The sequence below is a fragment of the Colwellia sp. KS18-150 genome (genome assembly GCF_057551365.1).
Genome location: NZ_BAAJMC010000016.1, coordinates 1 through 57,671 on the forward strand (window position 1 = coordinate 1; position 57,671 = coordinate 57,671).

Below are 57,671 nucleotides of genomic sequence, written 5' to 3' on the forward strand. Positions count from 1 at the left end.
TCTTTTAACGCTTTACCAGCTTTGAAAGATGGGATTTTAGCAGCAGCGATTTGGATAGTAGCACCAGTTTGTGGATTACGGCCAGTGCGTGCAGCACGGTCACGTACAGAGAAAGTACCAAAACCAACTAGAGCAACTTGCTCACCATTTTGTAATTCTTCAGTTACAGCGCCAATAAATGAATCTAATGCACGACCCGCAGCAGCTTTAGAAATGTCAGCGCCTTCAGAAATTTTCTCGATAAGTTGAGATTTATTCACAGTGTATACCCCTTCAATTGTTATTATTACAACGCTATCTTTATTTCTCTTTAATGAGAGTTTAATAAAAGTTCGTCCTGCAGAAAACTAAAGTTACACTATGTAATTTTATTTCTTTTGAACATCAAGCGCCGAGTTTAAAAAATACTATTACGACTAGACCTCTTTAACAAAATCTATGGAGTTATAAAACCTCATAGACATACTAAACAAGGGGTCTAGCGACATAAGCGTAGTTAACTTACCATAGTTTCAGCGTTTGAAAAGCCTTTATTTCATTTTTTTCTAATTTTTTGCCTTTTTTTTACAATTTTTATTGAATTACATCAAAAAAACGCCTTTTCTCGCGTAAAAATTATTCTGCCTGCCATTGCTCTACTGGATGTTCAAGCGCAATGGAAAGTACTTCATCAATCCATTTTACTGGGTGAATTGCTAGATCAGCTTTCACATTTTCAGGAATTTCTTTAAGATCTCGTGCATTTTCATGTGGAATAATGACCGTTTTAATACCGCCTCTATGTGCTGCTAATAACTTTTCTTTTAAGCCACCAATTGCTAAAACTTCACCGCGTAATGTAATTTCACCAGTCATCGCAACTTCAGCTTTAACCGGATTACCTGTCAAACTAGAAACTAATGCTGTACACATACCGATGCCAGCACTTGGACCATCTTTTGGCGTTGCTCCTTCAGGTACATGGACGTGAATATCACGCTTTTCATAAAAGTCATCATTGATACGTAGTTTTTCTGTTCTGCTACGCACAACTGTCATGGCTGCTTGAATAGACTCTTGCATCACATCACCTAACGAGCCGGTATAAGTTAGTTTACCTTTACCTGGTACGGAGGCTGTTTCAATAGTAAGTAATTCACCACCCACCTGTGTCCAAGCTAAACCAGTCACAAGCCCAACACGATTTTCATCATCGGCTTTACCGTAATCAAAACGTTGAACACCTAAAAATTCATCTAGATTATCTTGAGTTATAGTTACTTTTTTCAATGCTTTATCAAGTAATATCGCTTTTACGGCTTTTCGGCAAAGTTTTGAAATTTCACGTTCTAAGCTTCGAACTCCAGCTTCACGGGTGTAATAGCGAATAATACCGATAATGGCACTATCATCAATGGCAATCTCTTTGGCTTTTAATCCATTACGCTTGATTTGTTTATCTAGTAAATGACTACGAGCTATATTGAGCTTTTCATCTTCAGTGTAACCAGATAAACGAATTACTTCCATACGATCAAGTAGTGGACCAGGAATATCCATGCTATTAGAAGTAGCCACAAACATAACGTCTGATAAGTCGTAATCAACCTCTAGATAATGATCATTAAAATTAGTATTTTGCTCAGGGTCTAATACTTCCAATAAGGCTGAGGCAGGGTCGCCGCGCATATCTGAAGCCATTTTATCAATTTCATCGAGTAAGAATAACGGGTTCTTAACACCAACTTTTGACATTTTTTGAATAAGTTTACCTGGCAAAGAGCCAATGTAAGTACGACGGTGACCACGAATTTCCGCTTCATCACGTACCCCGCCCAATGCCATACGTACATACTTTCGACCCGTAGACTGTGCAATAGATTGCCCTAAAGAAGTTTTACCAACACCTGGAGGACCAACTAAGCATAAAATAGGACCTTTAAGCTGTGTAACTCTCTGTTGAACGGCTAAATACTCAAGAATTCGCTCTTTAACTTTATCTAACCCGTAATGATCTTTATCTAATACATCTTGAGCTAGAGCAAGGTTGCGTTTTAATTTACTACGCTTCTTCCATGGTACATTAAGCATGCAGTCTATATAGCTTCTAACGACTGTTGCTTCGGCAGACATAGGAGACATCATCTTCAGCTTCTGTAACTCGGCTAGGGTTTTATCCTTAGCTTCAGTTGGCATTTGCGCTTCATCAATTCGCTTCGCCATTTGCTCAAGCTCATCAGGAGTTTCATCACCTTCGTTAAGCTCTTTTTGAATAGCTTTCATTTGCTCATTCAAATAATACTCACGCTGACTTTTTTCCATCTGTTTTTTAACGCGGGTGCGAATTTTCTTCTCAACCTGAAGTAGATCTATTTCGCCTTCCATCAGCGCCATTAAATGTTCTAATCGCTTAGTAACATCGATAATTTCTAATACTTTTTGCTTGTCAGCTAACTTCAGTGGCATATGTGCCGCCATAGTATCAGCAAGTTGTTGGGCATCGTCGATACCTGAAACAGAAGTTAACACTTCTGGTGGAATTTTTTTATTGAGTTTTACATAGCCTTCGAACTGTGAGATTGCCGAGCGTATTAGCACTTCATGATCTTCACCTTGCTCAGTTGCCGCATCTAAATATTCGATTTCTGCGCTAAAATATTCTTGGGTTTCAACAAATTGACATACACACGCTCGTTGAACACCTTCAACAAGAACTTTTACCGTGCCATCAGGTAGTTTCAACATTTGTAAAATAGTAGCAACGGTACCAATTTGGTAGACATCATCTGCTTGAGGATCATCAATAGCGGCATCTTTTTGGGCAACCAAAAAAACTTGCTTGTCATTTTCCATTGCCAGATCTAAACAGCGAATAGACTTTTCACGGCCAACAAATAAAGGGATAACCATTTGTGGATAAACAACAACATCGCGCAAGGCAAGAACGGGGATTTCAACTACAGCAGATAATTCTTCAGTCATGACTGTCTCTTTGGGAAAAGTTATAATTTACTTACTAGAAAAGTATATGGGGAGAAGTGTTGATACTTTCAATGCCATAAATAAAAAAAGAGCCTTACGGCTCTTTTTACTTGTTACTTTTATATGAAATAGAAATAAATTTCTATTCAGATGCAGCCTGATCTGGCTGGCTGTCATAAATAACTAAAGGTTTAGATTCACCTTTAATTGTTGTTTCATCAACAACAACTTTACTGACATTAACCATAGAAGGTAGTTCGTACATAGTATCAAGTAAAACGGCTTCAACAATTGAACGTAAACCACGTGCGCCTGTTTTTCTGTCCATTGCTTTGCGAGCAATAGCATTTAAAGCATCTTCTCTAAATTCTAATTCAACTTTTTCCATATCAAATAAAGCGGTAAATTGCTTAGTTAAAGCATTTTTAGGCTCTTGAAGAATTTGAATTAAAGCGGCTTCATCAAGCTCACGTAAAGTTGCTACAACAGGAAGACGACCAATAAACTCAGGTATTAAACCATATTTAACTAAATCTTCTGGTTCAACTTCTTCTAAGCGCTCCGTTAATGTAGCTTCTTGATCTTTACCACGAACTTCTGCGCCAAAACCAATACCTGTACCAGTATGACAACGTTGCTCAATTACTTTATCAAGCCCAGCAAAAGCGCCACCACAAATGAAGAGTATTTTAGAAGTATCTACTTGTAAAAATTCTTGTTGAGGGTGCTTACGGCCACCTTGTGGTGGTACTGAAGCAATAGTACCTTCAATTAACTTCAATAAAGCCTGTTGAACACCTTCACCAGAGACATCTCGTGTAATTGATGGGTTATCCGACTTGCGTGAAATTTTGTCTATTTCATCGATATAAACAATACCACGTTGCGCTTTTTCAACATCATAATCACACTTTTGCAATAGCTTTTGAATGATGTTTTCTACATCTTCACCAACATAGCCAGCTTCTGTTAATGTTGTTGCATCAGCCATAGTAAATGGCACATCAAGTAAACGAGCTAATGTTTGAGCTAATAATGTTTTACCGCTACCCGTTGGGCCAATAAGTAAAATATTACTTTTGCCTAATTCGACACCGTTATGAGAGTCACCATTTCGTAATCGCTTATAATGGTTATAAACCGCAACTGCCAATACTTTTTTAGCGTGGTCTTGACCAATAACGTAATCATCTAAACTTTCACGTATTTCAATAGGTGAAGGCAATGATTCTTTTTCTTCTTTCGGTGATATTTCTTTTATTTCTTCGCGAATAATGTCGTTACATAATTCAACACACTCATCACATACAAATACTGATGGACCTGCGATCAACTTACGTACTTCATGTTGGCTTTTACCACAAAATGAGCAGTAAAGTAACTTACCGTTATCACCATCTCCATTTTTAATATCGGTCATGCCTACCTCTAAATCTAATAAATCCGTTAATGACTACTATTTTTTTGAAAGTAAATTTATCTAAATAAATTATAGTATAGTAGCCATTAAATCATTATTTAAGCGGTTGCTTAAATAAAATTAACTATTTCTTTGTTCTAATATGGCGTCAACTAACCCATATTCAACCGCACTTTCTGCACTTAAGAAATTATCTCGATCGGTATCTTGTGCAACCGTTTCTAAAGGCTGTCCTGTATGGTCTGCCATCAAACGATTTAATTTATCTTTAATATATAAAATCTCTTTCGCATGAATTTCAAAATCAGATGCTTGACCTTGGAAACCACCAAGTGGTTGATGAATCATAACTCTCGCATTAGGTAAACAGTAACGCTTACCTTTCTCGCCACCAGACAGTAAAAAAGCGCCCATGCTTGCAGCTTGACCAATACAAACCGTACTAATATTAGGCTTTATAAACTTCATAGTATCGTAAATAGCCATACCTGCAGTCACAGAGCCACCAGGAGAATTGATATAAAGAAAAATATCTTTGTCTGGGCTTTCAGATTCTAAAAACAACAATTGGGCAATAATTAAATTTGCCATGTGATCTTCAACTTGACCACATAAGAAGATGACACGCTCTTTTAACAGACGTGAATAAATATCATAAGAGCGCTCACCTTTAGCTGTTTGTTCAACAACCATAGGGACTAATGCACTTTCAATAGCACCTGTTGTGCCTTGATTTGGTACTGATGAATGAGTTTGAGACATGTTTTGAGGATTGAACTGAGAATTAAACAATGTATTCCTTCCCTTTATAAAAAATAAAATGGCTTATATGTTTCCATATAAGCCATTTAAGCGATTGCTTAGCTTAATGTCAATCGAAAAGTACGACTGAACGAAGTATTACTTCCCTTCTGGGTTCATAATCTCTGAAAAGCTAGCTTTTTTATCTTTTACTTTCGCTTTTTCAACTAAAAGCTCAACTGCTTGCTCTTCTAAAGCAACATTTTGCATTTGTTGCATTAGCTCTTTGTTGTTAGCGTAGTATTCAATAACTTCTTTAGGGTCTTCATATGCTGAAGCAGCAGTTGCGATCAACTCGTCAACTTTAGCATCGTTAACTTTAATTTCGTTAACTTTAATCACTTCACCTAAAAGTAAGCCAATTTTTACGCGACGTTCAGCTTGATCTTTGAACATTTCGCTTGGTAGTTCAGGTAAGTTGTTAGGGTCCATTTGACCTTGGAAACGTTGCATAGCTTGCTGACGTAAAACATCAACTTCTTGTGCAACTAAAGCCGCAGGAACGCCTACTTCATGACTTGATAAAAGGCCTTCAATTACTTGCTCTTTAACTTTAGCTTTAACCGCTTGAGATAATTCGCGTGCCATATTTTTGCCAACTTCTTCGCGTAAGGCTTCAACACCACCTTCTTCTACGCCGAAAAGTTTAGCAAAATCTTCATCGACTTTAGGTAAAACAGAACCTTCAGTTTTATGAACAACGATATCGAATTCAGCTTCTTTGCCTTTTAGGTTTTCTGCATGGTAATCATCAGGGAAAGTTACAGAGATAGTTTTCTCTTCACCAACTTTCATACCAGTGATTTCTTTTTCAAAACCTGGGATCATACGACCAGCGCCAAGCTCTAATTCAAAACCTTCAGCTTTACCACCTTCAAACGCTTCACCGTCAACACGGCCATCAAAGTCGATAGTTAACTTATCGCCTTTTTTAGTTTTACGCTTATTTTCTTTCCACGTTTGATGTTGCTTTTGCAACGTAACAAACATTTCATCTAAATCTTTGTCTGTTACTTCAACTGCAGGGCGTTCAACCGCAATCTTTTCTAAATCTTTTAATTCTACTTCAGGGTAGATTTCAAACGTCGCTTCAAACTCTAACGCTTTGCCATCTTCATTACTTTTAGCAGTAAAAGATGGACGACCAGCAGGGTTAATTTTTTCAGCTACAATAGCATCAACAAAACTACGTTGCATGATTTCGCCAGCAACTTCTTGTCTTACAGAGGCTCCGTAACGTTTTTGAATCACTGATGGTGGAACTTTTCCTGGACGAAAACCATTGATACGCTGGGTTTTAGCAACTTGACGAAGACGGTTTTTAACTTCAACATCTACTGTTTCGGCAGGAACTGAAATAGTCAAACGACGTTCCAAACCTTGTGTAGTCTCAACTGAAACTTGCATTTATATACCTCAAAACTTAGCGTGCTACGCTATTTAATTCGCACCCGATTTAATCTATTTATTATTAAGTCAATAAAAGAACTAAAGATGCCTTGCTCATACGAACGGTTAAAATTTGTGACGCAGAATTATAGCGGGGCTTCAAACAAGATACAAGTGATAAGTTCATGGGAGTTATTGAAGTATTTATAAGTGTTTAAATCATTGGAATTTTAGTAATTCAGTTTTAACTTATCATCCCTTCCTTAAAAATAAAAAGTCCAAGATAGTGGGAAGTTACCATTGTATTATCTCGATTTTTAACCAGACTAATAGCGTCATTCTAATAGTAAAGGAACTAAAAAGGAGCACATCGATTACTGCGTACATCCTGTACTACGCCCTTCGGGTCGCACTACGTGCGTTCAAAATTGTTCCAGACAATTTTGTCGACTTGCTTCGTAAGTTCTTATGGTCAATTAAATTTTTATGAATATAGTTTCTAGGGAGAGATAATAAAAGTGGTCGGTGATGCAAGATTCGAACTTGCGACCCCTTGGACCCAAACCAAGTGCGCTACCAAGCTGCGCTAATCACCGATTTTTACTAATACTTTAATACTTGAGTATTATTAAAGTTAAAGATGGGGTGGCTAATGGGACTTGAACCCACGACAACCGGAATCACAATCCGGGGCTCTACCAACTGAGCTATAGCCACCATAACTTTATGACACGCCTGTTAATGGCACGCCCTAAAGGATTCGAACCTTTGACCCACGCCTTAGAAGGGCGTTGCTCTATCCAGCTGAGCTAAGGGCGCACGAGGCCTAACAGGTGTTACTTTTTCATGTTAATAAATATTAAAAGCAACGCTTTTCATAAATAACTAAAAAGAAAAAATGGTCGGTGATGCAAGATTCGAACTTGCGACCCCTTGGACCCAAACCAAGTGCGCTACCAAGCTGCGCTAATCACCGACATATCGTTTTCAACAACTAAAATTTCATCTTAAAACTGAAGAAATGATTCGCTGCTTTCAACGGGTGCGGATATTACCGAGTTGCGCTATTCCAGTCAAACCTTTTTTATAAAAAAATACATGTTCGCTCACTTTTAGCGCAACTTGCACAATTAGTGTCGAATCTAAGCTAGTTTATCGGTAAAACTCGGTAATTTTTCAATATCGCTAGCAAATTCCTGATTTATGTTTTTCGTGAGAATTTAATATAACTCTTAACTATGACTAATCTAGAGTTTGTGGCAAAATAGCGCCGATTAAATTCGCCCATTTACCCATTAATTTATTCAAGGTTACAGTTAAGTATTATGACGGCATCATTGATTGACGGCAAAGCTATTGCCAAACAACTTAGAGACTCAGTTAAGGAAAAAGTTAGCCAACGGGTTAATAATGGCCTAAGAGCTCCTGGATTAGCTGTTATATTAGTAGGTTGCGATGCAGCTTCACAGGTTTATGTTGGCAGTAAGAGAAAAGCTTGTGAAGAAGTGGGGTTTGTTTCTCGCTCTTACGATTTGCCCACGACTACTTCGCAAGATGAACTTTATCAATTAATTGATGAGTTAAATAATGATAGTGCAATTGACGGCATCCTTGTACAACTACCTTTACCTGAAGGGCTAGATGCCAATTTAATAATAGAACATATTAACCCTGAAAAAGACGTCGATGGTTTCCATCCAGCCAATGTCGGTAAGCTTGCTCTGCGTCAACCAGGCTTACGCCCTTGTACGCCAAAAGGTATCATGAAATTAATTGAGTCCACTAAGGTTAAACCTCATGGTTTAGAAGCTTTAGTTGTTGGAGCCTCTAATATTGTTGGTCGCCCAATGACATTAGAGCTATTACTTGCTGGTTGCACTGTAACTACTACTCATAGATTTACCAAAGATCTTGAAACTAAAGTGCGAAACGCTGACTTGATAGTTGTTGCTGTAGGTAAGCCAGAGTTTATTCCAGGGGAATGGATTAAAGAAGGCGCTATGGTTATTGATGTTGGAATAAATCGTTTAGAGACCGGAAAACTTGTTGGTGATGTCGGTTTTGATATTGCTAAAGAGAAAGCTGCTTTTATTACACCTGTTCCCGGTGGTGTTGGCCCGATGACAGTGGCAAGTTTGATTGAAAATACCCTAATCGCTTGTGAGCAGTTTGGGAAATAATTCAATAGACCCTCATTATAAAAAAACCAGCATCAGCTGGTTTTTTTTATGATAATTGAAACTACAAAAACAAAGCTACGCTTTACGCCAAGTCGTTTTTCCAGCGCTATCTTCTAATATTATCTTCATTTCATTTAGTTTATCTCTTGCTTCATCAGCAAGCGCCCAATTTTTATCTGCACGAGCTTGATTACGTTGCGCTATTAACGCTTCAATAACCGCCACTTCATCATCATCATTTTGACCTTGTAAAAAGCTCTCTGGCTCAAGCTGCAATAAACCTATAACGCTACCAAGCGCTTTTAACGTTGCCGCTAACTCACTTGCTTGGGCTGAGTTTTCATCTTTGGCAACATTAAGATCTTTGGCAACTTCAAACAAAACAGCAATCGCTTGTGGGGTGTTAAAGTCGTCATCCATTGCTTGACAAAATTGCTGAACATAAGGCGACTCTTTATCTAATGTAAAGTTAGTCTGAAGTTCAACATCTCTTAAAGCTGTATATATACGCTCTAATGAAGCTCTGGCTTGTGTTAAATTATCCGTAGAGTAATTTAATTGACTGCGGTAGTGGCCTGTTGTTAAGAAGAAACGCACCGTTTCAGCGTCATACTGTGCTAATACATCACGAATAGTAAAAAAATTCCCTAAAGATTTAGACATTTTTTCCTGATCAACCTGCACCATTCCTGTATGCATCCAATAGTTTACATAAGGGGTATCAAGTGCACAGCAACTTTGTGCCACTTCATTTTCATGATGTGGGAATTGTAAGTCTGAGCCGCCACCATGAATATCAAAATGATTACCTAACTCTTTAGCGTTCATTGCTGAACACTCAATATGCCAACCAGGGCGTCCTTCTCCCCATGGAGAAGACCAACTTGGCTCACCCGGCTTAGCTGACTTCCATAAGACAAAATCTAACGGGTTATTTTTTGATTGATCCACATCCACTCTTGAGCCAGCTTGAAGCTGCTCTAAGTTTTGACCACTCAACTTGCCATAATCAGCATAGCTTGATACATCAAAAAGCACATCCCCCTGGCCTGTAGTATTAGCATCACCACCGGCAATATAAGCATGTTTTTTTGCAACTAACGTTTCAATCATGGCGATTATTTCAGCCATATGTGTTGTTACACGAGGCTCAAGATCAGGACGCTTCATATTTAAAGCATCAAAATCTTCATGCATATAACCAATAGTACGTTCAGTTAATTCATCGGGCGTTTCATTATTTTCAATAGCTCTGTTAATAATTTTATCTTCAACATCAGTGATGTTACGCACATAATTAACGTCTAAACCAGAAAATCTCATATAGCGTGCAATGTTATCAAAACTTATATAGGTACGAGCATGACCAATATGGCATAAGTCATAAACTGTGCAACCACAAACATACAATCCTACTTTTCCGGGGACAATGGGGGTAAAAACTTCCTTTTTACGGGTTAAAGTATTGTATATCTGTAACATGAGAACTAACGACTCCAGCGAATTAAAATGTTGCTTTGTAAAATTAAGATTGAATTGTACCCCAAGCATGCTTTTGAATCACCATAGCAGATGCACTTTATACAAACTTAGCGTACAATTCTGATAATTATTTACGTACACGAGAACCTTATGATTATATTCAAAACAACCCTTGGCGACATTAAAATAGAATTAGATTTTGATAATGCCCCTGTTACTGCTAAAAACTTCCAACAATATGTTGAAGAAGGTCACTATAACGGCACTATATTTCACCGCGTTATTAAAGGCTTCATGGCACAGGGTGGTGGCTTTGCTCCGGGTCTAGAAGAAAAAGAAACCCGCGCTAGCATTCAAAATGAAGCGAATAACGGTTTGGAAAACTCACGTGGTACATTAGCCATGGCACGTACTCAAGAGCCTCATTCAGCTTCGGCACAATTTTTTATCAATTTAACTGATAATGGCTTTTTAGATTTTAAAAATGAATCTGTGCAAGGTTGGGGTTATTGTGTGTTTGGTAAAGTGGTTGAAGGAATGGACGTTGTTGACAAAATGACCTTAATCGAAACTGGCAACCTACATGGCCATGGAGATGTTCCAAAAGAAGATATTATCATTGAGTCAGCTATAGTTGAGTAACTATCAGCCTAATAATCAGCAAATCACTTATTTTATTGCTGATTTACATTTAGCGCAAAACAGGCCTGATATTACCGCCTGTTTTTTGCGCTTTTTAAAATATGATGCTGTACATGCTCAAACACTCTATATTTTAGGTGATTTATTTGAAAGCTGGATTGGCGATGATGATGATAGTCCTTATTTAAAAACTATCGCTAAAGCTTTAACAACATTGTCCAGTTTCGGCACTGAGATCTACTACATTCATGGTAATCGAGATTTTTTATTAGGTGATAAATTCGCTAAAAAATCTTCAATGACTTTATTACCCGAAGTAGACTTCATTGATTTATATGGTCAAGAAGTTGTAATAATGCACGGTGACACTTTATGCACCCGTGATGTTGCTTATCAAGCCTTTAGAAAAAAATCTCGCTCGTGGTGGTGGCAAGCGATGATCAAAAGCCTACCTTTATTCATTCGTAAGAAAATTGCAGCCGATTACCGTAAAAAAAGCGCAGCCGCAACAGCTACTAAATCACAAGAGATCATGGATGTTACGCCTGAAGAGGTCGTCAATTGCCTTGAGAGCTATCAAAGTCAGCTATTAATCCATGGACATACCCATAGGCCAGCCGTACATGATATTACTGCTAATGGTAAAAAAGCTAAACGTATTGTATTAGGAGATTGGTACGAGCAAGGGGCTTGGCTAAAAGTGACCCCTGAAAGTATTGAGCTTTTAAATAAACCCTTAGTTTGATACTGGCACACCAGAATGAAACTTAAAATCTTCATCTGGTGTTGAAATTAACTCTGCTTCTGTTTCACCAAATAATTTAATTCGATCTGTGATGTCTTTACCTGCTATCTCTTTAGCAAGAGATAAATAGTCTTGATAATGGCGTGCTTCTGAGCGTAATAAAGAGATATAGAAATCCCCTAACTTTTTATCAACATGTGGGGCTAGTTTAGCAAACCGTTCACATGAACGCGCTTCAATATATGCGCCGCAAATTAACTTATCAACCAAAGTATCAGGCTCATGTGTTTTAACGTTCGATAGCATGCCTTTTGCATAACGCCCAGGGGTTATATGTTTATACTCTATGCCATAATCATCCATAATCTCTAGTACTTGATAAAAGTGATGCAGCTCTTCTTTAATCAATAAAACCATCTTATCAATCAAATCTTGACCATAAGGTGAATTAGATTTTGGAATCACTGATTTAGTGAGTTTATTTTTACTTGAAAAATCTTTCCAGTCACCCGTCTTTTTATAAACAAATTGCTCAAATGGACGCAACCATTCTAACAGTGCCTGACCACTTTCCGCATCTACGGCATATTTTCTTATTAAAAACATAGCAGATTGGGCAGCCTTCAATTCACATACTAGATGATCTATAAGGACAACAGGTAAATTCTCTTTTTTAATTGCTTCATCAACCCAAGCTTGAGGTGTATCGCATTTTAAAAAGGACTTAATTGGGGCTAATAAATTTTCGACTGACATGAATTAAACTTACAAGTAATAAACGATAAAGATGAAGAAATTTTATCATATTCATATCAAGAATTATGCTGCTTTTTATTGAGGTTAAATAACAAATAATACGAATACTATCGATTAGGGCTTAAAACTCCCCAAACTTAGCGCCTATTTAAATACAATAGCATTAACGGCCCCCTTTTTGTTTATAGGCCTAAATAGCTAAAACATATTTATTACCTCCTGCATTGATACGCCATTTACTGTGTACATATCATCATTTTGCTATTTAAAAATTTGTTTTCTTGAGATACTAGCTTAATCACACTTCACTGGCCTGTTTATACTATGACAAATTCTGCTAAAAATTCTCTCGCCAAACAATTAATTGAGCGTCATAAAGATTTAACCCATACAGAAAATATTAAAGTAATTTCTCATGTGCAAAGAGAAAGTGAGGATTGGTACCTTAATACTTTGATGTTAGAAAATATTGATGTGCCATTTAAGTATAAACGTAAAAAACTCTACAAAAGTTTACAGGGTCAAAGGGTAAATATTACTTATTACCCTAGTGCTGAAAATGTCGCTGGCTTTGAAATAGAAATCATGAATATTGTGCGTATAAAAGTCACTTAATCACTTCTTATATATTAAATTATCGTTCAGTTTTTCTCATACTTTTTATATCACTTAACGATAAGTAGATTTTTTTTATTTATTTTGAATATAAAAACCAGTTATTTTCAATTAATTCAGCTTGAATTTCAAACAACTCTTGACGAATGCTTAGCCATATTCCATAAATAGGTTATCGACAATAAAAATTATCAACGTCGAACGTTCATCTAGCAAACAAAATAACAATTAAACAGATAATTTTGCTAGTTGATTAATTGGGGATTGAAAGAGGAAGTTATTATGATATTAAATCATATTTGGGGATTATACGCTCATCCGAAAGATGAATGGCAAACGATTGAGAAACGTCATGAGAGCTTAATGTATAGTTTGATCCATATTTTAGTGGTTGCACTTATACCAGCAATTTGTGGTTATTATGCTGCAGCTCATATAGGTTGGACAATAGGCGTTGGCGATCCAATAAAAATTAGTCAAGGTCGTGCACAAATAATGGCAATCGCCATGTATTTTTCATTGATTTCAGGAGTATTCGCTCTCGCCTACTTAATTCAATGGATGGCAAAAACTTTTGACTCCAAACCAAACTTCATACAATGTCTTGAATTAGCCGCTTATACCGCAACACCTATGTTGATGGTTGGTGTAACCGCACTTTACCCTGTGCTTTGGTTTGTTGCTTTAGCAGGTCTGGCAGCAGTAAGTTACTCCGTTTATCTTTTATATTCTGGTGTGCCTATCATGATGAGTATCCCTGAAGAAAAAGGCTTTATTTATTCAAGCTCGGTAGTCACATGCGGTCTTGTTTTACTCGTTGGTCTTATGGCATTCAGTGTAATTATGTGGAGCTTGGGTTTTGGCCCAGAGTACGTCTCATAAAATAGCACCTGATAAATGAAAAATGACGCTAATTCGTAAGAACTAGCGTCATTTTTTATATCTGCTTACTCGGCATTTTAAAAGCGTTATTCAGCGCCTTCGTTATGCATATCAATAATTGAGTCGGCATTCTTGTCCGAGTTCTCTTTAGTCGTGTTATTACGCATAGCATCAAGCTTTTCTAGGTAATCATGGCTAATATCATTAGTCACATAATTACCATCAAATACTGATGTATCAAATGTTTTAATCTCAGGGTTATGAGTACTAACCGCTGCAACTAAGTCTTCAATAGATTGGAAGATAAGCTTATCAGCACCAATCAAACTACAAATATCTTCAACTTCACGGCCATGAGCGATGAGTTCATTAGCACTTGGCATATCAATACCGTAAACATTAGGAAAACGTACTTCAGGAGCAGCTGAGGCGAAATAAACTTTTTTCGCTCCAGAAGAACGTGCCATCTCGATAATTTGTTCTGAAGTGGTACCACGTACAACAGAGTCATCAACAAGCAAAACATTTTTGCCTTTAAACTCAGCACCTATTGCATTCAGCTTTTGACGAACAGATTTTTTACGCTGCTCTTGTCCTGGCATGATAAACGTACGACCAATATAACGGTTTTTAACAAAGCCTTGACGATAAGGTAGTTCCAATTTATTCGCTATTTGTAGTGCTATATCACACGACGTTTCAGGGATTGGAATAACAACATCAATATCGACATCTTCCCATTCCTTAACAATTTTCTCACCAAGTTTTGTGCCCATTTCAACTCGTGAAGCATAGACAGACATTTTATCCATCGTTGAATCAGGGCGAGCGAAATAAACAAATTCAAAAATACATGGATTATAAGTAGGTTTTTTAGCACATTGTTGACTATGGATTTGACCATCTTGTGAAAAGAAAATTGCTTCACCTGGAGCAACATCACGCACAAACTCAAATGAGCAGGCATCAAGAGCAACTGATTCTGATGCAACCATATATTCGATGCCATTTTCAGTTTCACGTTTACCGAATACTAATGGGCGAATACCGTTTGGATCACGAAAAGCCAACATACCGTACCCGACGATTAAAGCAACGGTAGCATAAGCACCACGTACTCGTTCATGAACATTTGATATCGAAGTAAAAACGTCGTCTGGAGTTAAGGTTACATTGGCACTTTGTTGTAATTCATGACCGAGAATGTTCAATAACAATTCAGAGTCAGACGTTGTATTTACATGACGACGAGCTTCAGTGTTTAACCAAACTTTCAGCTCTTCAGCATTAGTCAAATTACCATTATGAGCTAACGAAATACCATAAGGTGAATTAGCATAAAAAGGTTGGGCTTCTGATGAGCTAGAAGTACCTGCCGTAGGATAACGAACGTGACCTATGCCAATATTACCTTGCAAGCGCAACATATGGCGAGTATGGAATACATCCTTTACAAGTCCGTTGCCTTTTCTTAGGCGAAACGTATTGTCATGAATAGTAACAATACCGGCAGCATCTTGTCCGCGATGCTGTAACACAGTTAATCCGTCATACAAATATTGATTAACCGGGGTTTTACCGACAATACCAACAATACCACACATGAACTTTTTCTCCGCTTGAAACCTAGGTTGTTATTTAATAATAAAACTAAGTTAGAAAACTTGATGATTGTTTAAGATACTCAAAAAACCATTCCACAACTAACCTAAATTCAGGAATTAATTGTGACTCTTTCCACCAATTACTTGCCGCCGCACCTGTAAAGGCATCCATAAAGAATAGCACAGCACTTATAATTAACACGCCACGTAGCGCACCAAAAACGAGTCCCAGAACACGATCCGTCCCCGATAACCCCGTTTTACTCACTAACTGACCAATCAGGTAGTTAACAATTGCGCCGAGTATTAACGTGGCTATAAAGAGAATCGCGGTAGCTGCTGCATTTCGCAAGAATTGATCAGAAATATTGGTAAGAAGGTTAGCTAGATTTGCGTAAAATGTACTGGCAATAAAAAAGGCACTGATCCAAATAATTAGTGATACCGCTTCTTTAACAAAGCCGCGTACCAAACTAATTAACGTTGATACACCTATTACTGCCAAAATGGCATAATCTATCCAAACCATAACTTGAGTTTCTCATTGATTAGAGGCGCGCATTCTACCAGAATAGAATTGAAAATGCCTAAACTTTTTTATAGGCAGCTATTATTTTGTTGGATTAAAACGTGCAACTTTTCCTTGCACATTTGTAAGTTTTTTCAGTGCAGGAATTTGCTTCTCTAACGAAGATTTTATCAATTGTGGCCCAACAAATACTTTGGTTAAACTGCCCTGCTTCGTTTTTATCGGTTTAGTAAAAGCGCTATAACCATTCTTTTTAAGCTTTGCTAATAACTCGTCAACATTTTTCTTATGTCTAAAACTGCCTAATTGAATCACCCATGCCTCTTTATTTACTGCTTTTTCCGGCTGTAGCCCTAATTCAGGCTTATCAATAGGTGATGCATTGGCAGCGGTTTTGCTTTTTACCTTATCAGTGTTATTTTCTACAATAGCTTTTGGTTTAGTCGCAGGTGTGATCTTAGCTTCTTTATCTTGCTCAGCTATAGAGCTAGTGATTGTTTCTTTAGGCGTATCATCTAGTGCTTGTTCATTCACTATCTCAACTTGCTCTTTGATGATTAACTTATCTTCTGGAAATGGCTTTTTAGTCATTTTTCCAGTAAAAGCGGGCGCTTTAGGGATCGCTTCAAAGTCTGTTTGATTTGATTTTTTCTTACCATCGAGGACATCAGGTAAAAAGATAATTACAGCCGCTGCGACGATAACAGTACCAACAAGGCGATTTTGAAACGGTGTAGACAAACGAGACTCCAACTAAGTTAAATATAGAACCAAGCTAAATTAATAGCGTCCTAATTTCAGCAACTGTATAAAAAGAGCCAAAGACTAGAATTAAATCTGAGTGTTTAGCATTTTGAATAGCTATTTTAAATGCCTGAGTGACATTGTCAAAACAATTGATTGAATTACTAAATTCTAATAAAACGGCATTCATAGTATCAGTACTTGCAGCTCTGGGCGCATCAACAGGTGCTATATACCAATCGTCTACTTGCTCACTTAAACAAAGTAATGTGCTTGTGATGTCTTTATCAGCCAGCATCGCAGTAACAGCAATCACTCGACCATATTGTTTTTGCACTTTAAGTTTAGCTAGCTGCTCAGCTAAATATCTGCCGGCGTGAGGGTTATGAGCAACATCAAGCATGATATCACAATCAAGAGTAAACATTTCTGTTCTACCAGCAACCTTAGTTTGCTCAATGAGTTTATTCACTTTCTCGCTAGTAAGCGTAATACCTAACTGTGTTAATACCATTAGCGCTGTTGCGACATTATCGCGAGGAATATGAGTAGCAACTAAGTCAGTTAAGCAAATGGATTCGTCTTGATTAGTTGTAATGTGAGCATTGTTTTCAGAATTTTCGATATCTTCATTGTATTGCCATTGCCATTGCCATTGCCATAAGGCCGTTTGATGGTTTTTTATAGGTTGGTCAACAACACTAAAATCTACGCCTCTAACATTTACTTTTTCAAGGGCCTGTTTTTTTTCTCTTTTAGTTAATGATTGATTAACTTGTTGTGCATAATTTATTACCGACTTAGGAGAGTTAACATCACCAATAATAATATCTTGATTTGCACGCATAATTCCGGCTTTTTCAACGCCGATAGTTTCTCGGTCATTACCTAAAAAAGCTTGATGATCGATATCAACAGCAGTGATCACCGCAACATCAGCATCGATAATATTTGTAGCGTCTAAACGTCCGCCCAAGCCAACTTCTAAAATAATCACATCAGGCTTTTTTATCATAAGTACGAGAAACGCAGCTAACGTTGTAAACTCATAATAACTCAATGATATTTCAGCTCTTGCCTGTTCTATTTTTGTAAAAGCTTCAATAAGAGGCAGATCATCTATATCAACTTTGTTAATTCTTAACCTTTCGTTAAATTTTTCAATGTGAGGTGATGAATAGACCGCAACCGTCAAACCAGATCTTGAGGTATTATCGTGACAATGACTTTCATTAAGCAACGCATTTTCTAAAAAAGCACAGGTTGTGCCTTTACCATTAGTTCCTGCGACAGTAATAACAGTTGAAAAACTAAAATCTATGGCTAGACGTTCAGCGACTTGACCCACTCTTGATAAGCCAAGATCGATTTCAGTGTTGTGTATAGTTTCTAAATAACAAAGCCACTCGTTAAGGTTTTTACAACCTTTTGAGTGGCTTTTTGTTTGTTGTGACATGTACTGCTCTAATTGATATCTATAAAACTTAATCAGCTTGAGAAAGTGGACTAGGCTGCCCTGTAAACTTAGCTAACATGCGAGCTAATGTTTCACGCATATTGCGGCGATCTACAATCATATCTATAGCACCTTTTTCCAATAAAAACTCACTTCGTTGGAAACCTTCTGGTAGCTTTTCACGTACAGTTTGCTCGATAACGCGTGGGCCTGCAAAACCTATCAGTGCTTTTGGCTCAGCAACATTAATATCACCTAACATAGCAAGACTAGCCGAAACGCCACCCATAGTTGGGTCAGTTAAAACTGACACATAAGGTAAACCTTTTTCACTCATTTTAGCTAATGCCGCACTGGTTTTAGCCATTTGCATTAATGAGAACAATGCTTCTTGCATACGCGCCCCGCCACTAGCTGAAAAACAGATAAATGGTAGATCATGTTTAAGACAATACTCAACACCTGCAACAAAGCGAGCACCAACAACAGAGGCCATTGAGCCACCTAAAAAGGAAAATTCAAACGCGGCAGCGACTACGGGCATACCATGAAGTTCCCCCTTCATCACAACTAAAGCGTCTTTTTCACCGGTATTTTTTTGTGCTGCGCTTAATCTGTCTTTATAACGCTTTGAATCTTTAAACTTTAAAATATCTTGAGCTTCAAACTCTTCACCTAGCTCTAAACGGTTATCTTGATCAAGAAAGCTATCAATACGCTTGCGCGCGCTGATACGCATATGGTGATCACACTTTGGACACACAGAAATTTGTCTGTCGAGCTCTACTTTATAAAGTACAGCATTACATGAAGAACATTTACTCCAAACGCCTTCTGGAATATTGCGTTTTTGGGTAGATTTTGCTTTCGGGAGAATTTTTTCAATCCAGCTCATAATTTTATTTTTGCCTATTGCAACGAATATAAATCAACTTTTTGTAGGAAAAACAGTTACAAAAAATCAAATAGAATGTGAGAACAAATATAACCGTGAATTAGAACACACTTTAGGTCATGTTTTATATAAAAAACTGGTCTGTCTTGTTAAGTTATACCCTTTCTACAGGACTAATTCAAAAAAAGTGGTCCAAAAGGACGCTTAGGTAAATCAAATTGCTCAGGATAATCAACTTCAACAAAATATAACCCCTCTGGTGGAGCTGTTATTCCTGCCATGCAGCGATTTTTTAACTCAAGCACCGTTTTTATCCAATCCGTTGTTTCTTGAGATTGTCCTACACGCATTAAACTGCCAACAATATTACGTACCATATGATGTAAAAAGGCATTTGCTTTGATATCAACAATAATATATTCACCTTGTCGTGTAATTTCACAGTGCTGAATAGTTCTAACAGGTGAATGAGATTGACAGTGAACAGTACGAAAGGAAGTGAAGTCGTGTTTACCAATAAGGTGTTGTGCACCTTGGTGCATAAGCTTTTCATCTAAAGGATAGTGACAATGACTAATACCATGACTTAAAATGGCAGAGCGTAAGCGGTTATTATAAATAATATAACGGTAGCGTCTAGCAGTTGCGCTAAAGCGAGCATGAAACTCTTCACTCACTTCTTTCACCCAAGTTACAGCTATATCATCAGGTAAGTGAGTATTTACCCCTAAGGTCCAAGCAACGTCTTTGCGTATTTTATTTGTTTCAAAATGAACCACTTGATTAGTGGCATTTACACCAGTATCAGTACGACCAGCACAGACAACTTCGATTGACTCATCTGCAATCTTTGATAGAGCACGCTCTAATGTTTGCTGAACACTGACTACACTTTTTTGCCGCTGCCAGCCACAATAGTTTTTGCCATCATATTCGATGCCTAAAGCAAAACGCATGCAAACCTCTTATGTGCCAAATGAAAAATTAAAGTGGCGCATTATCTATTATTTTGCTTATCTATGCCAATAAAATTGGTCTATTACAAGCTATCCAATAAATCTTGAGCTTCGAGCTGTTGTTGGTTATTTCCTTGCTTTATCACTTCTTGTAAAATAACTTCGGCATTATCATTATCACCAATTTCAACATACACTTTAGCGAGATCAAGCTTAGCCGCCATCCCCGTTTCATCATCATCAACATCGATAGGATTTACATCTTTGGTGAACTCTTGGTACTCATTTAAACCAACATCAATGTTAGCTTCATTATAAGGTTCATCTGCTGTTAACTCTTCTTGGCTAGCTGATAATAATGAGTCAACAGAAACAAAGTTATCTTCTTCATTGCTATCTTCGCCATTCACAGCCCCTAAACCACTATTAGGATCATCAAAATCATCCAGTGAAATAGGTGAATCCAACTCATCACTCTGATTGAAATCAGCAGGTTGATTTACCACACTTGACTCTTCTTCAATGTTTGCTAGCAACTCATCAAATTCTAAGTTGTCTAGCTCTTGTATATCATTAATTTCAGTTGCTTCTGATATCGTATTTTCTTCGTCATCTTCACTTTCATTGAGAAGATCAGCTAAAACATTTTGATCTGAAAAGTCAGGAGTTAACTCTATTGTTTGCTCAGGCGCTTTATCATTTAGCAATTCAGCAAGGGTATCTTCATCAAAAGTACCTAACTGCTCAACAGCCAAGTCATCCCCTATATCAAGGGCCTCATCTTCTTCGGCTTCAGTGGCTATATTGTCATTTTCTACATCAGCGATAAGTGCGTCTATATCAAACTCTTCATCTTCCTCATTTAGCACTTCCTGGTTATTTTCAATAGAGTCGCTTTCAGTATTATTATTAAGAATATCACTAAAATCGACAGCTAAAAGTGGAGCAACATACTCTTCTGTTAAATTATCGATTTTGGCCTTATTTTCACTTTCTACCTTTGATGGTTTGCCTGCTTCTTCAGGCTCCGTTTCTTTAACATCCAAGTCTTCTAAGATATTTTCAATTTCTTCAGGATCTGTGATCTCTTTTGGCTCTGGTTCATCGGCTCCCATTGACTCAAGCAAGGCGTCAATATCATCTGGGTCAGTGATTTCTGCTTGTGTATCCTCTTCAACCTCGTCAGCCGTTGGCTCTTCATCTACATTCATAGAATCAAGTAGCGCATCAATATCATCAGGGTCTGTGATTTCTGCTTGTGTATCTTCTTCAACCTCATCAGCCGTTGGCTCTTCATCTATATTCATAGAATCAAGTAGGGCATCAATATCATCAGGGTCAGTGATTTCGGCTTGAGCATCCGCTTCAACCTCATCAGCTGAAGGCTCTTCATCTACATTCATAGAATCAAGTAGGGCATCAATATCATCAGGGTCGGTGACTTCAGTTTGAGCATCCGCTTCAATCTCTGCAGCTGGAGGCTCTTCACCTACGTCCATAGAATCGAGTAAGGCATCGATATCATCTGGGTCAGTGATTTCAGTTTTCGCTTCTTCTACATCCATAGAATCAAGTAAAGCATCGATATCATCAGGATCGGTGATTTCGGTTTGCGCTTCTTCTACATCCATAGAGTCAAGTAAAGCATCAATATCATCTGGGTCGGTAATTTCAGTTTGCGCATCCGCATCAACCTCTGCGGTTAGTGGCTCTTCATCTACGTCCATAGAATCAAGTAAGGCATCGATGTCATCAGGGTCGGTGATTTCAGTTTGCGCATCCGCTTCAACCTCTGAATCTGATGGCTCTTCATCTACGTCCATAGAATCTAATAAGGCGTCGATATCATCTGGGTCGGTGATCTCAGTTTGCGCATCCGCATCAACCTCTGCAGCTGGTGGCTCGTCATCTACGTCCATAGAATCTAATAAAGCGTCGATATCATCTGGGTCGGTGATTTCAGCTTGCGCATCAACTTCTTCTTCTGCTTCTGTGACAGGCTCCTCCTCAATAATGTCATCAACATCTGCATCAGCTAAAACATCATCAATATTTATTTCTTCATCGTCTTCAGTTGATGGCTCATCGTCAATGGATAATTCTTCATCAAGACTTCCGAGTAAATCATCAAGATCATTTTGATCAAGCTGATTATCTTCTAGAGCATCATCTTCTTGTGGCTCTTCTTCTGAAGGTTCAGCTAATAAAGAGTCAAGGTCACTTTGATCTAACTCGTCACTGCCCGTTTCTTCTAGATCTACCTCATCATCAAGTAAAATATCTTCAAGATCATCCAGATCATCTAATTCATCATCGTCGTCATCATCTAAATGAATAACATCGTCACTTGCACTGTCATCGGTTTCAAGCAAATCTACAGACAACTCATCATCTAACAGTAATTCATCGTCAAGAGAAAGTTCGTCGTCTAAAGATAGTTCATCATCAAGGGATAATTCATCGTCATCTAAGTCAATTTCTTCACTCTTAACTTCAGCTTCAGTTACCGGCTCTTCTTTCGTTTTTTTAGCTGGTTTCTCTTCAGCTGCTACAGGCTCAACTTTTCTGCGTTTAAGGATAATAGCAAATGCAATGATTAATAATATTGCCGGTAGCGTCATCATTAAACCAAGGAACCATTGGCTTGAAAGAATGCTGTCTTTTTCTAACTCTGCTTGCTGCTTTTCAAGTAATAATTCTTGCTCTCGTGCTTGCGCTTTAGCGAGTAAGGCTTGCTGCAGTTTGATCATATCATCCATTTGCAGCTTAATTTCTTTACCCTTGGCAACTTCTTTTTGCATAGTGCCTAATTGATTATTAAAGCTTGATAGGCGTTGTCGTAATGCTTCATTTTCTTTTAATATTGCCTGTAAACCATCGATAGAATCTAGAACATCACTTTGAATACTTTGCAGGCGCTGCTGTTGTTCGGTGTCAATTTTTTGCAGTTGATCATTAATTTCAACTTTAACGGTATCTAGATCTTTTTTATTTACTGTTGGCTCTTTAGGCTTAATGGCAGCTTTTGCGACCGTTTTAGGTTGCTTCTTTTGCCAGCTTTTTTCATCTTGATCTGACTTTTGTTGTGCTACAGCAGAGTTAACGGCCATCATTTGATTAAACGATGGAATTCTTAAGTATTGACCTTCAACTAGATGGTTAAAGTTACTATCTGCGAATGCTTGCGGGTTTGCTTGGAATAGAGCCTGCATTACCTGATATACAGTTAAACGATTATCAGGCCTAACTGTAAGGGCTATTTTCCATAATGTATCTCTTTTACTGATAGGTCCGTATCTATCATAGGGAAAAACATCACTACTTTTAGGGCCGCGCATGCGTATCCCTCGTTCTTCTTCTGCTATCATGGCTTGCGAGAAAGCAGGCGCACTTATAGCAAGCGTGCTCAGGGTTAGCACACTAAGAACAACCTGCCATAGGCACAGGTGTAATAATTTTTGCATTGAGGCTTTCCTAGTTATTATTTTTCTCAAAAATTAAGTAATGTCAACACATTGACATAATAAGATACCAAAAAACAAAGCAAAATTCATTCCATTAGGAATAGCTAAAATACAAGTATCTAACATAGATAATATCAAACTGAGTTATTAAAGGTTATTTTTTTACTTCAGAAAACGAAAAAACTCGCCATTAACATTATCACTAATGTTAACGACGAGTTTTCAATATTCTTGAGCGTTTTTAAACGTTAATTAAAACTTAGCTTAAATGCTCTTTTACTAGTAATTCAGCTATTTGAATACTATTTGTTGCCGCACCTTTACGTACATTATCCGCAACAATCCACATGTTTATGCCACAGTTATGACTGATATCTTCACGAATACGGCCAACATACGTTTCATCTTTACCGCTAGCATCGCCAATTTGTGTTGGGAAGTCTTCATCATTATGGCAAACCACTATACCTGGTGCTTGCGCTAATAACTCTTTCACTTCTTCTGCTGAAATTGGTGAGTTAGTTTCAATATGTAGCGCTTCGCCGTGACCAAAAAAGACCGGCACACGAACTGCGGTAGGGTTAACAAGTACATTATCATCTGACAATATTTTCTTCGTTTCCCAAACCATTTTCATTTCTTCTTTTGTGTAACCATTATCAAGAAAAACATCAATTTGTGGGATAACATTAAACGCTATTTGGCGAGAGAAATTCTTTGTTTCTACTGGCTTACCACTAAGTAAATCGGCTGTCTGTTTTGCCAATTCGTCCATGGCAGCTTTACCACCACCAGAAACAGACTGATAAGTGCTCACATTAACTCGGTTTATACCAACAGCATCATAGATAGGCTTTAAAGCCACCATCATTTGAATGGTAGAGCAGTTAGGGTTAGCGATAATATTACGGTTACGATATTCAGCCAACGCTTGTGGATTAACTTCTGGTACCACTAACGGGATATCTTCGTCGTAACGAAACTCAGAGGTATTGTCGATAACAATACAACCAGCATCACCAGCAATAGGAGCATATTTAGCAGATGTCGCGCCACCCGCTGAAAAGAAACCAATTTGTGCTTGGCTCCAGTCAAAATTATCAGCATCAAGTACTTCAATACTTTCACCGTTAAACTCAATAAACTCACCTGCTGAACGAGCACTCGCTAATGGGTAAAGCTTATTAATAGGAAAGTCTCTTTGTTCTAAAATTTCCATAATGGTTTTGCCAACCAAACCTGTTGCGCCAAGTACGCATACATCAAATTTCTGTGCCATGATCCTCTCTTCTCTATTAGTTGGACTTATACTCTTTTTATGAGTAGCTATTAAAACCTAAACGATGTGGCACATCGCAATAGGCCTCTGGTGATAGTGTTACAGTAACCGACGAAAACTCTCGACGAACTGGATAATTTTTTCTTAAGAAGTCAAAACCTTTACTGGCTAATTCTTCTCTAAAAATAGCGTCATCACGCCTGACATCATAAACAATTTTAACCAGTTTATTAACTAGGTTTTGGTCTGTATTGTCAGTTATTTTTATCTCGGAAATGCTGCTAATAGGTAACAAATGAGATAATGCAATTGTAGGCAACTTTCCTAGTTTTCGACATAGTGCCTGATATAACATTTCTGTGCCACGAGCTTTTCCTTCTAAGCTATAACCAGCAATGTGTGCCGTTGCTATTTCAGTGTAATCAATTAATGGGGTAAGTACTTCCGGCTCACCTTCCCAAACATCAAGAACCACTTTTAAACCATGCCCTTGCTGTTTTAGAGATAGTAACGCTTGGTTATCAATAACTTCGCCACGACAGGCACTGATTAAAATTTGATTTTCATTCAGTTGATTTAAACGCTCAGCATTAAGTAAATGGTAAGTCGCATGTTCTCCTGTAGTTGTCTTTGGTACGTGCAAGGAAATCACATCACAGGCAAGTACATCATCTAATGATGAAAACTCTCGATGATCATTATCATCAGCTTCTAGTATAGGATCACAAATCTTATATTCAATACCCAACGCCATTAGTTTCTCACTTAAGCGAGTACCAGTATTACCACCGCCAACAATACCGACACTAAGTTTAGGTAAATCTAATAAATAGCGCTCAGCAAGAACGACCAAAGCGCTGATCACATATTCTGCCACTGAAATGGCGTTACAGCCGGGTGCTGAATGAAATGAAATGTTGCGGCTGGCAAGATATTCTTGATCAATATGATCCATCCCGATGGTTGCCGTGCCGACAAAACTCAGTTTGTCATTTGCTGCTAATAGAGCTTTATTGACTTTCGTGATAGAACGCACTAGCAATACATCAGCATCATTAACTTGCGCAGGAGTTAGATCTCGACCAGAAAAAGATTGCAACTGAGTACTCATACCACAAATATCACTAAAAAATTCTTTAGCGTACGGCATATTTTCATCGAAAAGTATTTTCATAGTATGGGGAAATAAAGTTGATATTTAAAAGCTAATTATAAAGTACTTTATTACTTAAGAGCTAGAAGAAATAAGGCCATATCAAGTAAAACTTCATATGGCCTCAAATTTTGTGCTCTAGTAAAAATTCAGAATAATCTCTACCTTGCGGTTTAGCTTTTATATTTTTGCATCACTAAAGTGGCATTAGTTCCGCCAAAGCCAAAGCTATTTGACATTACTAAGTTCAACTCAGCATCACGTTTTTGAGTAACAATATCTAAACCTTGTGCTTGTTCATCTAAGTTATCAACGTTAATTGATGGAGCAACAAAGCTATTTTCCATCATTAAAATAGAATAAATAGCTTCATGTACACCTGCAGCACCCAAAGCGTGACCTGTCATCGCTTTCGTAGCACTGATAGCCGGTGATTTTTCACCGAAAAGCTCTTGAATTGCGCCAAGCTCTTTAACATCACCTACAGGTGTTGATGTACCATGAGTATTTAAATAATCAATTTCGCCTTCTACACCTTGCATAGCTTGTTGCATACAACGAACAGCACCTTCACCACTTGGCGCTACCATGTCATAACCATCAGAGGTTGCGCCATAGCCAACTATTTCAGCGTAAATATGCGCGCCACGAGCAAGTGCATGCTCTAGTTCTTCAACAACAACCATACCGCCGCCACCAGAAATAACAAAACCATCACGATCTGCATCATAAGTACGTGATGCTTGCTCAGGTGTGTCATTACGACCAGCAGATAAAGCGCCCATGCCATCAAACATCATTGCGAGAGACCAATCTACTTCTTCACCACCACCGGCAAAGACAACATCTTGTTTTCCTAGTTGAATCAACTCCATCGCATGACCAATACAGTGTGCACTGGTTGCACATGCAGAGCTTATTGAATAGTTAACGCCTTTAATTTTAAAAGGAGTCGCTAAACATGCTGACACAGTACTCGACATCGTTTTTGGTACCGCATAAGGACCAACACGACGAATACCACGATTACGTAAGGTATCGCTAGAGGAAACTATATTGGCAGATGATGCACCGCCAGAGCCTGCAACTATGCCCGTTCTAACATCCGATACTTGCTCTTCAGTTAATTTGGCATCGTTAATAGCTTGATCCATCGCTATGTATGCATAACCTGCAGCATCACCCATAAAACGGAGTGCTTTACGATCAATATGATCTTTTATATCAAGGTCTGGAACCCCCCAAACATTACTTTTTAATCCTTGTTCAGCAAAGCTTTCTGAGTGAGTTATTCCTGACTTACCTGACTTTAACGAAGCTAAAACTTCTTCTGCATTGTTACCAATGCTTGAGACTATACCGATACCGGTAATCACTACACGTTTCATTTAAATAACCGTTATTTTAGTAAAAATTGAATATAAGAATTTTAAAAATCGGGGCATTATACAGCTATTGTGCCCACTAACTGGTATTACAAGTTAACATAAGGTCAACAACCAGCGTACACATGTACACTATATTAAGTTATTGCAAAAATAATATCTACGCTCATTTAGTGAATAACACTGACCTTAATCAAAAACTATCGTAAAATAATACCATATTCGTAAACTAATTCATTAACTGGCTATATTCTTGACTCATACAACGCATACCCCACCTAGCCTTAGTTTTCAAAAAGATGGCTCTCCTTATTCAAAAGAATTTAATGACATTTATTTTGATAGTGAATCTGGCGCTAAACAAAGCGAAGAAATTTTCATACAAGGCAATAGGATACAGTCAAGAATATTAGCAAGCCAAGAGACCATTACCATCGCTGAAACCGGTTTTGGTACCGGCTTAAATTTTCTATTGACCTTACAGGTGTACCATAATTTACTGAGTGAAAATCCACAAAAAAAACTGCCTAAAATACATTTTATTAGTATTGAAAAATATCCCTTAACAAAGTCACAACTTACTACTTCACTTAACGCTTTGCCTGAATTTAATGAGTTTACTCAGTTATTATTAGCTCAATACCCTGAAGGAGACGAAATTCATCATGATGAAAGTGAAATATCCGCAACTTTCTTTGGTGAACAAATATCCCTAAGTTTGATTATCAGTGATGCCGCGCAAGGTTTAGCCAAAATAAAAACAGCTAGAAACGGTTTAGTTGATGCTTGGTATTTAGATGGCTTTGCTCCGGCTAAAAATCCAGAGATGTGGAGTGAAGAATTATTTACTCAAATAGGTCGTTTGAGTAAACAGCAGGCTAGCTTAGCAACTTTTACGGTGGCGGGCTTTGTTAAAAGGCATTTACAACGCGTAGGCTTTAGAACACATAAAAAAGTCTACTCAGGTAATAAACAGGAAATTATGATTGGTGTGTTTCAACAAGACCCTAACTCCACTAAAGGTTACCAACTTCGTAAAAGGATAACTAAACCTCAGCATGTCAGTATTATTGGTGGCGGTATTGCTTCTGCATGTGCTGCACTAGCACTGACCAAACAAGGCATTAAAGTCACCCTATATTCTAAAGATGCAAGCCTTGCTCAAGGGGCTTCAAGTAATGCCATTGGCGCACTTTATCCATTACTACATCAGCAAAAAGATGATATCAGTTTATTTTATCAACAAGCCTTTTGGCGTGCTAAGTCATTATACAATCAAGTGCTTGATGAGGGCTTTAGCTTTCCTCATCAATGGTGTGGTTTACTTGAAGTATCCTATAAAGAATCATTAGTTAACAGGCAGAATAAATTTACTCAACTCGGTACCTGGCCAGAAGAATTAGTGCATAGCGTCAATGCGAAACAAGCAAGTGAGCTAGCGAACATCCCGCTTAATCATGGCGGCTTATATATGCCAAATGCCGGTTGGCTGGCACCAAGACAAGCGGTGCAGCAAATTATCAACTGTGCTAAAACAACAGGACGATTAAATATTCAGCACTATGTGAATATTAAAAAAATTACCCCTAAAATAAAGAATGAAATAACCAGCTGGCAATTAACCACCAACGAAGGTGACATTGACGCCGGTGTGTTAATTATTTGTGGTGGCGCTGAAATTATTGAGTTGAATTGGATCAATCAATTGCCCTTTAGCGCTGTGCAAGGCCAAGTAACTAGCATGAAAACCAATGAAAATATTAAAGGACTCTCAACCGTTATTTGTCACAAAGGTTATTTAACGCCAGAGCTTAATAACATACATTGTATCGGCGCAACATTTAACAAGCATAGTACGAGTACTGAAACCACAGATAAAGATGATGCCTTTAACCTTGAAATGCTCAATAAATGTTTGCCTGAGCAAGCTAAAGCATTTGGTTGGAATAAAGAGAGCATTTATAACAGTAAAGCTAGATCTCGTTGTATGACACCTGATCATATACCTATGGTAGGGGCGATGCCTGATATACAAAAGCACTTGGCAATGTACCCACATTTAGCGAAAGATAAAAACTGGAAGTATAAAGAAGCTGCCCCCGTCATTGATAACTTGTATGTGATGATGGGTTTTGGCGCGCGTGGCTTATGTTCAGCACCATTAGCGGCAGATATTCTAGCCGCCGATCTTTGCGGAACCCCCTACCCTTTAGATAACGATATGTTATTTAACTTAAGTCCGAATCGATTTGTCATTAGAGACATGATTAAACGAAAGGTATAGTTTTTATAAAGTTATATTGAATGCGTTACAAAACAATTGTTCCCTCTAGGATTTCATGTTATTAATCAGACCTAATCCATTAACTCCTCACCTTATGCGTTATATTTATTTATTTTTACTTTTAATAATCATCAGCGGCTGTTCTAGCAAAATAACCTCATTAAAAGCAGATAAGGATCAAATGGTAGAAATTAATAAAGGATACTTGTTAATTGGTGTTGAAACTAATCGTAATCTAAAAGGGATTCAAATTTCTGGCAAAAAAAATATTGAATTAACATATAAAGATTTAAGGAAAGGAACAAATTATATTTTAATCGATTTACCAGCTGGGAAATATACTGTTAAAAAAGTTTTGTTGAACAATTACTGGCGTTTCGAAATGGGTGATGATGAATTATGGAGCTTTTCAATAGAATCCAAAAAGATCAATTATGTTGGGCATATAGAGTTAGCCTCATCTGGATACTGGAATGTGTCTACTTATGCTGAATTGATCAACAATTCTTCTCTGGCATTAGAGTTTATGGAGAGAGACTTTCCGAATATTTTAGCTAAACGCACTATGAAATATAGTGGCCCCGGAAATGATAACTTCTTTGACTTCATCAGCAATAAAAGTGATAAGAAATGAAAATCATATCTATAGATAAGTTACTAAAAACATTCCTAATTATTATTACTTTAAATCAAGTTTCATTTGCTCAAATCATACCAAGCAAAAAACTATTTACCGAACCAACATACGAAATGGCTAAGCTGTCACCTAATGGTAAGTATTTAACAATAAAAGAAAAATGCAAAAAAAGTCAGTGCCTTATTTTGGTTGACCTGATAACTCTTGAAAAAAATAATCTAGGTATTTTCTCTAAAAACACATATTTAGAAGAATATTATTGGCTTAATGATTCACAATTATATTTAATCGTTGGTAGTAAAATTGAGAACAAAAACAGTGAGTTTATTTACGATGTTGATTTCAGTTTTAATGACAATGAAAGCAATGCTTATAAAAGAATTAGAAAGATAGGAACGTTAGTTAGTACATTACCAAACGATAGTTCACATTTACTTTATCACGCACAAGGAACAAAAACATCAACTAAAAACTTACTATATAAAGTGTTAATTGACGATCTTAAAAATAATGATTTAACTAATGCTGAGTTAATTGATAAAACAAATAATAATATTTTAACTTACATCTACGACAATGTATTTGAACGATTAATAACCACAGAAGTTAATTTAACCACAAGTGAAATATTATTTAAATGGCGTGCGATGAAGTCTGATATATGGCAACCATTAATGACTCTAAAAGTAGAAGATTACCAATTTATACCTGCGGGTTTCATTTCATCAACTAAACTGGCTATTTTAACTAATAAATTTTCAGATAAAGTAGCTTTATATGAATTTGATATCCCAAGCCAAACAATGGGGAAATTATTGTTTGAACATGATAAATACGACTTAACTGATGCTGAGTTTGATAATAATGGTCAGTTAATATCCGTTCATTATTATCAACATGGTAGGTATATAAAGAAATACTTTAATGAAAGTAACAGTTTGTTTAAACAACAACTGTCAAAAAGTCTAGAAGGCAGAAGCGTTTTTATAATTGATTCTAGCAAAACACAAAAGCAACTATTGTTATTTTCGGTTTCTTCAGATTCACCAGGCGAGTATCTATTATATAGTGCCGATGAAAAAGTAATTAAAAAGCTTTATTCTACTTACCCTGATCTAGATGAATATAGCTTTGCTAAAACAGAATACTTAACAATTACTAGTTTTGATAATGTTGAGTTAGAAGCATTCTTAACTAAACCTGTTTTAAATGGCCATAATACCCTGCTAGTTATGCCTCATGGAGGGCCGATTGGTATTCAAGAAACTAGCTACTTCAATCCTACTATTCAATTTTTAGTCAACAGAGGTTTCTCAATATTACAAGTTAATTTCAGAGGTTCCTCAGGGTTTGGGCGAAAATTTTTAGAAAAGGGAGTGGGACAATTCGGAAAAATTATTGAGGAAGATATAAGTGCAGCCGTATCAGCAGTTACTAAAAAACATAGCTATAGCCATGTATGCTCTATAGGTAGCAGCTATGGTGGTTACTCTGCTGCAATGTTAGCCATTAAACACCCTAAAATTTATGAATGCGTTATTGCATCATACGGTGTATATGACCTACCTTTGTTATTTAATACTAGTAATTATCGGTCAGGTACTGCATATCAAGATGAAATAGCCAAAGTTGTCGGAGAGTTTGATGATAGTCATATTTTATCATCTCCCGTTTATTTAGCCGAAAATTTAACAGCACCAATATTATTAATAGCAGGAAAAAAAGATGAAATATCAGGGTTTGAACAAAGTAACAGATTCAAATACGTGCTCAAAAAGCATGAAAAAGATATTGAAACCATTTTTTACAACGATATAGGTCATGGTCATACCTCCTGGTGGGGTGAACGTCATGAATCAGCATCCATAGTAGACTTTATCTATCAAAAACTTTCGTTAGAACATACAGATGCAAGCAACCTTTCAGAAAAAGATAAACAAGCGATCGCGGATGATTATATGCTGATTGCTGATGCATTTAACTTTTCATATAAAATTAATGAAAACCAAATTAAAGCTTTCGACTATTACAAAGTTTCAGCAACATACCAAGATAAAAGAGCACTCTTTAATATAGGCAGTTATTATCACACCGGCGAAATTGTTAATTTTAATTTCAAAGAAGCACTCAACCATTACCAACGTAGTGCACTTTTAAACTATGAAGGTGCCCATAGAAGATTAGGTAGGCTTTATATGGAGGGAGGACTAGTAAAGCAAGACTTTGATAAAGCTTATAAACACTTATCTAAAGCTTTCGAGCTTGAAAACTCAGCATTAAATTACTTAAGATTAGGCAGGTTCTACTGTGTGGCTAGTAAAGAGTTAAGAAACATTGAAAAATGTTTAGAACACTTCTCACTGAAAAAACTTAATAATTACCCTAATCAGAATACAGATCAGCCCTATAAAGTACGCAAAAATGAATTAGCTAAAGCTCTATTAGATAATAACTTACCCAAAACTGATTTTATAAAGCTACAAAGTCTCATAGTCAATTCTTTTAAGCTAACTCATATTGATGTTGAATTAGAAGTTGAACGATCTGGTAGTTTTAAACATAAAGCTAAAGAAAATTATAATGGTTTAAGTAGTTATGAACAAATTAGTGATAGTGGATACGTCTATAATATACCAGATAAAAATATTTCTTTTGGATTGTATTTTAATACTGATTTAGAAGGCTTTGATAGTAAAAGAGATAAAACTGCAGTATTGGCTAGATGGACGAAAGTAGGAAACAATGGCGAGAAGCAAGTTACTGATAATCACTTTTTATGGGGAAATACCTATGCAGAATGGTCAACAATACAACATTTAAATAATCAAACATCTAGTTATACTTATATTTTGGATGTGTATGATCTCAATAAAAACAAACTATACAATCGAACGTTTTATATAAATAAACCTACAGGTTAAAATACATTTGTATATTAGACCAAAAATTTTGCACCACTTGTTGATCTTGTGGGTTAAGCTCTGACTTACTTTGCTTTAGCTTATCGGAAACCAGTTCAACTAATGTCTCAGAAATAATTTGCTGCTCATCACCAAACTCCGTCGCCGATAATGATATAAAGCCACGTAAATAACCGCTAGCAAATAGAGTATCGCTATCAACATCATGGTCGAATAGCTCATCTAAGTATTGATATAAATCGGCAACGGTATTCAACGTGGTTGTACTTTCTGGAAGCATGCTGTTCTCTTTTTATGAAATATTTTAAATAATAAATTTTCTATGGTACTCAAGTGTTATTCTGGACTCGCTACAGGGTATAAAACTTGATCTTTATAGCCTGTCACTACAGGCATAAAACCTGATAATTGCTGATCTAACTCCGCATCGCCGGTATCGCTAATTAAAGGGCGGCTTGCTAACGCGGTTAATTTGGCTTTAGTGGCAATAATACTAATATTGTCTTTTGAGCCAGGCTGCGAAAGAATATATCGAATAACACGTGGGCTAAGTTGCTGATTACCACGACCAAAGATATGCCCTTGACCGCCAATTAATGTTATCACTAAATGCACTATGCGCTTAGTCTGTTTAGCACCACAAATTTGTTGCCATAATAATTGCTCACTAACGTCATTAGCAACCAATGCTTCCTCTTGAACCAAGTCTACGCCAAGCAAGGTATTTTCTAAGGCCAACTCTGCCATTAAAAAGGCGGTCGTCGAGCCTGAGCCAACAATAAACAAATGCTCATCATGTTCACGCATTTTATCAATAATATCTTCAGCGATATCTTGTAACACTAATTCATCAGACTCTTTTCCGCCTGATTTTACTGCTTGTACATACCTAAGCTCACTGGGGATCTGCATTTCACCATAACGTTTCGCTTTAACCACACCTTGGCGAAACAATGATTCATCAATATCCATGACATCACCTTCGGTTAAAGTGACCAGCTGCTTAGTGACCATTTTCTCGACAACGCGACCAGCGGCAGTTGGTGTGATGGCGTATACGCCAGAATGTATTTTACATCCTGCAGGAATACCTAATACTGGTGTTGGAGTACTAGCATGCCTTTCAGCGTAGCATTCAGCCGCATGGGCAATGTTGCGAGCCGTGCCATCACCGCCAGCAAATAATAGAATATCAACACCTTGATTGAGTAAAGCCGTTACAGCCTGCTCGGTATCGGTTGATTGACTTGGCTGATTTTGCGCTTGATAACTAACACAGAGATTAAAGCCAAGCGAACGTGCACACGCCTCCCCCATTTCACCATCAACAGTATAAATACAGATCTTATCTTTGTAAGGAAGTAATATCTTTAAGGCGGTTTGTGCTCGCGTATTCGCCTTGGGCTCTGCGCCTAATGCCAAGGCATGCATGGCCATATCATCACTGCCTTTTAAAGCAACACTACCACCAATGCCTGCAATGGGATTAATAATCAAACCAAGTTTAAACATGCGACTCTTCTATTTCAGATAAATTATCACAGTTAAATTGCTCAAGCGTTAACGGTAAAGATGTTTGATAAAATTGCGCCAATGCTTCAATCAATTGCTTGGCTCGATTCGGAAAGCCTTGTTTTAAGAAAACTTGTACCTGCTGATATACCTTCTCTTTAAAGCCCGCCGTATCAGCTTGAAAACCATTTAAATTATCAGAAGATACATGGAATTTTTTCTGTGCGGCGACATTAAATGCCCACTCGATTGCTTGCGGAATAATTTCAACCTGTTCAAAAGATTTTTGTTGCTGCTCATCCCTACCATCGGGAACATACCAGTAACCAAAATCTTCAAGTAATCGTCTCGCTTCACCCGCATGACACCAGTGAGATATTTCATGTAGAGCACTGGAGTAATAACCATGAGCAAAAATGATTTGATGAAAAGCACAGTTTTCATTGGCCGGTAAGTATATAGGCTCATCTGCCCCTTTCACTAAACGGGTATTAAACTGTTTAGTGAAGGTATCATTAAAAATAGTGATCAAATCTTGAATGTTATGCTGCATACAACCAAAAAAACTAGGCATTAAAAATTTTCGTTATTGTAACGAAAAAAGGTGCCTGTTTCACCATTACTGATGAGGAAACAGGCACCTTTTTAACTTTATACTACATAACCTGAGCTCGGCTTAATACATTTTTCTCTAGCAACTACTTTTACTAAGTTATTAAGTGCTATCCCTGCACTTAACCGCTACGCGGCTAGCTAAAGCTATTCAAAAGTTATCCATTAACTTTTGTCTGCGTTAAATTGTCTTGCAATAGACTCGCTATTGACGCGAAATTTGCTTTGAATTAAGTAAAACTATCAAGCTATAAATTTATTGCAAATAATTTTCACACTATTTCAATAAGTTAAATATCTCTTAAACCGAGTTCAGGTTACTTATGATGTTAATTAAGAAACTTAGACGTCATCTTCAATATTTTCTTTACCTTGAGTACGTTCAATACTGTCAAGTTTATGGTGAATAGCTGATTTAATCATCATATAGCCACTTATTGGCGCAGTAAGTAATAAAAACAAAGAAATAAGGATCTCTTTAATACTCAGCCCCGCTTGCGTGCTACTAAACAGTACCATGGCAGCGGTAAGCAAAGCTGCCATACCTAAGGTGGTCGCTTTAGTCGGGCCATGCAAGCGCATAAAAAAATCGGGCATTTTCACCAAGCCAATAGAGCCAACAAGGATAAAAAAACCACCAATTAATAATAATATTGAAATAATCCATTCAGTCATAATCTTGCCCTCCTATTCGATAATATCGCCACGTAATAGGTATTTGCATACCGCTACGGTGCTAACAAAGCCAAGCATAGCGATTAACAACGCTGCTTCAAAATACAAGGTAGTGCCTAAACTCATACCATACAAAATAATCAAAGCGATACTGTTGATATACATGGTATCAAGCGCCAATATCCTATCAGGTGTAGACGGGCCAATTAATAAGCGCCATACATTTAAAAGTAACGACACGCCTATCATGGCAAAAACAATTAATATTACCGTTGCTAGCATTGAAATATCTCCTTTAAAGGTGCTTCATAACGTGTCTTAATGGTCTCAATTAAGGCGTCTTCATCCTCAAGATTAAGGACATGTATGAGCAAAAAACGCTTTTTAGGCTCTTCCCCTTCAGCCAAGGACTCTTCCCATGGATAAACTTCAGCACTTACGGTTCCCGGCGTTAACGACACAGTACTTGCCAAAATAGTAATTGGCATATTTTCGGTTAAATCTAGTGGTACTTTAACAAAACCTGGAGTGAGCTTTTTAGTTGGTCCTAAAATTAATATGGCCACCTGAATATTGGCGGTAATAATGTCATATAACACCAATAAAAGCTGCTTAACTGCCAAGCCCGGCTTTACAATGAGCGGCTGTTTTTCTCTAAATGGATTTGTCACTAAAGGAATAGCGACTGCTAAAATTAACGCCAATAAAATATGTCCCGCTGATAAACTATTATTTAAGAATAGCCAAACCGCGAAAAGCAACAGGCTTAAAACAGGCGCAGGTAACCACTTAAATTTTGCTTCTAAGCGCATTATTTTCCTCCCATAAGAATAAGGTTAATATTATTGCTGACATCATGTAACTGAGTCGCAGCCCCAAGTGCATATTCACTTAAAGGCCCGGCAAATATACTCAACAATGGCGCACATGCTGTTAGCATAACTAATGCGGCTAATTGTGCAGGGTGAACTCGTGTTTGCTCAGCATTATCTATCGCTTCGCCTTCTTGATGCCAAAATACCGTACTTCCGGCTTTGGCAACACTCACTAATATCGCGAGACTTGCTAAAATATAGAGTGGCCAAAAGACCATGGTATATTCTAAGTTTATCGTCGCTTCAAGTAACCAAATCTTGGCAATAAAACCCGACAGTGGTGGCATGCCTATTACAGCGATACTCGCAATTAAAAAGCAAACACCTAAAAGCCTTGGTTGTAACATAGGTGATCCGACGCTGATGCGATCAGCTGCCTTACCTCGTTGAGCACCAATAAGCCCTGCTAAAAGAAATAGAGCGGCAGTAACCAAGGTTGAGTGCACTAAATAATATATTGCAGCAGCACTCGCCTCGACAGTTTGCACTGCTACTAACGCCACTAAGGTACCAACAGAAACAATCACTAAATTGGCGGTCAGTTTTCTTAAATCTTTACTCGCTAAAACACCAATAGCACCCATAGCAATAGTCGCTATTGCTAACCACCATAACCAGTTTTGTGCGATATGACTTAGCTCGCCAGCTTGCTCGCCAAAAATTAAGGTATAAACGCGCATCATTGAATACACGCCTACTTTAGTCATAATGGCAAAAAGAGCCACAACAGCAGGGACAGCACTGGCATACGTATTTGGCAGCCATAAATGCAAAGGTAATAAAGCCCCTTTTAGTGCAAAAACCACCAGTAATAACATGCCGCCAATTTTTGCCAAGTAAACATCATCACCTTGCAATAGCGCAACTTTTTGCGCCATGTCAGCCATATTCAGCGTACCTAACACACCGTATAAAATCCCTAAAGCAATTAAGAAAATCGCTGAGCCAACTAGGTTCATGATCACATAATGCAGCGCTGCACGGGTATTTTTCTTATCGCCGCCATGCATAAGTAAAGAATATGAAGCGATTAATAATACTTCGAAAAAGACAAATAAATTAAAAGCATCACCTGTTAAAAAAGCGCCATTAACTCCCAACACTAAAAAGTGAATAAGCGGATGGAAAAAGCTGCCTTTTTCATCATCACCGGAACTGGCGTATAATGCACACATAACGCCAAGAAAGGTCGTTAAGCAAACCAATAAAGTTGATAAGGGATCCGCTACTAGGCTGATACCAAAAGGCGCACTCCAATCTCCAATGGCATAAACTTGCGTGCCACTGGCTTGCACTTTTAACAATAAAGCTAGTGAAGCTAAAAAAGTAAAAATACTCAGTAATACTGAAGTGACTCTTCTTTGAGTTTTAGTTTTACCAAAGAGAGACGTTAATAAAATAACACCCGCAAACATAGGTAATAAAACCGGGAAAAAGGCTAAATGTTGCATCATGGGGTCACCTGCTTATCTTGACTATCAGTTTTGCTATCATTAGCCTCTACAGGTTGACCATCAACATGATCATTACCTAAGTCAACACGAGCTCTAATGGCTAAAATAACCACAAACGCCGTCATGGCAAAACCAATTACAATAGCGGTAAGTACTAGCGCTTGCGGTAAAGGATCGGCATAGTCAGTACTAAAGCCAAGTACTGCAGCTTTATTAAGGCTTAAACGTCCGGCAGAAAATAGAAATAAATTAACCGCGTACGAAAACATAGTGAGCCCAAGAACGACAGGAAATGTTCTTGCTCTTAGGATTAAAAACACGCCACACGCGACTAAGACCCCAACACAGGATGCATAAAGTAATTCCATTAACTATTCACCTCTTTTTTAGACTCATCAGCCGTTAATTGGCCAAGACTTGCCAAAATCATTAACGTTGAGCCAACAACCGTTATATAAACACCCACATCAAACACTAAGGCACTGGCAAGTTCAATCTCGCCAATAAGAGGGATATAAAAATATTCAAACCAAGTTGTCATGAAAGGTCTACCAAAGAACCAACTACCAACACCGGTAAATAACGCGATAGCCACACCAGCAGCAATAATCTTGCGATAATTTATCGTGATCCGCTCAGCAATCCAATGTGAACCATGCGCTATATATTGCAAAATAAAGGCAACCGCGGTCACTAAACCAGCGATAAATCCGCCACCAGGTAAGTTATGTCCACGTAAGAAAATATAAAATGAAACCAATAACGCTAACGGCAATAGTGATTGAGAAATACTCGCTAACAACATAGGGTAGCGCTCTTTCGCCCAAGGCCGCCCTTCACTATCACGACTAGGAATTAATAGCGGTAAATTAGCTAATAATTTATAAATACCTAATGCTGCAATACCCAGCACACAAATCTCACCTAAAGTATCAAAGCCGCGAAAATCCACCAAAATGACATTAACCACATTGGTACCACCACCGCCTGTTTTTGCGTTAGCTAAGAAAAAATCAGAAATAGAATCAAGTGGTCGTGTCACTAAAGCATAACAAATACTCGCGACTACAATACCTAAACCCGTTGATATACCAATATCTCGCAATACTCGCATAGAGCTCGACTCTCTTGGTGAGCGCTGCGGTAAAAAGAATAACGCTAACATAAGTAAAATGACCGTAACTACTTCTACTGTCAGCTGTGTTAAGGCTAAATCTGGTGCTGAGAAGCGGGTAAAAGCAATGGACACCATCAAACCAACAACAGATAACATCAACAATGAAATAACACGTGAGTGATACCAGATAACCGTGCTTAACGCACCTATCATTAATAGTGCTGCTCCCATAGCATTATGCACATCAATAGGTGTTAGCTCTTTATCACCGCCTAAATGGCTCATTTCAAATAATGGCCAAGCAGCAAAAAATAACACGATGACAAGCATTAGCATTACATAGCGCTGTAAAGAACCATTTTCTATTGCGTTTATTTTATCTTGAGACCACTTAGTTACTGCAGAGAGTATTTCATCGAAAGCTTCTTTAGCATTTAAAGACGGTAATGAAGCTTGAAATTGAAATAAGTGATGACGCTGAGTATAAAGTAATAACCCACCACCTACTGCAATAGCACTCATCAATAATGGTAAATTAAAGCCATGCCATAGCGCCACTTTAAATTCAGGAACGAAGCCCCCTAATACCGCCATAGATGCAGCACTTAAAATATCATTAACGATAAAGTTTGGAATAATCCCCACCATCAAACATAAAGCAACCAGTACTTCAATCGGCACCCGCATGTAACGCGGTGCCTCACTTGGCTGCTTGGGTAAATTAACTGGCTTACCATTAAAAAATACGTCATGAATAAAGCGCGCCGAATAAGCAACAGCAAATGCTCCTGCAATTGTGGCAAGAATAGGGATAAGCCAAGACATTGAACCAAGTAGTTGTTGGTGCAAGGTTTCGGCAAAAAACATTTCTTTAGATAAGAAACCATTAAGTAATGGCACACCCGCCATCGCCGCGGCCGCCACCATCGCCAAGGTGGCGGTATAAGGCATAAAGCGCCACATACCGTTGAGTTTACGCATATCACGAGTACCGGTTTCATGGTCAATAATACCGGTTGCCATAAATAACGAGGCTTTAAACGTTGCATGGTTAATTATATGAAAGATAGCCGCCACTGCCGCAAGCTTGGTATCTAAGCCAAATAATAAAGTAATTAAACCTAAATGACTGATGGTTGAATACGCTAATAAACCTTTTAAATCATGCTTAAATAACGCTACATAAGCGCCAAAAAGCAAGGTTGCTAAGCCAGTAAAGCTGACAATAAGGAACCAAATATCTGTCCCCGCTAACGCAGGATAAAAACGTGCTAGCAAAAAGACACCAGCCTTCACCATAGTTGCAGAGTGTAAATAAGCACTTACCGGCGTAGGAGCCGCCATGGCATGAGGTAGCCAAAAATGAAATGGAAATTGTGCTGACTTAGTAAAAGCACCCAGTAATATCAATATCAAGGTCACTTCATACCAAGCATGAGCATGAATAATATCTCGACTTGCTAAAATTACATCTAAATTATAACTACCAACAATATTTCCTAATAACAGCAAGCCTGCTAATAAAGCCAGACCACCAGCGCCCGTTATCGCTAACGCCATTTGTGCGCCTTGACGGGCTTCTGATTTATGCCACCAATAACTAATAAGTAAAAATGAACTTATGCTAGTTAGCTCCCAAAAGAACCACAGCTGAATAATATTATTAGACATTACAATACCAAGCATTGCCGTCATAAATAACATCAAATAAGCATAGAGCTTAGGCATGGAGTCTTTACTACTGAGATAGTATCTAGCGTAAAAAATAACTAAAATACCTATCACCAATATCATAAAAACAAACAATAACGCTAAGCCATCTAAGCGAAACGCTATATCGATACCCAGCAAAGGGATCCACGAAACAGTATCTCGAATAACTTCACCTGCAAGTACCGCAGGTGCTAAGTTAATGGTCATGATTAAAGCAACAAAAGGCATCAACAAAGTCAATCCTGTCGATTGATTTCGTGTTAATTTACCTGTCATTGAAGAAATTATACTGCCTAGTAAGGATATCAAGGGTATCCAAAGCAAAGTCATAGAGAAACCTTTTTAATTTTTCTAATTAGAAGTCATGATAACTATAGAGATGGTCATAATATGTCAAACCACCTAGTACTGGCAAACATTATCACTGTGAAAATTTGTAACGATTTTATCACGATATAAGACAATGTTTTTATCTAAACTCTAAAAATAATTCGGTTAAAATTATTATTTACGTTAAAAATTCAAATAAAATGGGAAATTAACTGGTTTATTTACCCGCATTAAGTGTAGTATTTATCTCAGTAAAGTATTAAGGAATTAATGAGATAAATATGAAGAAGTTAGACAGTATCGATTTACGTATATTAACTATTTTATATAACGATGCAGATATCACCAATAAAGAATTAGCCGCCAAAATAGGCATTGCGCCATCAACTTGTTTAGAACGAGTAAAACGTTTAAAACAAAATGGTGTCATCAAAGGTGCTTATATTGATGTTAATTTAAATACCATTGGAGGTAATATTGAAGCGATTGCCGCTATACGACTTCAACCTTATTCAGAGCAAATCGTGAATAAGTTCCGTGATGACTTATTACAATATCCTGAAATTTTAAACCTATACCATATGGGCGGAAGCTATGATTACTACATCCATATGTCGGTACAAGACAGCGAACATTTACGCCAGTTTGTCTTTAAAAACATTACCTCTCGCGATGAAGTAACCACAGTTGAAACATCACTTGTATTTGAACACAGTCGCAGCGGCGTACTACCAAACTTTCAATCAGACGATTAATTCAAATATTAACTAACCTGAACTCGGTTTAAGAAACATTTATTAAGCTGAACTTAGATTCACTAACAAAAAGCCACATAAAGAAAAATCTTTATGTGGCTTTTTAGTATTAATGTCAGCGTGAGTGACTAGCTTTTTAAGTCATCAAAGAACTTTTTCACACCATCGAAGAAGCCTGTTTCTTTAGGGCTATGCTTCTTACTGCTTTTACCCATTTTTTCTTCTAATTGACGTAATAAGTCAGCTTGATCACCTGATAAGTTAACTGGTGTTTCAAGTACCACTTTACACATTAAATCACCAGTAGAAGAGCTACGAACTGATTTAACACCTTTACCACGTAAACGGAACATTTTCCCGGTTTGTGTTTCTTTAGGTACTTTAAGTTTTACTTTGCCGCCTAAAGTAGGCACTTCAATTTCGCCACCTAATGCTGCAGTTACGAAGCTAATAGGTACTTCGCAGTACAAGTGGTTTTCATCACGAACAAAGATATCATGATCACGTACATTCACTTGTACGTATAAATCACCTGCAGGGGCGCCATGCTCTCCCGCTTCACCTTCACCTGATAATCGGATTCTATCACCCGTATCAACACCCGCTGGAATCTTAACAGACAAGGTTTTAGTTTTCTCAACTCGTCCTTGACCGCGACATGAAGTACAAGGGTCAGAAATAACCTTACCTTTACCGCTACAGGTTGGACACGTTTGTTGTACCGCAAATAAGCCTTGGCGCATCTGTACTTGGCCATGGCCATGACATGTACTACATGTTTTAGCTGAAGTGCCTTTTTTAGCACCTGAGCCGTCACATGGATCACAACTCACATAAGTAGGAACTTTTATTTCTAGGTTTTTACCTTTAACTGCATCTTCAAGGTTAAGCTCAACATTGTAACGAAGATCAGAGCCTCGTTGCTGACGTTGACGGCCACGACCACCGCCGCCACCACCAAAGATATCACCGAAGATATCGCCGAAATCTTGACCAAAACCACCGCCGCCGAAGCCACCGCCGCCACCACCGTGACCACCTTGTTCAAAGGCAGCATGACCATATTGATCATAAGCAGCGCGTTTTTGGTCGTCTTTTAAGACCTCATACGCTTCTTTAATTTCTTTAAAAGTTTCTTCTTTTGCTTTATCACCTTGAGTACGATCAGGATGAAACTTCATCGCTAACTTTTTATAGGCTTTTTTAATTTCTTTGTCTTCAGCGCTTTTAGAAACACCAAGAACTTCATAATAATCACGTTTTGACATAAATCTATTTCTTTACTTCAAGTTGAATGATACTGATTTTCTTAATTTCTGACTCAAAATCACTTAAGAAATCATGAAAATCAGAACCAAAATTTAAATACTTTTTTCAAATAGGCTACACACAAAAAGCGCCGATTAACGACGCTTTAAATCTATTCATATTGTAGGCGGGAACTTGTTCGCGCAGACTTAACTACCAAGCGCGATTAAAATCCCGCCTACAGACAAAAATTACTTATCGTCTTTAACCTCTTCAAACTCTGCATCTACAACGTCGTCTGCAGGAGCTGCGTCAGCTTCAGGAGCTGCACCTTCTGGCGCGCCTTGAGCTTGTGCTTTCGCTTGAGCAATTTCCATTAACTTAGCAGATGCTTCCATTAGCGCTTGAGTTTTAGCATCAATCGCTTCTTTATCATCACCTTTAATGGCTTCTTCAAGCTCAGTTAATGCCGCTTCAATTTTCTCTTTATCTTCCGCTGGTAGCTCATCGCCTGCTTCTTCAACTTGCTTGCGAGTAGCATGAACCATACCGTCACCTTGGTTACGGGCAGAAACTAATTCTTCAAACTTAGCATCAGCATCAGCATTCGCTTCAGCATCATTTACCATTTGCTCTACTTCTTCATCAGATAAACCTGAAGAGGCTTTAATAGTAATTTTTTGCTCTTTACCAGTATTCTTATCTTTAGCCGTAACATGCAAGATACCATCGGCATCAATATCGAAAGTTACTTCGATTTGCGGTGTACCACGTGGTGCTGGATCAATACCTTCAAGGTTAAATTGACCAAGTGATTTGTTAGCACTTGCTTGCTTACGCTCACCTTGTACAACATGTACAGTAACTGCAGCTTGGTTGTCATCAGCTGTAGAGAAAGTTTGCGACTGTTTAGTTGGGATAGTCGTGTTTTTGTCGATAACTTTAGTCATCACACCACCCATAGTCTCAATACCTAATGATAATGGCGTTACATCTAAAAGAAGTACGTCAGTTACATCACCAGAAAGAACACCTGCTTGTACCGCAGCACCTGAAGCTACCGCTTCATCAGGGTTAACATCTTTACGTGGCTCTTTACCGAAGAAATCAGTAACAGCAGTTTGTACTAGTGGCATACGAGTTTGACCACCAACTAAGATAACATCATCGATGTCACTTACTGATAAGTCAGCATCTTTAAGTGCTACTTTAAGTGGCTCTAATGTAGCCTTAACCATATCTTCAACTAAAGACTCAAGCTTAGCGCGAGTAACTTTAATGTTCATATGCTTAGGACCAGAAGCATCAGCAGTGATGTAAGGTAAGTTAACATCAGTTTGTTGTGCAGAAGAAAGCTCACATTTCGCTTTTTCAGCCGCTTCTTTTAAACGTTGCATTGCTAACGGGTCAGACGTTAAGTCCATACCTGCATCTTTCTTGAATTCAGCTACAAGATAGTTAATTAAACGGTTATCGAAATCTTCACCACCTAAGTGAGTATCACCGTTAGTCGCTAATACTTCAAAAGTATGCTCGCCATCCATTTCATCAATTTCGATGATTGAGATATCGAAAGTACCACCACCTAAATCGTAAACCGCAACAACTTTATCACCTTTCGCTTTATCCATGCCGTAAGCAAGGGCAGCAGCAGTAGGCTCGTTAATGATACGTTTAACATCAAGACCAGCAATACGACCAGCATCTTTAGTTGCTTGACGTTGTGAATCATTGAAGTAAGCAGGAACAGTAATTACTGCTTCAGTAACAGTTTCACCTAAGAAGTCTTCAGCAGTCTTCTTCATTTTTTTCAATACTTCAGCAGATACTTGTGGTGGTGCGATTTTATCGCCCTTTACTTTAACCCAAGCATCACCGTTATCGGCTTTAACGATACCGAAAGGCATGATTTCAATATCGCGTTGTGTTTCTTTATCTTCAAAACGACGACCAATTAAACGCTTAATAGCGAATAAGGTGTTTTCAGGGTTAGTCACTGATTGACGTTTTGCTGGTTGGCCAACTAAAGTTTCACCTTCAGCTGTGTAGCCTATGATTGAAGGCGTAGTACGATCGCCTTCTGCATTTTCTATTACACGTACACTGTCGCCGTCTAAAACAGCTACACATGAGTTAGTTGTTCCTAGGTCAATACCGATTATTTTGCCCATGATGGGAGCTCCTATTCATTATTATTACCAAACCAAATGCTCTCAGGTTTAAGTAAATGTTAAATCTAATTTGATGTTGAAATAGTAAGTGGGGTCAGCAAATTGCTTTTCAACTATTGATAAGAAAAAAATGTAAAAAAACTTGTTCTTTTAGCTTTTAAAGCCAAAAAAACAAAAAATCCGCTAAATTTCTTTAACGGATTTTCATTGTTCGATTGCTTCAATGCTATCAAGGAGAATATTTTCTCAAATAAACTCGCTTATAAAAATTATGCTTGAGTATCTACTGCAGGAGCAGCTTTAGAAACCATTACCATGGCTGGACGAATTAAACGACCATTTAGCTCATACCCTTTTTGCATAACAGCAATAACCGTATTAGGTGCAACATCAGGTACTTCTTGCATAGACATCGCCTGATGGAAATCAGGGTTAAATGGTTGATCTTGTGGATCAACAGCTTTAACACCAAACTTCTCTAATGAAGAAATTAACCCTTGAAGTGTTAATTCAACACCTTCGGTAACAGCTTTTTGACTTTCATCTTCTTTATCAATGCTTTGCAATGCACGTTCAAGATTATCAACGGTAGTTAACATTTCGCCAGCAAATTTTTCTAACGCAAATTTACGTGCCTTTTCTACATCTTGAGCTGCACGACGACGAATATTGTCTACTTCAGCTTTTGCGCGAATAACAGAGTCTTTTTGATCGCCAACAGTCGCTTGTGCTGTAGCTAGTGCTAATTCAAGCTCATTAATACGCTCTTGGTCTTCATTGAGAACTTCATGAGCATTATCATGTTGCTCTTCTACTTGCTCTTCAGCTTGTTGAACAATCTCATCTGCTAATTGCTCTGGTGACAATTTTTCGGCTGCTGTGTCTTTTGGCTGGTTTGACTCTGTCGTCATGAAAAACTCCAATAAATCTGGGTATCGATTAAACTAAAAATAATATTGTTGCTATTAATGGGGTCTTACTTGAATGATTCAAGCCCTTATCCCAATAAAATAAATATTTTATCAAATACAATCTTTACAAGCTACGCAAATAGGGGGAAACTTCCTTCAATTAGATCTAAATGACGAAATAATTGTTATGGCTAAACACTATAAAACAATTGGACTTATCGGCAAGCCCAACCACCAAGGTGCAAGTGCAACCATTACCGCACTTCATCAATACCTAACTGATAATAAATATCAAATACTCGTTGAGAATTCAGTTGCTAGCTCATTAAAAGTAGACAAGATTAACATTTGTTCTCTCACTGAAATAGGTGAGCAAGCAGACCTCGCCATTGTTGTTGGTGGTGACGGCTATATGCTTGGCGCAGCAAGAGTTTTAGCTTGTTTTGATATAGGCGTAATCGGTGTTAACCGTGGTAACCTCGGTTTCTTAACGGATCTTTCACCTGATGACATTATTACACCATTAACAAAAATATTAGCTGGTGAGTCTCATTCAGAGCAACGTTTCATTATTGAGGCAGAAGTTTACCGTCATGGTAAATTGAAAAGCTCTAACAGTGCAGTAAATGAAGCAGTTCTTCATGCGGGCAAAGTAGCGAGCATGATTGAGTTTGAAGTATACATAGACAATAGTTTTATGTTTAGTCAGCGTTCTGACGGCTTAATAATTTCAACACCTACCGGCTCCACAGCCTATTCTATGTCAGCAGGTGGCCCCATTTTAACGCCTAACTTGAATGCCTTATCCTTAGTGCCTATGTTTCCGCATACACTGACGAGTAGACCAATTGTTGTTGATGGTGATAGCGAAATCAAACTGATTTTAGCTAATGAAAACCAAGAAAGTTTACAAGTAAGTTGTGATGGTCACGTTATCTTGGCGGTAATGCCAGGTGATGAAGTTATTATTAAGAAGAGCGAAAACACCATACGACTTGTGCACCCTACTGATCATAATTACTTTAATGTACTACGCAGTAAACTGAGTTGGGGTAATAAACTTTATTAATCGCATTAACGTTTTCACATTATCAAAATGCCTCAAGCCCTAACCCATCAGCGATAGGGAAAACCTTACTAAGTATTTTTATAAATTACTTGCATAAAAAACAATTACTGTATAAATTAACAGCTAAGTATTTATACAGTAATTGAGCTTAGGCATTATGCTTTTACAACTAAACATTCAAAACTTCGCCATTGTTAAATCTCTCGATATTGATTGGCAGTCAGGTATGACAACTATCACGGGTGAAACAGGCGCTGGAAAATCAATCGCAATAGATGCCTTAGGCTTATGTTTAGGTGATAGAGCGACCTCAAATGCTGTTAGACCCAATTGCAAAAAAGCTGAACTTGCCGCTACATTTGACACAAAAAACAATCACAATGCGCAACAGTGGCTGTCTCAACACGATTTAGCGTTAGAGCAAGATAGCGAGTGTATTTTACGCCGAGTAATTTCAAGTGAAGGCCGTTCTAAGGCTTATATAAACGGCAGCCAAGTGCCACTGGTACAACTTAAAGAAATAGGTCAGTTATTAATTAACATTCATGGTCAACACGATCATCAACTTATTGTTAAGTCGAGTGAGCAATGTAAGTTACTTGACGAATACGCAGATCATTCTCCGCTTATTGATGCAGTAAAACATTACGCCAAACAATGGCACAAGCTCAATAAAGAGCTAACACAACTACAAGAAAACAAATTGCAGCGAGATGCACAACAACAGCTAATTCAATATCAAGTTAATGAGCTTGATGAGTTTGATCCTCAACAAGGTGAATTTGCAACCTTAGAAAGTGACTATAAACGACACGCAAATGCTCAAGATCTACTCGATACTACGCTACAGTCTTTGCAAACACTCTCTGAAAATGAAAACTTTAACGTACTCGACTCGTTAAGGCAGTGTAGCGAAAATGTTTCTAATTTAGCTGCTATCGATAAAGAGCTTAGTAACATTGCTGAAACCCTTAATAACAGTGTTATTCAGCTTGAAGACGCTAGCTCTGATTTAACACATTATTATCAACAGCTTGAACTTGACCCACAAGCTTACGCCATTATTGAAGAGCGCTACTCTACCACACTACAATTGTCGAAAAAGCATGCCCTAGCGCCTGAGAAATTAGCTGATTTTCACCAATCACTTAAAAAGGAATTAGCCGACATTTGTCATGATAGCTCAAGGATAGACAGTATATTAGATGAGTTACATAACACTGAACAAAAATACTACGACGCAGCCATGGCTTTATCTGCATCAAGAAATACTGCCGCCGAGTCATTAGGGGAATTGATCAGTAAAAGTATGCACGAATTAAATATGCCAGATGGTCAGTTTTTCATTGCCATCGATACTTTAGCTAAAGAATTACATAGTAATAAGAGCCCGACATTATCAACAAATGGTATTGATAAAATCGACTTCAAGGTCAGTATCAATCCAGGGCAAGCATTAGAAGCGATGAACAAAGTGGCCTCAGGTGGAGAGCTTTCAAGAATTAGTTTAGCGATGCAAGTTATTTTGGCTGATAAGGTTGTTACGCCTACGCTAATTTTTGATGAAGTGGATGTCGGTATTAGCGGCCCTACTGCCGCTATGGTTGGCAGCAAATTACAACAGCTAGCTAAGAACACACAAGTTATCTGTGTTACACATCTTCCGCAAGTCGCCTGTAAAGGACATCAACAGCTATTTGTTAGTAAATTAACTGATGGTGAACACACAGAAACAAAAGTTACGGAACTAAGTAAGCAAAGTCGCGTCCAAGAGATAGCGCGTTTACTCGCAGGTGATAAAATATCAGAGCATAGTTTAGCTAATGCACAAGAGTTATTAGCTAGCTAATTTGGCCAACAGAGAAAATATATTAAAAATAATTTTGTATCTACCGCCTTGCTTCGTTATTATCCCTGCTCACGCTTTTTTAGCTATTTATTAAGGTAAGTAAAATTTCATGTTGTTTCGAGTTTCTATATTAACCATCGCACTATCTCTTTCTGCTTGTTCTAGTTGGGTATACCGTGTTGACATTCCACAAGGGAATTACCTTGAGCAGAAAAGTATTGATAAATTGCAAGTGGGTATGACTAAAGAGCAAGTGAAGTTTGTATTAGGTAGCCCGGTGCTAATAGATTCATTCGATAAAAGCACTTGGAACTATGTTTACCGTTTTAAGTCTGGTCGTAGTAAAGATCTAGACATGCAAAAAAACTTCAAAATAGTCTTTGAAGGAGATTTACTCGTTTCAGCTGAAGGTGATTTTGAGTTACCTGAAAACTTCAATATACCTTTCAATGCTCCGGCAGAAACCAAAGATGCCAACGCTGATGCTAATCAAAAATTTCAACAGCCAGCTATTGAATCAGAGCCTGAAAGTAAATAGCAATCTTAATTCGACTCAAAAAAAACGGCAATAATGCCGTTTTTTTATAACTAAATTTTATTGCTTAACCTCAAATCAAATTAATTATGATTCTTGCTTTGCTAAAGGATTAACTCGGCCACCGGTAGTTTTATCAGCCCGCCCTTCTAACTTTGCTTTTTCCGCTCGACGTTTTCGAACCTCTTTAGGGTCCGCAATCAATGGTCGATAAACCTCAATTCGATCCAAGTCTTCCAGTATTTGATCAAGCTTTACCGCTTTATTCCAAATACCTACTTTATTTACTGTTAAGTCAATTTCAGGAAATAAATCAATGATTCCTGACTCTAGAATGCCTTGCTCTACCGTTGTATCTTTTTTAACAGGTAATGACATTAATTTTTGTTTGTGGGCTAAGCCATAAACAACTTCTATCTGAATAGTTTCTGACGTTTCTTCAGAAAAATTAGTGCCTGAATCTATATTCATGTTAAACACTTACTCCGTACACATCCTTTGCCCTTTGGGTAAAAGCTTGCACCATATTATTAGTCAAATGGTTAAATACTCGACCAAAAGCCAAATCTAACATTTTATTAGAAAACTCATAATCGAGCTCTAAAGTCACTTTACAAGCCTCGTCTGATAAAGGTAATAAAACCCAACTACCTTGCAACTTTTTAAAAGGCCCATCAACAAGTGTTAATTGCACTTCTTTATTCGAAATTAAGGTATTCTGCGTAGTAAACCACTTTTTCAAACCACCTTTAGACACTAACAACGAAGCTGTTACCGAATCTTCAGATTGGCTAATTATTTTACTATCACTACAATCAGGTAAAAAGCTTGGATAAGCTAAAATATCATTAATTAACTCAAACATCTGTTCAACACTGTACATTACAAGGGCACTACGATTTATCGCTGGCATTTTTAGTTTTTTACCTTTAATCATTTATCGTCAATATCATAACAAACCCCAAGAAAAAGCGCATTATCCAAGAAAAGATAAATTTCTCATTTCAATGCATAGCTTTCTCCGTATAATAAGCGCGATTAAGGATGGAAAGAATAATGGCAAAGAAAAAATCAAAAAGTAAATCTAACAGCAATACCATCGCTTTAAATAAAAAAGCTAGGCACAACTATACTCTAACCGATAAATTTGAAGCAGGTATGAGTCTACAAGGTTGGGAAATTAAAAGTATCCGTACGGGTAAAGTTAATATTTCCGATTGCTATGTACACATAAAAGACAGAGAAGCTTATTTAGTTGGCGCTGAAATTCACCCATTAATATCGGCTTCTAGTCATGTTGTTTGCGATCCTGTCCGTCCAAGAAAGCTACTTTTAAATAAGAGAGAGCTCGATAAACTTGTCGGTGCAGTTGAGCGAAATGGTTTATCACTTATTGCCACTGCAATGTATTGGAAAAAGTGCTGGGTAAAATTAGAGTTTTATTTAGGTAAAGGTAAAAAAGACCACGACAAACGTTCTGATATTAAAGATAGAGAATGGAAAGTTGAGCAAGGTCGTGCGATGAAAAACAAACAACTAAGCTAAGTATTTAGTTATTTCTCTTGGTTTTAAGTAAGAAAGCGCGATATAATTACTTTGTTGCTAACGATTTATTCGCAAGTAACACACTTGGGGCTGATTCAGGATTCGACAAGATTCACGAAACCCAAGGTGCATGTCCAGGGGCGGTTGGCCTGGTAAAAAGCCGCAAAACTATAATTGCAAACGACGAAACGTTCGCACTAGCCGCTTAAGGCTAGCCATCACCTCATAGTCTCACCTATTGTCTCGAGGATTGATGGTCACCCCAAATAGGTTAGCGAGGGAAGCTTGCTTGAGGCTGAACCGCGAAATAGTATCGAGCTCACCATGACGAAGCCTGTCGATTGGCGTCTAATTGGTTAAATAAATAATCGACTAAACATGTAGTACCGAGGATGTAGGTTTTTTGGACGCGGGTTCAATTCCCGCCAGCTCCACCAAACTCATGGTTGACGTAAGTCAACAAAATCAAGCTACAGCCGTTGATTCTAATGGTTGTAGCTTTTTTGATTCTGACGTTCCGTTGGTCTCAGTTAGTCCTAATAGGGCTACAAAATGGCATGATTTTGACACGTTTTTGCCATCGTCTGAAAATAACATTGGTACTCGCGAATGTTATTCCTACCGTAAAAAAATATTTGACCGTCACCCTTATTTAGAAAGTGCATTGAAAAAGCATTATCTTCGTATTTATCAGGAGAAAAGCTTACGTGAAGCTAATTTATTCATAGGTGCTATTGATAAAGAACTTATACTTCATGACTTAAACCTTTCTGATTCAATTACTGTTATTAAAAAATTTTGCGATAACATTTCTCAAAAATGTCGATTAACAGTAGTTGAATATGGCGAATCAGAAACGGCTTATAATATTTGTCGAGGTATAGCCCATAAATACTCAATAGTTATTCCGTCTTTTGATATTGAAAAATCATATATCCCTACCCTTAATAAATTGAGTTGCCCTAACTGGTGGCTGAAGAAAGTTAACACCTTACGCGTTCGACATATAGAACAAGTAGCTAGAAAACTTAATCTAGTGAATAAGCACAATAGTTGTTATGCCAGCAACTTTGCTGTTGAAAATAGAAATGCACAGCTTAGAAATTCATTTGAGTACCTCATAGCACACCAAATCACTAATGAAGACGGCCAATCGTTCAGTTTATTAGATATATACAATAAATCAGTATCTAATCCTAGAATACGTAAAGCTGAATTAATGACACGAATACGAGGGTTTGAAGAGGTTGCAAATCAAATGGGTCATGCCGGTGAATTTTATACCCTTACCGCCCCGTCAAAAATGCATGCAACTTTATCAGCAGGTAAAAGCAATCCTAAATTTAATGGTTCAAGCCCAAAAGAAGTCAATGACTACTTCAATAATAATTGGAAACTTATCCGCTCTGCCCTGCAAAAGAAAAACATCAACCCATATGGTTTTAGAGTTGTTGAGCCACATCATGATGGAACACCTCATTGGCACCTATTGCTATTTATGCACCCTAGTGATGTTAAAGCAACACGTGCAACTTTTAAAGAATATGCGCTTCAAGAGGATGGTAATGAAAGAGGGGCTCAAAAACATAGATTCAAAGCTATTTCTATAGATCCAGCAAAAGGCAGTGCTTCAGGTTATATAGCAAAATATATTTCTAAAAACATAGATGGCTCTGATATCAGCAAAGATCTATACGGTAATGGTTCAAGGCCTGCCGCATCTAAAATAGATGCTTGGTCGGCTCTTTGGAATATTAGACAATTTCAACAAATTGGTGGCCCATCTGTAACAGTTTGGCGAGAGTTAAGAAGATTAAAGGAGTCCGAGCAGCCAGAAGTCATGCCTGCGCTTGTCGCAGCTGATTCTGGCGATTGGGCGACGTTTGTTATCGCTATGGGTGGTGCAATGCTGCCTAGAAGGAGTCGCCCTATTCATCCTTGCTATGAAAATAAGCCCCATGAAACTGTAGATACTGAAACAGGTGAAGTTATTCAAAATAATTTAACCCGGTATGGCGACATCAAACCTCCTTCAATTATTGGCATTATTTGTAAAAACATTATCAATAAAACCAGAACACGCACTTGGAAAAAGCATCCACGATCAACACCTCAAGAATGGTTAGAAAGCATCATTGGAATCCTCCCTAAATTAGAAGGAACATAGCGATGTAACACAAATAAACTTTATAAAAAGTCACCACCAATAAACAGGTAGTGACAGAAATAATTTCGACGTTAATTTGTCGAGATGTATTTTGGCGCAACATCACTAAAAACTCTGTAAGTGCTACCACCAAAATGCTGGTTTGAAGTTATTTAACTGACAATTGAGTAAAAATATTGCCGTTTTCACTATCTAGCGCAACAAGCGACGACGAGGGCGAAGCCTGAGCAACGAGGAGAAGCGCGAAGCGCCTTGGACTTGTGTAAATAACTGTACTAACCCAATACGACAACAGGAAATACTAAATATGAATATAGAAACATTTGGCTTTGTTGACCAATTTACCTTAAATACGGCCTTTGAGTTACTTAATTGTCATGTGGTTAAAAAAGGAGATGAAGAAAAAGCAAAATCAACGATTGAAGTGATTGGCTTTGTTGCAGGAGTTATTACCTTAAATGATGAAATTGAAGTAATGATTAAATTCCCTAAAGAATTAATACAACTAACAAAATCGACTTTTACCCAACAAATTACACTATTAGAAATGACTTAATGGTGTATGGCTTATTTATTTGAGCTAGCTCTTTAACAATTTGGATAACATTGTAGAAGTTAGTTGCACTGCATATTAACTTCTACTCTTATATTTCTCAATTTATCACGCTCTCGTGAGTACCTTGGTTGCTCTTCCCCATAAGAGACTCTCGTTATATCTTGTGCGGAGAATCCGGTATCAACAATTCTGTTTGCAACTGAACTTGCTAACCTCTCACCTAAAGCAATATTGTACTCTCTTGATCCTCTACTTAAGGTGTGCCCCTTTAAATTAACTTTACACTCGACTCCCTTACTTCTTGAATGTAAAAAATCAATAATATATTGCATGGATAATTTATCAATTTCAGAGCTTAGTACTGTCGTGTCATCTTTAAAGTTTAACGTTACATCGGTACAAAGCGGAGAGTATTTAGCATCACTAACTTTTATTTTTTTTATTAGTAATGAACTCCTCATTTCATCATGCTTCGATTTCAAAACACAAGCCGTAGAAATATCTACACCATGCTCCTCTACGAAATGATTTATTGGAATGTTTACGTCACTATCTAAAATCAGTACTGACGGCAAATGGAGAAAATTATGATTATTATCACCAAATATATTATTCCCTATATCTGCATAGCTAAGATAAAAATTAATAATTGATTTATAAATAACGCTATCATCAAACTTAGTTTCAGGATCTTCTTGTGCGCTTGGCTCAGGGATTTTTGAAAAATATTCTACAATTGAATTCTTTATTAAAGCATTTCTGAAGCTTAACCTTCCTTGTTGCTTAATTGAGGTGAAATCAATCCCTTCAATGATAGAATCATAAAAACTAGCATTTGTTAACACTGTGTTGTTTAAAGAGTTTCTTATAAAAACAGTTTCGTTAAAGTTTGCAGACTTTAAGTCTGTTCCGTTGAAATTTATATAAGATAAAGATGACCCTTTCCAATAACTATTATTAAGTTTAGTTTTACTTAAATCTGCTTCACCCAAAGTCAACTCTGATAGGTTGGATTTCTCTAATGCAAATATGTCTTTAATAACATTTACATTATTAGAGTCCTTTTCTTTCTTATACAAACTTTTAAAGGGGTTCAGGATACCATCAATAATACCTACACTTTCTTCCCCAATAAAAACAGGCCTTAATGGGATAGTTTGGTTTTGAAGTTGAATCAATCTATTCAACACGAAATCTCTATTTTTATCATTTATTTTAGAAAATAAATTACCTACTTGTAGATCTAAATTATCTTTTTGCTGCCCATGCAAAGCTGATGCTAACCCAAAAGCACTGATATACAAACCAATAGTCCAAACAACAAAAGTGCTCGCAGGCCGATTGTTATTGTCTGCTTTTGGAGGAATAATATGTTCTACAATAAACCTAATTCCTGATAAGTCATATACAATAAACAAAGTTTTAACAAACCAAAAAATAAGCTTTCTTCTTTTAAATGGGGACATATGTTTTCCTTAGCTATATTATTTAATTACTTACGTAATAACGCACCTTTTTTGCATATATGGTCAAAGCTAAAGATATGCTCTGTTTGGGCTTTACGACATTTACCAACTAAACGCCCTTTGAACTCATTCTTACCATTGTCAATGAATACTTTCCCACCACATATGGGACATTCAGCAGTATAAATTGAAAGTCTAACTTCTCTTAATGGGTAGCCTTCACTATCCTTTTCTTCGAGGTAGTGCATTTCAACTTGACCACTTCGTTGGGAGATTCGAAGCATCCAATTTGAGACAATAGCGATACTGTTATCCAACGTAAGATAAAACGGCTTTGCTATGTAATAAATAAAAATAAAAAGAACAACTAAGGAGAAGTACACCAAAAAGTACATTGGTGCGGGAGCTATTCGCAGGTAGTAATAAAAGCCACCAATAAAGAATATAAACATTACCGCAGGAGATAATATAAATAACCATTTTTTCCAACCATCGAATATAAATTTAGTGAATGGTTTAACCCACCATTGCGGCTCTGGCAATTCATCTACAGAATATTCAATTAGAGTTTTATCTAAACTCTTTTTGTTGTGTTGCTTTAAGTTGATGACTGCTAAAAAGTAAAATACTTTCTTTTGAATATATTTTGTTTGGATAGTTAGTTGGTAACTAGCATTATTTGATTCAAGAAACTCAACGTATTCATCTCTATTTTTTTCAATGAAATTTTCAAGTTTTTTCTTATCCCGTAGAGCATATTTTGCAGGGTATCCTGTATCTTCATGCTCATCGGTAATTTCGGTTGGCGGAAAAAAAGCAGCGCTAATCGATTTATGATCAGCACTTTTAACATGGCTTTCAGTTTTTTGGTATATACGATCTAATAGCATGACTGGTGTATCAGCTTTCCAATTAGACTTTTCAATAAACTCTTTTAACAGTGAATAGCCTTTTCTTACATCTCGAATGTCTTGTCTGTAATCTTCCATAAAGCTTATCTATTCCTTGATGTGTTCTATACCTGTTCCATGACAGGTTCTTTTTTATCAACAAGTTATAAACGATTATCTAGCCCAAAGCAAACTACATCAGACGAAGTGAGACAACCATGAATTGGGTAACAATCAAAAAATTTTCAGAGTTATGTGGTTATAGCGAAGATGCTATACGAGCAAAAATCAAAAAAGGTTAGTGGTTAATAGATAGTCACTTCAAACGAGCACCAGATGGCAGAATTTTAATAGGTATTAAAGAGGTGGAAAAATGGATAGCAAGTTAACAGGTATTACTGCTAATAACAGTAGTGTGCAAATTGCGTTTACTTATAACGGTATGCGTTGTCGTGAAACGATAAAAGTAAAACCAACCAAAACTGTATTAAAAGAAATGGCGAGAAAGCGTGATGCGATTTTATATGACATTGCTATGGGTCAATTTGATTATTTAAAACACTTCCCCACCAGTAAAAAAGCACAGGAACTAGCTAACAGCCAAGCTTGCAATATTACCATTAGCCAAATGATTAATGACTGGTTCAAGCGTAATCAAAGCCAATGGGAATATTCAACTATGCGTGGTTACATTAGTAAAATCGATCATCATATTGAGCCAAACTTTGGCCATTTAACTGTAAGTAACTTTAAACCAAGTATATTCAAAGATTGGGGCGCAACTTCTACTCTTTCAGGTAAATCTAAAAATGATGTTCGATCAATTATGCATTCGGCATTTCAGGAGCTTTACATTGATGAAGTGATTGATAGTAACCCTATGAGTAGAGTTAGTCGCTTTAAACATATTAAAGCAGAGCCCGAGCCATTTACAGCAATTGAACGTGAAAAGATACTATCCCAGATGACAGGGCATGTGCGCAATTTGTATGAATTTGCTTTTTGGACAGGACTTAGAACTAGTGAACTTTTAGCGCTTAG

The 57,671-nt window shown here is 37.5% G+C and carries 48 protein-coding genes, 4 tRNA genes, 1 other RNA gene and 1 pseudogene (1 of these 54 running past the window's edge); 17 read left to right on the forward strand and 37 right to left on the reverse strand.

Going from position 1 to position 57,671, the window contains the following annotated elements; genetic code table 11:
* From AC27IF_RS15415 to AC27IF_RS15455, 9 genes are all read right to left on the reverse strand, one after another.
* The coding region (locus tag AC27IF_RS15415) for an HU family DNA-binding protein (protein ID WP_487055233.1) at nucleotides 1–260 on the reverse strand (260 nt) is incomplete at its 3' end.
* 355 nt (nucleotides 261–615) lie between these two features.
* Nucleotides 616–2,961, reverse strand: a complete 2,346-nt coding sequence (gene lon / locus AC27IF_RS15420; protein ID WP_487055234.1) for an endopeptidase La — start codon at nucleotides 2,959–2,961, stop codon at nucleotides 616–618.
* A gap of 142 nt (nucleotides 2,962–3,103) precedes the next feature.
* The gene (gene clpX / locus AC27IF_RS15425) at nucleotides 3,104–4,381 is read right to left on the reverse strand and encodes an ATP-dependent protease ATP-binding subunit ClpX (RefSeq protein WP_487055235.1); all 1,278 of its coding nucleotides are present in this window, start codon (nucleotides 4,379–4,381) and stop codon (nucleotides 3,104–3,106) included.
* Nucleotides 4,382–4,501: 120 nt separating this feature from the next.
* Nucleotides 4,502–5,143 (reverse strand): ATP-dependent Clp endopeptidase proteolytic subunit ClpP, encoded by a 642-nt coding sequence (gene clpP, locus AC27IF_RS15430; RefSeq protein ID WP_487055310.1) that lies wholly within the window; start codon nucleotides 5,141–5,143, stop codon nucleotides 4,502–4,504.
* A gap of 138 nt (nucleotides 5,144–5,281) precedes the next feature.
* Nucleotides 5,282–6,589: a trigger factor gene (gene tig, locus AC27IF_RS15435; RefSeq protein ID WP_487055236.1), complete on the reverse strand. Its 1,308-nt coding sequence runs from the start codon at nucleotides 6,587–6,589 to the stop codon at nucleotides 5,282–5,284.
* Nucleotides 6,590–7,090: 501 nt separating this feature from the next.
* Nucleotides 7,091–7,167: transfer RNA gene (locus AC27IF_RS15440), tRNA-Pro, on the reverse strand.
* A gap of 45 nt (nucleotides 7,168–7,212) precedes the next feature.
* Nucleotides 7,213–7,288 (reverse strand) — tRNA-His (locus AC27IF_RS15445).
* Nucleotides 7,289–7,313: 25 nt separating this feature from the next.
* Nucleotides 7,314–7,390, reverse strand: a tRNA-Arg gene (locus AC27IF_RS15450).
* Between the two features lie 80 nt (nucleotides 7,391–7,470).
* Nucleotides 7,471–7,547, reverse strand: a tRNA-Pro gene (locus AC27IF_RS15455).
* A 349-nt stretch (nucleotides 7,548–7,896) separates the two neighbouring features.
* Between AC27IF_RS15455 and folD the strand changes: the two genes are divergently transcribed.
* Nucleotides 7,897–8,751, forward strand: coding sequence for a bifunctional methylenetetrahydrofolate dehydrogenase/methenyltetrahydrofolate cyclohydrolase FolD (gene folD / locus AC27IF_RS15460; protein WP_487055237.1), 855 nt, complete (start codon nucleotides 7,897–7,899; stop codon nucleotides 8,749–8,751).
* 75 nt (nucleotides 8,752–8,826) lie between these two features.
* Here folD and cysS read toward each other — a convergent pair whose 3' ends face one another.
* Nucleotides 8,827–10,233 carry a cysteine--tRNA ligase gene (gene cysS / locus AC27IF_RS15465; protein ID WP_487055238.1) on the reverse strand — a complete coding sequence of 469 codons (1,407 nt, stop codon included), beginning with the start codon at nucleotides 10,231–10,233 and terminating at the stop codon, nucleotides 8,827–8,829.
* Between the two features lie 150 nt (nucleotides 10,234–10,383).
* Between cysS and AC27IF_RS15470 the strand changes: the two genes are divergently transcribed.
* Together AC27IF_RS15470 and AC27IF_RS15475 are read left to right on the forward strand one after the other, a co-directional pair.
* Nucleotides 10,384–10,875: a peptidylprolyl isomerase gene (locus AC27IF_RS15470; protein WP_487055239.1), complete on the forward strand. Its 492-nt coding sequence runs from the start codon at nucleotides 10,384–10,386 to the stop codon at nucleotides 10,873–10,875.
* Nucleotides 10,868–11,620: a UDP-2,3-diacylglucosamine diphosphatase gene (locus AC27IF_RS15475; protein ID WP_487055240.1), complete on the forward strand. Its 753-nt coding sequence runs from the start codon at nucleotides 10,868–10,870 to the stop codon at nucleotides 11,618–11,620. The genes AC27IF_RS15470 and AC27IF_RS15475 overlap by 8 nt, the downstream gene beginning before the upstream one ends.
* Here AC27IF_RS15475 and miaE read toward each other — a convergent pair.
* A complete protein-coding gene (miaE, locus tag AC27IF_RS15480) occupies nucleotides 11,612–12,376 on the reverse strand; it encodes a tRNA isopentenyl-2-thiomethyl-A-37 hydroxylase MiaE (RefSeq protein WP_487055241.1) in 765 nt (254 codons plus the stop codon). The genes AC27IF_RS15475 and miaE overlap by 9 nt on opposite strands.
* A 324-nt stretch (nucleotides 12,377–12,700) precedes the next feature.
* Here miaE and AC27IF_RS15485 point away from each other — a divergent pair, with 324 nt between their 5' ends.
* Together AC27IF_RS15485 and AC27IF_RS15490 are read left to right on the forward strand one after the other, a co-directional pair.
* Nucleotides 12,701–12,991: a hypothetical protein gene (locus tag AC27IF_RS15485; protein WP_487055242.1), complete on the forward strand. Its 291-nt coding sequence runs from the start codon at nucleotides 12,701–12,703 to the stop codon at nucleotides 12,989–12,991.
* A gap of 282 nt (nucleotides 12,992–13,273) precedes the next feature.
* Nucleotides 13,274–13,873 carry a Yip1 family protein gene (locus AC27IF_RS15490; protein WP_487055243.1) on the forward strand — a complete coding sequence of 200 codons (600 nt, stop codon included), beginning with the start codon at nucleotides 13,274–13,276 and terminating at the stop codon, nucleotides 13,871–13,873.
* 86 nt (nucleotides 13,874–13,959) lie between these two features.
* Here AC27IF_RS15490 and purF read toward each other — a convergent pair whose 3' ends face one another.
* The 10 genes from purF to fabB all read right to left on the reverse strand — a co-directional run bounded on the left by purF (nucleotide 13,960) and on the right by fabB (nucleotide 27,341).
* Nucleotides 13,960–15,477, reverse strand: a complete 1,518-nt coding sequence (gene purF / locus AC27IF_RS15495) for an amidophosphoribosyltransferase (protein ID WP_487055244.1) — start codon at nucleotides 15,475–15,477, stop codon at nucleotides 13,960–13,962.
* A gap of 46 nt (nucleotides 15,478–15,523) precedes the next feature.
* On the reverse strand, nucleotides 15,524–16,006 hold the full coding sequence (locus AC27IF_RS15500) for a CvpA family protein (protein WP_487055245.1): 483 nt from the start codon (nucleotides 16,004–16,006) through the stop codon (nucleotides 15,524–15,526).
* Nucleotides 16,007–16,087: 81 nt separating this feature from the next.
* Nucleotides 16,088–16,747 carry an SPOR domain-containing protein gene (locus tag AC27IF_RS15505; RefSeq protein WP_487055246.1) on the reverse strand — a complete coding sequence of 220 codons (660 nt, stop codon included), beginning with the start codon at nucleotides 16,745–16,747 and terminating at the stop codon, nucleotides 16,088–16,090.
* A 34-nt stretch (nucleotides 16,748–16,781) separates the two neighbouring features.
* Entirely contained in the window at nucleotides 16,782–18,206 is a 1,425-nt protein-coding gene (folC, locus tag AC27IF_RS15510; RefSeq protein WP_487055247.1) for a bifunctional tetrahydrofolate synthase/dihydrofolate synthase, read from the reverse strand.
* A 28-nt stretch (nucleotides 18,207–18,234) separates the two neighbouring features.
* Nucleotides 18,235–19,101, reverse strand: coding sequence for an acetyl-CoA carboxylase, carboxyltransferase subunit beta (gene accD, locus AC27IF_RS15515; protein ID WP_487055248.1), 867 nt, complete (start codon nucleotides 19,099–19,101; stop codon nucleotides 18,235–18,237).
* A 173-nt stretch (nucleotides 19,102–19,274) separates the two neighbouring features.
* Nucleotides 19,275–20,057, reverse strand: coding sequence for a tRNA pseudouridine(38-40) synthase TruA (gene truA, locus AC27IF_RS15520; RefSeq protein ID WP_487055249.1), 783 nt, complete (start codon nucleotides 20,055–20,057; stop codon nucleotides 19,275–19,277).
* Nucleotides 20,058–20,140: 83 nt separating this feature from the next.
* Nucleotides 20,141–23,521, reverse strand: coding sequence for a FimV/HubP family polar landmark protein (locus tag AC27IF_RS15525; protein WP_487055250.1), 3,381 nt, complete (start codon nucleotides 23,519–23,521; stop codon nucleotides 20,141–20,143).
* Nucleotides 23,522–23,780: 259 nt separating this feature from the next.
* Nucleotides 23,781–24,800, reverse strand: coding sequence for an aspartate-semialdehyde dehydrogenase (locus tag AC27IF_RS15530; RefSeq protein ID WP_487055251.1), 1,020 nt, complete (start codon nucleotides 24,798–24,800; stop codon nucleotides 23,781–23,783).
* Between the two features lie 37 nt (nucleotides 24,801–24,837).
* Nucleotides 24,838–25,974, reverse strand: a complete 1,137-nt coding sequence (locus AC27IF_RS15535; RefSeq protein WP_487055252.1) for a 4-phosphoerythronate dehydrogenase — start codon at nucleotides 25,972–25,974, stop codon at nucleotides 24,838–24,840.
* Nucleotides 25,975–26,126: 152 nt separating this feature from the next.
* Nucleotides 26,127–27,341 carry a beta-ketoacyl-ACP synthase I gene (gene fabB / locus AC27IF_RS15540; protein WP_487055253.1) on the reverse strand — a complete coding sequence of 405 codons (1,215 nt, stop codon included), beginning with the start codon at nucleotides 27,339–27,341 and terminating at the stop codon, nucleotides 26,127–26,129.
* 250 nt (nucleotides 27,342–27,591) lie between these two features.
* Here fabB and mnmC point away from each other — a divergent pair, with 250 nt between their 5' ends.
* Genes mnmC through AC27IF_RS15555 form a run of 3 tightly spaced genes read left to right on the forward strand, consistent with a single transcriptional unit; the run spans nucleotide 27,592 to nucleotide 33,180 of the window.
* On the forward strand, nucleotides 27,592–29,622 hold the full coding sequence (gene mnmC / locus AC27IF_RS15545) for a bifunctional tRNA (5-methylaminomethyl-2-thiouridine)(34)-methyltransferase MnmC2/FAD-dependent 5-carboxymethylaminomethyl-2-thiouridine(34) oxidoreductase MnmC1 (RefSeq protein ID WP_487055254.1): 2,031 nt from the start codon (nucleotides 27,592–27,594) through the stop codon (nucleotides 29,620–29,622).
* Nucleotides 29,623–29,677: 55 nt separating this feature from the next.
* The gene (locus AC27IF_RS15550) at nucleotides 29,678–30,256 is read left to right on the forward strand and encodes a hypothetical protein (protein ID WP_487055255.1); all 579 of its coding nucleotides are present in this window, start codon (nucleotides 29,678–29,680) and stop codon (nucleotides 30,254–30,256) included.
* Entirely contained in the window at nucleotides 30,253–33,180 is a 2,928-nt protein-coding gene (locus tag AC27IF_RS15555) for a prolyl oligopeptidase family serine peptidase (protein ID WP_487055256.1), read from the forward strand. Before AC27IF_RS15550 ends, AC27IF_RS15555 begins: the two co-directional genes overlap by 4 nt.
* On the opposite strand, the gene AC27IF_RS15560 is transcribed toward AC27IF_RS15555, so the two are convergent.
* From AC27IF_RS15560 to AC27IF_RS15600, 9 genes are all read right to left on the reverse strand, one after another.
* Entirely contained in the window at nucleotides 33,170–33,460 is a 291-nt protein-coding gene (locus AC27IF_RS15560; RefSeq protein ID WP_487055257.1) for a YfcL family protein, read from the reverse strand. The two genes, AC27IF_RS15555 and AC27IF_RS15560, sit on opposite strands and share 11 nt — an antisense overlap.
* A gap of 56 nt (nucleotides 33,461–33,516) precedes the next feature.
* Entirely contained in the window at nucleotides 33,517–34,692 is a 1,176-nt protein-coding gene (locus tag AC27IF_RS15565; protein WP_487055258.1) for an ATP-NAD kinase family protein, read from the reverse strand.
* A complete protein-coding gene (locus AC27IF_RS15570; protein WP_487055259.1) occupies nucleotides 34,685–35,266 on the reverse strand; it encodes an elongation factor P hydroxylase in 582 nt (193 codons plus the stop codon). The genes AC27IF_RS15565 and AC27IF_RS15570 overlap by 8 nt, the downstream gene beginning before the upstream one ends.
* Nucleotides 35,267–35,646: 380 nt before the next feature.
* Nucleotides 35,647–35,979 carry a Na+/H+ antiporter subunit G gene (locus AC27IF_RS15575; protein ID WP_487055260.1) on the reverse strand — a complete coding sequence of 111 codons (333 nt, stop codon included), beginning with the start codon at nucleotides 35,977–35,979 and terminating at the stop codon, nucleotides 35,647–35,649.
* 12 nt (nucleotides 35,980–35,991) lie between these two features.
* A complete protein-coding gene (locus AC27IF_RS15580; protein ID WP_487055261.1) occupies nucleotides 35,992–36,261 on the reverse strand; it encodes a K+/H+ antiporter subunit F in 270 nt (89 codons plus the stop codon).
* Nucleotides 36,255–36,791, reverse strand: a complete 537-nt coding sequence (locus AC27IF_RS15585) for a Na+/H+ antiporter subunit E (RefSeq protein WP_487055262.1) — start codon at nucleotides 36,789–36,791, stop codon at nucleotides 36,255–36,257. The genes AC27IF_RS15580 and AC27IF_RS15585 overlap by 7 nt, the downstream gene beginning before the upstream one ends.
* Nucleotides 36,791–38,308, reverse strand: coding sequence for a monovalent cation/H+ antiporter subunit D (locus AC27IF_RS15590; protein WP_487055263.1), 1,518 nt, complete (start codon nucleotides 38,306–38,308; stop codon nucleotides 36,791–36,793). The genes AC27IF_RS15585 and AC27IF_RS15590 overlap by 1 nt, the downstream gene beginning before the upstream one ends.
* Complete coding sequence (locus AC27IF_RS15595; protein WP_487055264.1) at nucleotides 38,305–38,676, reverse strand: Na+/H+ antiporter subunit C; 372 nt, start codon at nucleotides 38,674–38,676, stop codon at nucleotides 38,305–38,307. Before AC27IF_RS15595 ends, AC27IF_RS15590 begins: the two co-directional genes overlap by 4 nt.
* Nucleotides 38,676–41,468 (reverse strand): monovalent cation/H+ antiporter subunit A, encoded by a 2,793-nt coding sequence (locus AC27IF_RS15600; RefSeq protein ID WP_487055265.1) that lies wholly within the window; start codon nucleotides 41,466–41,468, stop codon nucleotides 38,676–38,678. Before AC27IF_RS15600 ends, AC27IF_RS15595 begins: the two co-directional genes overlap by 1 nt.
* A gap of 281 nt (nucleotides 41,469–41,749) precedes the next feature.
* Here AC27IF_RS15600 and AC27IF_RS15605 point away from each other — a divergent pair, with 281 nt between their 5' ends.
* Complete coding sequence (locus AC27IF_RS15605) at nucleotides 41,750–42,223, forward strand: Lrp/AsnC family transcriptional regulator (protein ID WP_487055266.1); 474 nt, start codon at nucleotides 41,750–41,752, stop codon at nucleotides 42,221–42,223.
* A 128-nt stretch (nucleotides 42,224–42,351) separates the two neighbouring features.
* On the opposite strand, the gene dnaJ is transcribed toward AC27IF_RS15605, so the two are convergent.
* The 3 genes from dnaJ to grpE all read right to left on the reverse strand — a co-directional run bounded on the left by dnaJ (nucleotide 42,352) and on the right by grpE (nucleotide 46,553).
* Entirely contained in the window at nucleotides 42,352–43,491 is a 1,140-nt protein-coding gene (gene dnaJ / locus AC27IF_RS15610; protein ID WP_487055267.1) for a molecular chaperone DnaJ, read from the reverse strand.
* A 231-nt stretch (nucleotides 43,492–43,722) separates the two neighbouring features.
* Nucleotides 43,723–45,642, reverse strand: a complete 1,920-nt coding sequence (dnaK, locus tag AC27IF_RS15615; RefSeq protein ID WP_487055268.1) for a molecular chaperone DnaK — start codon at nucleotides 45,640–45,642, stop codon at nucleotides 43,723–43,725.
* Between the two features lie 269 nt (nucleotides 45,643–45,911).
* Nucleotides 45,912–46,553, reverse strand: a complete 642-nt coding sequence (grpE, locus tag AC27IF_RS15620) for a nucleotide exchange factor GrpE (RefSeq protein WP_487055269.1) — start codon at nucleotides 46,551–46,553, stop codon at nucleotides 45,912–45,914.
* Nucleotides 46,554–46,740: 187 nt separating this feature from the next.
* Between grpE and nadK the strand changes: the two genes are divergently transcribed.
* From nadK to AC27IF_RS15635, 3 genes and pseudogenes are all read left to right on the forward strand, one after another.
* Nucleotides 46,741–47,622 carry an NAD(+) kinase gene (gene nadK, locus AC27IF_RS15625; protein WP_487055270.1) on the forward strand — a complete coding sequence of 294 codons (882 nt, stop codon included), beginning with the start codon at nucleotides 46,741–46,743 and terminating at the stop codon, nucleotides 47,620–47,622.
* A 157-nt stretch (nucleotides 47,623–47,779) separates the two neighbouring features.
* Entirely contained in the window at nucleotides 47,780–49,471 is a 1,692-nt protein-coding gene (gene recN / locus AC27IF_RS15630; RefSeq protein ID WP_487055271.1) for a DNA repair protein RecN, read from the forward strand.
* A 109-nt stretch (nucleotides 49,472–49,580) separates the two neighbouring features.
* Nucleotides 49,581–49,916, forward strand: a pseudogene (locus AC27IF_RS15635) (outer membrane protein assembly factor BamE); the annotation flags it as partial.
* A gap of 177 nt (nucleotides 49,917–50,093) precedes the next feature.
* On the opposite strand, the gene AC27IF_RS15640 reads toward AC27IF_RS15635, so the two are convergent.
* Both AC27IF_RS15640 and AC27IF_RS15645 read right to left on the reverse strand, forming a co-directional pair.
* A complete protein-coding gene (locus AC27IF_RS15640; protein WP_487055272.1) occupies nucleotides 50,094–50,477 on the reverse strand; it encodes an RnfH family protein in 384 nt (127 codons plus the stop codon).
* A gap of 1 nt (nucleotide 50,478) precedes the next feature.
* Complete coding sequence (locus tag AC27IF_RS15645; RefSeq protein ID WP_487055273.1) at nucleotides 50,479–50,919, reverse strand: type II toxin-antitoxin system RatA family toxin; 441 nt, start codon at nucleotides 50,917–50,919, stop codon at nucleotides 50,479–50,481.
* Nucleotides 50,920–51,062: 143 nt separating this feature from the next.
* Here AC27IF_RS15645 and smpB point away from each other — a divergent pair, with 143 nt between their 5' ends.
* The 4 genes from smpB (at nucleotide 51,063) to AC27IF_RS15665 (ending at nucleotide 54,274) form a co-directional block, all read left to right on the forward strand.
* Entirely contained in the window at nucleotides 51,063–51,551 is a 489-nt protein-coding gene (gene smpB, locus AC27IF_RS15650; protein WP_487055274.1) for an SsrA-binding protein SmpB, read from the forward strand.
* An 86-nt stretch (nucleotides 51,552–51,637) separates the two neighbouring features.
* Nucleotides 51,638–51,988: a transfer-messenger RNA gene (ssrA, locus tag AC27IF_RS15655) on the forward strand.
* Nucleotides 51,955–53,718, forward strand: a complete 1,764-nt coding sequence (locus tag AC27IF_RS15660; protein ID WP_487055275.1) for a replication endonuclease — start codon at nucleotides 51,955–51,957, stop codon at nucleotides 53,716–53,718. The genes ssrA and AC27IF_RS15660 overlap by 34 nt, the downstream gene beginning before the upstream one ends.
* A 307-nt stretch (nucleotides 53,719–54,025) precedes the next feature.
* On the forward strand, nucleotides 54,026–54,274 hold the full coding sequence (locus tag AC27IF_RS15665; RefSeq protein WP_487055276.1) for a hypothetical protein: 249 nt from the start codon (nucleotides 54,026–54,028) through the stop codon (nucleotides 54,272–54,274).
* Between the two features lie 59 nt (nucleotides 54,275–54,333).
* Here AC27IF_RS15665 and AC27IF_RS15670 read toward each other — a convergent pair whose 3' ends face one another.
* Nucleotides 54,334–55,740: an OmpA family protein gene (locus AC27IF_RS15670; protein ID WP_487055277.1), complete on the reverse strand. Its 1,407-nt coding sequence runs from the start codon at nucleotides 55,738–55,740 to the stop codon at nucleotides 54,334–54,336.
* Nucleotides 55,741–55,766: 26 nt separating this feature from the next.
* Nucleotides 55,767–56,729: a hypothetical protein gene (locus AC27IF_RS15675; RefSeq protein WP_487055278.1), complete on the reverse strand. Its 963-nt coding sequence runs from the start codon at nucleotides 56,727–56,729 to the stop codon at nucleotides 55,767–55,769.
* 274 nt (nucleotides 56,730–57,003) lie between these two features.
* Here AC27IF_RS15675 and AC27IF_RS15680 point away from each other — a divergent pair, with 274 nt between their 5' ends.
* Nucleotides 57,004–57,671, forward strand: partial view of an Arm DNA-binding domain-containing protein gene (locus AC27IF_RS15680; protein ID WP_487055279.1) — the 5' portion only. Its footprint extends 409 nt past the window's final position; 668 of the gene's 1,077 nt are visible here — the first part of the coding sequence; its start codon is at nucleotides 57,004–57,006; its stop codon lies beyond the right edge, outside the window.

Bases quoted from the DNA above. Each gene is read 5' to 3' on its own strand.
- lon (WP_487055234.1), bottom strand. From the start codon at position 2,961: ATGACTGAAGAATTATCTGCTGTAGTTGAAATCCCCGTTCTTGCCTTG.
- clpX (WP_487055235.1), bottom strand. From the start codon at position 4,381: ATGACCGATATTAAAAATGGAGATGGTGATAACGGTAAGTTACTTTAC.
- clpP (WP_487055310.1), bottom strand. From the start codon at position 5,143: ATGTCTCAAACTCATTCATCAGTACCAAATCAAGGCACAACAGGTGCT.
- tig (WP_487055236.1), bottom strand. From the start codon at position 6,589: ATGCAAGTTTCAGTTGAGACTACACAAGGTTTGGAACGTCGTTTGACT.
- folD (WP_487055237.1), top strand. From the start codon at position 7,897: ATGACGGCATCATTGATTGACGGCAAAGCTATTGCCAAACAACTTAGA.
- cysS (WP_487055238.1), bottom strand. From the start codon at position 10,233: ATGTTACAGATATACAATACTTTAACCCGTAAAAAGGAAGTTTTTACC.
- AC27IF_RS15470 (WP_487055239.1), top strand. From the start codon at position 10,384: ATGATTATATTCAAAACAACCCTTGGCGACATTAAAATAGAATTAGAT.
- miaE (WP_487055241.1), bottom strand. From the start codon at position 12,376: ATGTCAGTCGAAAATTTATTAGCCCCAATTAAGTCCTTTTTAAAATGC.
- AC27IF_RS15485 (WP_487055242.1), top strand. From the start codon at position 12,701: ATGACAAATTCTGCTAAAAATTCTCTCGCCAAACAATTAATTGAGCGT.
- AC27IF_RS15490 (WP_487055243.1), top strand. From the start codon at position 13,274: ATGATATTAAATCATATTTGGGGATTATACGCTCATCCGAAAGATGAA.
- purF (WP_487055244.1), bottom strand. From the start codon at position 15,477: ATGTGTGGTATTGTTGGTATTGTCGGTAAAACCCCGGTTAATCAATAT.
- AC27IF_RS15500 (WP_487055245.1), bottom strand. From the start codon at position 16,006: ATGGTTTGGATAGATTATGCCATTTTGGCAGTAATAGGTGTATCAACG.
- folC (WP_487055247.1), bottom strand. From the start codon at position 18,206: ATGTCACAACAAACAAAAAGCCACTCAAAAGGTTGTAAAAACCTTAAC.
- accD (WP_487055248.1), bottom strand. From the start codon at position 19,101: ATGAGCTGGATTGAAAAAATTCTCCCGAAAGCAAAATCTACCCAAAAA.
- truA (WP_487055249.1), bottom strand. From the start codon at position 20,057: ATGCGTTTTGCTTTAGGCATCGAATATGATGGCAAAAACTATTGTGGC.
- AC27IF_RS15525 (WP_487055250.1), bottom strand. From the start codon at position 23,521: ATGCAAAAATTATTACACCTGTGCCTATGGCAGGTTGTTCTTAGTGTG.
- AC27IF_RS15530 (WP_487055251.1), bottom strand. From the start codon at position 24,800: ATGGCACAGAAATTTGATGTATGCGTACTTGGCGCAACAGGTTTGGTT.
- AC27IF_RS15535 (WP_487055252.1), bottom strand. From the start codon at position 25,974: ATGAAAATACTTTTCGATGAAAATATGCCGTACGCTAAAGAATTTTTT.
- fabB (WP_487055253.1), bottom strand. From the start codon at position 27,341: ATGAAACGTGTAGTGATTACCGGTATCGGTATAGTCTCAAGCATTGGT.
- AC27IF_RS15550 (WP_487055255.1), top strand. From the start codon at position 29,678: ATGTTATTAATCAGACCTAATCCATTAACTCCTCACCTTATGCGTTAT.
- AC27IF_RS15555 (WP_487055256.1), top strand. From the start codon at position 30,253: ATGAAAATCATATCTATAGATAAGTTACTAAAAACATTCCTAATTATT.
- AC27IF_RS15560 (WP_487055257.1), bottom strand. From the start codon at position 33,460: ATGCTTCCAGAAAGTACAACCACGTTGAATACCGTTGCCGATTTATAT.
- AC27IF_RS15565 (WP_487055258.1), bottom strand. From the start codon at position 34,692: ATGTTTAAACTTGGTTTGATTATTAATCCCATTGCAGGCATTGGTGGT.
- AC27IF_RS15570 (WP_487055259.1), bottom strand. From the start codon at position 35,266: ATGCCTAGTTTTTTTGGTTGTATGCAGCATAACATTCAAGATTTGATC.
- AC27IF_RS15575 (WP_487055260.1), bottom strand. From the start codon at position 35,979: ATGACTGAATGGATTATTTCAATATTATTATTAATTGGTGGTTTTTTT.
- AC27IF_RS15580 (WP_487055261.1), bottom strand. From the start codon at position 36,261: ATGCTAGCAACGGTAATATTAATTGTTTTTGCCATGATAGGCGTGTCG.
- AC27IF_RS15585 (WP_487055262.1), bottom strand. From the start codon at position 36,791: ATGCGCTTAGAAGCAAAATTTAAGTGGTTACCTGCGCCTGTTTTAAGC.
- AC27IF_RS15590 (WP_487055263.1), bottom strand. From the start codon at position 38,308: ATGATGCAACATTTAGCCTTTTTCCCGGTTTTATTACCTATGTTTGCG.
- AC27IF_RS15595 (WP_487055264.1), bottom strand. From the start codon at position 38,676: ATGGAATTACTTTATGCATCCTGTGTTGGGGTCTTAGTCGCGTGTGGC.
- AC27IF_RS15600 (WP_487055265.1), bottom strand. From the start codon at position 41,468: ATGACTTTGCTTTGGATACCCTTGATATCCTTACTAGGCAGTATAATT.
- AC27IF_RS15605 (WP_487055266.1), top strand. From the start codon at position 41,750: ATGAAGAAGTTAGACAGTATCGATTTACGTATATTAACTATTTTATAT.
- dnaJ (WP_487055267.1), bottom strand. From the start codon at position 43,491: ATGTCAAAACGTGATTATTATGAAGTTCTTGGTGTTTCTAAAAGCGCT.
- dnaK (WP_487055268.1), bottom strand. From the start codon at position 45,642: ATGGGCAAAATAATCGGTATTGACCTAGGAACAACTAACTCATGTGTA.
- grpE (WP_487055269.1), bottom strand. From the start codon at position 46,553: ATGACGACAGAGTCAAACCAGCCAAAAGACACAGCAGCCGAAAAATTG.
- nadK (WP_487055270.1), top strand. From the start codon at position 46,741: ATGGCTAAACACTATAAAACAATTGGACTTATCGGCAAGCCCAACCAC.
- recN (WP_487055271.1), top strand. From the start codon at position 47,780: ATGCTTTTACAACTAAACATTCAAAACTTCGCCATTGTTAAATCTCTC.
- AC27IF_RS15640 (WP_487055272.1), bottom strand. From the start codon at position 50,477: ATGAATATAGATTCAGGCACTAATTTTTCTGAAGAAACGTCAGAAACT.
- AC27IF_RS15645 (WP_487055273.1), bottom strand. From the start codon at position 50,919: ATGCCAGCGATAAATCGTAGTGCCCTTGTAATGTACAGTGTTGAACAG.
- smpB (WP_487055274.1), top strand. From the start codon at position 51,063: ATGGCAAAGAAAAAATCAAAAAGTAAATCTAACAGCAATACCATCGCT.
- AC27IF_RS15665 (WP_487055276.1), top strand. From the start codon at position 54,026: ATGAATATAGAAACATTTGGCTTTGTTGACCAATTTACCTTAAATACG.
- AC27IF_RS15670 (WP_487055277.1), bottom strand. From the start codon at position 55,740: ATGTCCCCATTTAAAAGAAGAAAGCTTATTTTTTGGTTTGTTAAAACT.
- AC27IF_RS15675 (WP_487055278.1), bottom strand. From the start codon at position 56,729: ATGGAAGATTACAGACAAGACATTCGAGATGTAAGAAAAGGCTATTCA.